We start from the raw sequence: 54,704 nt of genomic DNA on the forward strand, positions 1-54,704 counted from the left end.
CCCTGCTGTCGTCGCTTGCCGATAAAGGCCGCAGCGCTGCCGTCGCCCACGCCCATTCGGCGATCCTGATGGCCGGCCAGCCAGTCGAAAGCCTGCGTTGAGCGGCCTGGCGTGCGGCGCGCGCACCGGATGCGCGTGCGTGGGCGCGGCCGGTCGCATAGCCGATTCATCGAAATAGCGGAGCGTAACGATGGCTTCCAAGAGCGTGGTGATCGAAGTCAAGGAAATCACCCTGGCGATCGAGCTGATCGAATTGGGCGCGCGGCTGCAGTTGCTCGAAGCCGAGACGAGCCTGTCGCGCGATCGACTCATCAAACTTTACAAAGAGCTGAAGGGCGCGTCGCCGCCAAAGGGCATGTTGCCGTTCTCGGCCGATTGGTTCATGACCTGGCAGCCGAATATCCATTCGTCGCTGTTTTACAACATCTACCGCTTCATGCGCGAGCACGGGGGCTGCGAATCGATCCACGCGATCGTCAAGGCTTACCGGCTGTATCTCGAACACATCAGCCTGTCGGGCGACGAGCCGGCGTTGAGCCTGACGCGCGCGTGGACGCTGGTGCGCTTCTTCGATTCGGGGATGTTGCAGACGACGCCATGCACGCGTTGCGGCGGACATTTTGTCGCGCACGCTCATGATCCGCAGCACGGTTACGTGTGCGGCCTATGTCAGCCGCCGTCGCGCGCGGGCAAAACCCGCAAGGCGGCCCAAGCCGGACAGGCCGCGATCGCGGCGTAACGCGCGGCGCGGGCGGCGTGCCGCCGCAGCGGCAGCGGCGTGGCCGGGCGCGGCGAAGGTATGAGCGCTTGCGCCGGGGCGGGCGCCATGCGGATGACGCGGGCGTGCTCGCGCACGGCCGAGCGCCGCGCGGACACCGGCTCGGCCGTATCTCCGGGCGGCGTTTTCCTTCGGCTGGCGTGCCGGCCGCTGCACCGCACGCGTTGACCGGCGCCGCGCAGGCCGGCGTTTGCGGCGCGTTCCCGCACGCGCCAAAGTTTTTGCTCCGACTGCCGTAAACCACTTAACGGCGGCCTCTCGGCTGCTCATTCGTGAGGAACAGGCAGTGCTGATTTTCCTAGGAACTCTCGTGACGGTGTTGTCGGTGTTCGGCGGCTACGCGCTGGCGGGCGGACATCTCGGCGCGCTCGTCCAGCCTGTCGAGATCTTGATGATCGGCGGCGCGGGCGTCGGCGCGTTTATTCTCGGCAACGGCTTAAAAACGATCAAGGCAACGCTGCGCGTGCTGCCGTCGCTGTTCAAGGGATCGAAGTACAACAAGGACATCTACATGGAGCTGATGGGGCTCTTGTACGTGTTGCTCGCGAAGGCGCGCAAGGAGGGCACGCTCACGCTGGAGGCGGACATCGACGAGCCGGGGAAGAGCCCGATTTTCACGCAATACCCGAAGATTCTCGCCGACAGGCATATCGTCGAATTCCTCACCGACTATCTGCGCTTGATGGTGGGCGGCAACATGAACGCGTTCGAGATCGAGAGCCTGATGGACGAGGAGATCGACACGCACCACGCGGAGGGTGAAGGCCCCGCGCATGCGCTGATGCGCGTGGGCGACGCGATGCCGGCGTTCGGGATCGTTGCCGCGGTGATGGGCGTCGTGCATACGATGGCGTCGGCCGACAAGCCGCCCGCAGTGCTCGGCGCGATGATCGCGCAGGCGCTGGTCGGCACGTTTCTCGGCATCCTGCTTTCCTACGGCCTGATCGGCCCGTTGTCGAGTCTGGCGGAGCAGCGGGCCGCGGAGTCGACCAAGATGTTCCAGTGCATCAAGGTGACGATCCTCGCGAGCCTGAACGGCTATGCGCCCGCGATCGCGGTCGAATTCGGCCGCAAGGTGCTGTTCTCGACCGAGCGTCCGTCGTTCGCGGAGCTTGAAGAGCATGTGCGCCGCGTGAAGGCGAAATAAGCGCGGAGCCGGGCAATGAGCAAGGGCAAGGATCAGGCGGTTATCGTCAAGCGGGTGAGTCCGCAGAAGAAAGGGCACCACGGCGGCGCATGGAAGCTCGCATACGCGGATTTCATGACCGCGATGATGGCGTTTTTTCTGCTGATGTGGCTGCTGTCCGCGGCGACGCCGGTGCAGTTGAAGGGCATCGCCGAATACTTCAACACGCCGTTGAAGGCCGCGCTCTTCGGCGGGGATCGCAGTGCGGACGATTCGAGCATCATCAAGGGCGGCGGCCGCGATCTGTCGAGCATCGACGCCGGCGCGTCGCGCCGCACCGATGGCGCGACGAACCTCGCCGAGCGTATCGTCCGGCGCGACGACGACGAATCGCGCGCACACGCGCAGGGCTCGTTCGAGCGCCGCGAGCAGGTGCGGCTGCACGATTTGCAAATCAAGCTGATGGCCGCGATCGAGGCGAACCCGACGTTGCGCCAGTTCAAACAGCAGATCCGCATCGATTCGACGCTAATGGGGCTGCGCATCGAGATCGTCGATTCGCAGAAGCGGCCGATGTTCGCGATGTCGAGCGATGCGGTCGAGCCGTATATGCGCGACATCCTGCGCGAAATCGGCAAGACGCTGAACGAAGTGCCGAACCGGATCGTCGTTCAGGGGCATACCGACGCCGTTCCTTATGCGGGCGGCGACAAAGGCTACAGCAATTGGGAGCTGTCCGCCGATCGCGCGAACGCGTCGCGGCGCGAACTCGTCGCGGGCGGCATGGACGAGGCCAAGGTGTTGCGCGTGCTCGGTCTCGCATCGACGCAGAATTTGAACAAGGCCGATCCGCTCGATCCGGAGAATCGCCGGATCAGCATCATCGTGTTGAATCGGCGTTCGGAAGAGGCGCTGATGCGCGACGACACGACAACGACGACGCTATCGTCCGACGCGGCCGGCTCGGCGCGCGTCGCGCAACAGATCGCCGCGCCGGAGGCGGCGGGCGCATCCGGCATACCCGGCGCGGGGGTATCCGGCGCGCACGGCGCCTCCGGCGGCATCGCGGCAGGCGTCGCGGCAAGCCAAGCCGGCCTGGGCGCGGGCAGCACGGGCGGCACATCAGGAATCATCCGCGCGTCAGTGGCGGCTCGCGCATCGGGCGCGGCCACTCCATATGCCCCCGCCGGCGGTGCGCAAAAACCGTGACGCATAGGAGAAGCGACATGATCCGATCCATTCTCGCCATCGACGATTCCGCGACGATGCGCACACTGCTGCGCGCGACGCTCGGCGATGCGGGATACGACGTGACGGTCGCCGCAGACGGCGACGAAGCGCTCGACGCCGCGGCGCACGAGACATTCGATCTCGTTCTGACCGATCACTACATGCCGAGCAAGAACGGCCTCGAAGTCATCGCTGCATTGCGAGCCCGCCGCGCGTACCAAGCGACGCCGATCCTCGTGCTCACGACCGAGAACGGCGATGCGTTCAAGGATGCGGCGCGCGCCGCGGGCGCGACTGGCTGGATCGAAAAACCGCTCGATCCCGATGCGCTGCTCGAGCTGGTGGCGACGCTTGCCGCAGGTCCGAGCCATGCATGACGAACACGACGTTTTTACGCGGTGAAACGGCATGAGTCTCGATATCACACAGTTCTATCAGACGTTCTTCGATGAAGCCGACGAACTGCTTGCGCAGATGGAGCAGTTGCTGCTGAATCTGAACGTCGCCGCGCCCGATCCCGAGGATCTGGCCGCGATTTTTCGTGCCGCGCATTCGATCAAGGGCGGTGCCGCGACATTCGGCTTCACGGCACTCACCGAGACGACGCACATCCTCGAATCGTTGCTCGATCGCGCGCGCAACCACGAGCTGACGCTGACCAAGGAGATGGTCGATGCGTTTCTCGAAACGAAGGACGTGCTGTCCGACCAGCTTGCCGACTATCGCGCGAGCGCCGAGCCCGATGCGGCCGCGGCAGCCGCGATCTGCGCGAAGCTGGAGCGGCTGAAGGCGTCGGCGAGCGGCGCCGGTGCGGCTCGCACGCCTGCCGGCGCGTCCGAGGCGGCTTCGGCCGCAGGGGGGCCGGCCGCCGCGCCGGTTGCGCGCGCGTTCGATACGCCGGAGCATGTCGTCGAACAGGCGCTCGACGCGGCTCATCCGACGTCGGGCGCGGATTCGGCTGCCGATGCGGCAGAGGGTCCGCATTTGAAGATCGTGCTGACAGGCGCCGGCGACAAGGACCAGGCGCTGCTGACCGAGGAGCTTGGCAATCTCGGCCGAATCGCCGGCCGCAAGCGCTTGGGCGACGCGCTGACACTTTGGCTCGAAACCGACGTGCCGTCGGACGACATCGTCGCCGTGTGCTGTTTCGTGATCGACGAAAGCCAGATCGCAATCGGACGCGGCAGCGCGCCAGCCGGTGCGGGTGCCGAAGCGGCCGCTCGATCCGATGCCGATGCCGGTGCCGCCGGGCAGCCGGCATCGCATGCGCATGCAACCGGCCTCGCGCAGGCGCAGGCATCGTCTTTCGTGCCGCTGTCCGCAGCATCGGCAAACTCATCCGCAACGCCGGAACCCGCTACGGTGCCTGCTACGCAGTCCGCCGCACCGCTCGCGGCAGCATCGGCACCGGCCGGCCGTGGCGCCACGCCTTCGGCACCGCCGGCCTCAGCCGAACCGGTTGTCCCCGCGCCGAGCCAACCCTTCGGCGCCGCGCCGGTTTCCACCGCAGCCGCCGCCCATCACGCCGACGACCGCAAGCCGCGCCCCGCCGTCGCGAGCGCGGAGGGCAGCTCGATTCGAGTCGGCGTCGAGAAGGTCGACCAGCTCATCAATCTCGTCGGCGAGCTGGTGATCACGCAGGCGATGCTCGCCGAAACCGCCAGCACATTCGATCCGGCGCTGCACGACCGCCTGTTCAACGGGATGGCGCAACTCGAGCGCAATGCGCGCGATTTGCAGGAAGCGGTGATGTCGATCCGGATGATGCCGATGGACTACGTGTTCAGCCGCTTCCCGCGGCTTGTCCGCGATCTCGCGGGCAAGCTTGGCAAGCAGGTGGAACTGGTCACGTTCGGACAGGCGACCGAGCTCGACAAGAGCCTGATCGAGCGCATCATCGATCCGCTCACGCACCTCGTGCGCAACAGCCTCGATCACGGCGTCGAGACGGTCGACAAGCGCCGCGCGGCAGGCAAGGACCCGGTCGGCCAGCTCGTGCTGTCTGCCGCGCATCACGGCGGCAACATCGTGATCGAGGTCAGTGACGACGGCGCGGGGCTCAATCGCGACAAGATTCTCGCGACGGGCTTCTCGACCGCCGAAGTCGTGACCGATGTTTCGGGACGCGGCGTCGGCATGGATGTCGTCAAGCGCAATATCCAATCGATGGGCGGGCACGTCGAGATCGCCTCGGTGGCGGGCCGCGGCACGACCACGCGGATCGTGCTGCCGCTCACGCTCGCGATTCTCGACGGGATGTCGGTGAAGGTCGGCAGCGAGATTTTCATTCTGCCGCTGAACTTCGTGATGGAATCGCTGCAGCCTTGCGCCGACGATATCTACACGATCGGCAACGGCGAGCGCGTGGTCCGCGTGCGCGGCGAATATCTGCCGCTCATCGCGCTGCACGAAGTGTTCTCGGTGGCCGACGCGCGCACCGATCCGACGCAGGGCATCGTCACGATCATGCAGACGGAGGGCCGGCGCTTTGCGATGCTGATCGACGAACTGGTCGGTCAGCAGCAGGTGGTCGTCAAGAATCTCGAAACGAACTACCGGAAGGTGTACGGCATTTCCGCCGCGACCATACTCGGCGATGGCAGCGTCGCGCTGATCGTCGATGTCGCGGCGCTCAACCGCGAGACCCGCGCAACGCACGGCGTGCATCCGGGCGCGGCGCTCGCCGCGCCGTGACCGACGCCAATCATTACGTGATTCATCGACCTGGGGGCTAACGTGTCCGAAGTCCAAACGACTCATCCGGCCGCCGCGAGCGCGGCCGCCAACCGCCGCGACGCCGAAGCGGGCGACGCGACGGGACAAGAGTTCCTCGTCTTCACGCTCGGTGACGAGGAATACGGCATCGACATCCTGAAAGTGCAGGAAATCCGCGGCTACGACAGCGTGACGCGGATCGCGAACGCGCCCGATTTCATCAAGGGCGTGATCAATCTGCGCGGCATCATCGTGCCGATCGTCGATATGCGGATCAAGTTCCATCTCGGCCGCGTCGATTACGACCATCAAACGGTCGTGATCATCCTGAACGTTGCGCATCGCGTTGTCGGAATGGTGGTCGACGGCGTGTCCGACGTGCTTACGCTCGCCTCCGAGCAGATCATGCCGGCGCCGGAGTTCGGCGGCGTGCTAACGACGGAATACCTGACGGGCCTCGGCACGGTCGACGGCCGGATGCTGATCCTGATGGATATCGAGAAACTGATGACGAGCAAGGAGATGGCGCTCATCGAGACGCTCGGCGCGTGAGCCCGCGCAGCTGTGCCGGCCGCAATGGAACTACAAGGGAGCTGACGATGCTGGACAACTGGTCGATCCGCACGACGCTGACGGCGATCGGAACCATGATGGTGCTCGTGGCCGCGCTGGTCGGCGGGCTTGGGCTTTACGCGCTGCACGAAGCGGGCGGCTCGCTCGATGCGATCGCGCATGGCGATCTGCCGACGATCCATACGCTCGACGAGGCGTCGTCGTATTTGCTGCGCGCGCGGGTGTCGCTCGGCCGCTTCAAGGCGCTGACCGAATCAGGCAATGCCGACGAAGCGCAGAAGGTGCTCGCGCGCGCGCAGGAACTGTACGCGAAATCGGCGCAGCACTGGCAGACGTATCTGGCCGCGTCGAAGGACGGCATCGATCCGGCGCTTACCGACGAGCTTGCCGCACGCTATGGCGCGCTCGTGAAGGACGGCGTCGAGCCCGAATTCGCGGCTGCGCGCGCGGGCGATTTGGCCGCGTACCGTGCGATCGCCGAGACGAAGATCAGCCCGATGTTCGTCGCTTACGACAACGCGGCGTCGGCCGTGGCGGCCGCGCACGCGAGCCGCGCGGAAGGCCGCTTCGGCGCAACGCAGGCGCGCATTTCGCTGATGACCACGCTGATTGCCGCGGGCATCGCGCTCGCGTTCGCGATCGTGATCGGCACCCGGTTCGCGCTGCGCGGGCTGATCGTCGAGCCGCTCGCCGTCGCGGCCGCGCAGTTCGAGCGCATCGCGACAGGCGATCTCGCGCCGGTCGAGCGCGCGCACGGCACCAACGAAATCGGCCGGCTGTTCGAAGGCATTGGCCGGATGCGGGCGGCAGTGTCACAAATGGTGGCGGCCGTGCATCGCGGCGTGGCGGCGATCGATGCCGGCGCGCACGAAATCGCGAGCGGCAACGCGGATCTGTCGCAGCGCACGGAATCGCAGGCGGCATCGCTGCAGGAAACGGCGTCGAGCATGGAGCAGTTGACGGGCACGGTGCGCCAGAACGCGGAAAACGCCCGGCAGGCGAGCCAGCTCGCGGTGAATGCGTCCGACATCGCGACGCAAGGCGGCGAAGTTGTCGGTCAGGTCGTGGTGACGATGCAGGATATCGCGGCGAGTTCGACGAAGGTCGCCGATATCATCGGCACGATCGAAGGAATCGCGTTCCAGACCAACATTCTCGCGCTCAATGCGGCCGTCGAGGCCGCGCGAGCGGGAGAGCAGGGGCGCGGCTTCGCAGTGGTCGCGGGCGAGGTGCGCTCGCTCGCGCAGCGCAGTGCGGGTGCGGCGAAGGAGATCAAGCAACTGATCGGTGATTCGGCGCTCAAGGTGCAAAGCGGCTCGGCGCTCGTCGAGCGCGCGGGCGCGACGATGGCCGAGATCGTGCAGGCCGTGCGGCGCGTGACCGACATCATGGGCGAGATCAGCGCGGCGTCCGAAGAGCAATCGACGGGCATCGTTCAGGTCACGCGCGCGGTGAGCCAGATGGACGCCGTCACGCAGCAAAATGCGGCGCTCGTCGAGCAAGCGGCGGCGGCCGCCGCGTCGCTCGAAGAGCAGATGCGGCAATTGAAGCAGGTTGTCGCGGGGTGGCGCATCGACGGCGTGATCGCGTCCGGCTCAACCGGCTCAACCGGCGAGAAGGCCGCGCGGGCGCGCGAGGCGGCAGGCGGACCGTTCGTGGCCGACAGGGCCGATAGGGCGGGCGCGGCCGGCATGCGGGCTGCGGCCGGGCTGCGCCCGCCATCGGTTTCGGCGGCGCAGGGCGCGCCGCATGCGGCGTCCGTTTCCGCTGCAGCGGCCGCATCGTCCGCGACGGCGGCGCTCGCGGCATCGCAAGCGATGCCTGCGTCCGCGCGCGCCGCGCAGCACGGATCATCGGCTTCAACGGCAGCCGCGATGAGCGCCGCCGGTTCGCCGACGCGGCCCGCGTCTGACGCCGCCCATGCCAGCCCGGCCGCACGGGCGGCTTTCGCGAAGACGAGCGAGGCCGCACCGAAGTTCGCGTCGCCCGCGTCGGCTTATGCCCCCAAGCTCGCGAAACCGGCATCGGCCGCGCGTGCGCCGCAACGCGCGAGCGCGGCTCAGCCGGCCGAAACCGCATCGGCGTCCGCGCTCAAGCGCCCCGTGCTGTCGAACGAGTCTCAGCCGGCGCTCGCTTCGGCCTCATCGGATGACGATTGGGAAACCTTTTGATTTCTGCCCCGACATGACGCCCGCCCGTGCCGCTCTTCGCTCCGACGTGCCTGAACCGCTCGCGCTGCCGGGCGACGCCGCGCGGGATTTCTCGTTCACGTCGGCCGATTTCGCAAAGATCCGCGCGCTGATCCATCGCGTCGCCGGCATCTCGCTGTCCGAGCATAAGCGCGATATGGCGTACAGCCGGCTCGCGCGGCGTTTGCGCGCACGCGGGCTGAGCCGCTTTTGCGACTATCTGGAACTGCTCGAACGCGATGACGATCCGGCCGAGTGGGAAGCCTTCACGAACGCGCTGACCACCAATCTGACCGCTTTTTTTCGCGAGGCGCATCACTTTCCGATCCTCGCGGAGTTCGTCAAGCACCGCGAGCCGCCGGTATCAGTGTGGTGCTCGGCGGCGTCGACGGGCGAGGAGCCGTATTCGATCGCGATGACACTCGTCGAGGCACTGGGCGAGCGTGCCGCGCGCTCGGCAAGCGTGGTCGCGACGGATCTCGACACGCAAGTGCTCGCGAAGGCGCAAGCGGGCGTCTATGCGTTCGAGCAGGTCAGGCATTTGCCGCCGGAGCGGCTCAGGCGCTTCTTCCTGAAGGGAACGGGCGCACAGGCGGGGCGCGTGAAAGTGCGTCCGGAACTGCGCGCGATGATCCGCTTCGCGCAACTCAACCTGACGGATGCCGACTACGGCTTCTCGAAGCCGTTCGACGCAATCTTTTGCCGCAACGTGATGATTTACTTCGACAAGCCGACGCAAGCGCAAGTGCTCGCGCGCTTCGAGCCGCTGGTGAAGCCGGGCGGCCTGCTATTTGCCGGCCATTCGGAGAACTTCTCGTATGTCACGCGGGCGTTTCAGCTGCGCGGTCAGACGGTCTACGAACTTGCGCGCGGCGCGGCGCCGAGCGGGGAAGCGCGACGATGAGCGCGCTGCCGATCGCGGCCAATCTCTATTTCGATACGCACTTTCGCCGGCGCGGCGTGAAGCTGCTGCCGAACGAGTTTTATACGACCAACGAAGACATGGTGCTCGTGACCGTGCTCGGATCGTGTGTTGCCGCGTGCTTGCACGATCCCGTCGCGCGGATCGGCGGGATGAATCATTTCATGCTGCCGGACGACGGCGCGGACCCGGGCGCGGCCGCATCCGAATCGATGCGCTACGGCGCCTACGCGATGGAAGTGCTGATCAACGAGCTGATCAAGGCGGGCGGGCGCCGCGAGCGCTTCGAGGCGAAGGTGTTTGGCGGCGCAGCGGTGCTTGCAGGCATGACGACGATCAACATCGGCGATCGCAACGCCGATTTCGTGCGCCGCTATCTCTCGCTCGAACGCATCCGCCTGAGCGCCGAGGATCTGCAGGGCGTGCATCCGCGCAAGGTCGCTTTCATGCCGTATACCGGCCAGGCGATGGTGAAGAAACTGCGTGTGCAGATGCCCGCCGTGACCGAGCGCGAAGCGGCGCTGCTTGCCCGCGAGACAGCCGCGGCGCGCGGTGCGCGCGATGGCGGCCCGCGCGCGCGCGTCGAGCTGTTTGGCGCGGGCGCGCCGCGCCCGGCTGCGCCAACGCGCATGGAAAGGTTCGGTACACGGGCTGCGCCGCAGTCCGTCACAGGAAAGCAGGAGGCTTGAACGCTGTGCAAAAGAAAATCCGAGTGTTGTGCGTCGACGATTCGGCGCTGATCCGCAGCCTGATGACCGAGATCATCAATGGCCAGCCGGACATGGAGGTGTGTGCGACCGCGCCCGATCCGCTGGTCGCGCGCGAGCTGATCAAGCAGCACAACCCGGACGTGCTGACGCTCGATGTCGAGATGCCGCGCATGGACGGACTCGATTTTCTCGAGAAGCTGAGGCGGCTGCGGCCGATGCCGGTCGTCATGGTGTCGTCGCTGACCGAGCGCGGCTCGGAGATCACGTTGCGCGCGCTCGAGCTGGGCGCGGTCGATTTCGTCACGAAGCCGCGCGTCGGCATTCGCGACGGGATGCTCGATTACGCGGAAAAGCTCGCCGACAAGGTGCGCGCGGCGTCACGCGCACGCGTTCGGCAACACACGCGCCCGGCCCAGGCGGCGGTCTCGGCCGGTCAGCCCGCCGGCGGCGCGCCGCTCGTGAACAACCCGCTCGTCAGTACCGAGAAGCTGATCATCGTCGGCGCGTCGACGGGCGGCACCGAGGCGATCCGCGAAGTACTCACGCCACTGCCGCCCGACGCGCCCGCAGTGCTGATCGCGCAGCACATGCCGCCCGGCTTCACGCGCTCGTTCGCGCAGCGTCTGAACGGGCTGTGCCGGATCTCGGTGAAGGAGGCGGAGCACGGCGAGCGCGTGTTGCCGGGGCATGCGTACATCGCGCCCGGTCACGCGCACCTGCTGCTCGCGCGAAGCGGCGCGAACTATATTGCGCACCTGTCCGACGAGCCGCCCGTCAACCGCCACCGGCCGTCGGTCGATGTGCTGTTCCGCTCGGCCGCGCAGCACGCCGGCAAGAACGCGCTCGGCGTGATCCTCACCGGGATGGGGCGCGACGGCGCGGCCGGGCTTGCCGAGATGAGGAAGGCGGGCGCATACACGTTCGCTCAGGACGAGGCGAGCTGCGTCGTATTCGGGATGCCGCGCGAGGCGATCGCGGCGGGCGGCGTCGACGACATCTCGCCGCTTGCCGACCTGAGCCGGCGCATCATGGCGCGCCTCGCGTCGATGGGCGAGCGCGTGCAGCGCGTATAGCGCGAGCGCGCCGGGCGGCGCGCCGATCCGGCGGAACCCGCGGCGGCGTGACCGGCATCACGGCAAATCCCCGGTCACGGAATTCGAATCTGGAAAGGAACAGAAGATGGACAAGAGCATGAAGATATTGGTGGTGGACGATTTTCCGACGATGCGTCGAATCGTGCGCAACCTGCTGAAGGAATTGGGCTATTCGAACGTCGACGAGGCGGAGGACGGCTTGGCCGGCCTCGCGCGGCTGCGCGGCGGCGGCTACGACTTCGTGATCTCCGATTGGAACATGCCGAACCTCGACGGCCTCGCAATGCTCAAGGAGATTCGCGCGGATGCGTCGCTCGCGCATCTGCCGGTGCTGATGGTGACGGCCGAATCGAAGAAGGAGAACATCATTGCGGCCGCGCAGGCGGGCGCGAGCGGCTACGTCGTGAAGCCGTTCACCGCGGCGACGCTCGACGAGAAGCTCAACAAGATTCTGGAAAAGCTGGCGAAGGCGGGGAGCTGACGTGAACGAGCCGACCCATGCGGCGCCCGCCGTCGGCGGTGCGCACGGCCAGCCGGCCGACATGACAGAAGCGGCCGAACCCACCGGATCAGTTGAAGCGGCCGATCTGGCGAGCGACCGGATCCTCGCGCGTGTCGGCCAGGTGACGCGCACGCTGCGCGATTCGATGCGCGAACTGGGGCTCGACAAGCACGTCGCGCAGGCGGCGGAAGCGGTGCCCGACGCACGCGATCGGCTGCGCTACGTCGTCGCGATGACCGAGCAGGCGGCCGAGCGGGTGCTCACCGCGATTGAGATCGCGAAACCGGTGCAGGCGCGCCTGCAGGAGGAAGCGGCGGTACTCGACGCGCGCTGGGCGAGGTGGTACGAGACGCCGATCGAGCGCGCCGAAGTGCGCGTCCTGATGGACGACACCCGCGCCTTCCTGCGCGCGTTGCCGCAGGCGACGGGCGCGACCAACGCGCAACTCCTCGAGATCATGCTCGCGCAGGACTTCCAGGATCTGACCGGTCAGGTCATCAAGAAGATCATGGAGATGGTCTACCTGATCGAGCAGCAATTGCTGAGCGTGCTGGTCGAGAACATCGCGCCGCAGCGGCGAGAGCAGTTTGCCGCGACGGCAGCCGCGCTTGCCGCCGAACAGGCGGGCGGGCCGGGGACGCCGGATTCGCTGCTGAACGGCCCGCAGATCAACCCGGAAGGCAAGACGGATGTCGTTCAAGACCAGGCGCAAGTCGACGATTTGCTCGCGAGCCTCGGTTTTTGACCGGAGTGCCGGCGGTATCGGTTCGTAATAAAAAACAATCATCGAGATTGATGCCGATAGAATTCGGCCCCGATTGGCAGGCATACTACTCTCCTCGTTCGTGGGGTCTTGCGAACTTTTATTTTCATTTCAATTGTCGATAATGGCCGAGGCGGCGGGCGCGGACCACCGTGCCGTCCGCTCACGACGAAGATCTGGATGTGAGGAGAGGCAGATTGTTGAGATTGAATCGATCGAGCCGGCTCGCCGCGATAGCGGCCGGTTTCACGGGCGCATGGCTCGTTGCGGCATCGCCCGCTCATGCGGCGCTCGGCGGCACGCCGATCACGCCCCCCGCTGCCGACTCGGCCGCGAAAGTGCACACGTTGCAGCGCAGTGCCCGCGCGGCGGGAGGCTCGGCGGCGTCGTCGGCCCCGGCCGGCTACGCGGTGCGGGAAACCACGTTCGGCTCTGGCACTGTCGTGCGCGAGTACGTGTCGACGGCGGGCACCGTGTTCGCGTTGTCGTGGCGCGGCCCCGTCGTGCCGAACCTCTCCGATCTGCTCGGCAGCTACTTCCCGCAGTACCAGGCGGGCGTGAAGGCGTCGCGCGACGCACGCGGGCCGCGCGCGCCGGCCACGATCGAAACGAGCGGGCTCGTCGTCCACACGGGCGGCCACATGGGCGCGTTCTCCGGCCAGGCTTGGCTGCCGCAGTCGTTGCCGGCGGGTTTCTCCGCCAACGACATCCAATGATCGCGACGGAGGACGAATCTTGCGCTTCAATCACATTCTGACTCGCTGGCTCCGCGCGTTCGGCATCGCGGCAGCCGCGGCCATGCTCGTTGCCGGATGCGGCGGCGGCGACAGCGGCAGCTCGAATACGTCGGCGTCGAGCGGCTCGTCCAATTCGTCGGGTTCATCCGGCTCGAGCGGCTCGTCCGGTTCGAGCGGAGGCACGACCGACCCAACGGGCGGCGGCTCGGCAGGTGGCAGCACGCCGCTCGCATCGAATCAGGCGGCGCTCACCGTCGGCAGGGGCGTGGCGAACGTCGTCAACATGCCCACCGTCAGCGTGACCGTCTGCGCGCCCGGCACGTCGGCTTGCCAGACGATCGACAACGTGCTCGTCGACACCGCGTCATACGGGCTGCGGCTTATCGGCTCGGCCGCCTCGGGCGTGCTCGGCAGCCTGCCCGTGTCCGCCGGCAGCAATGGCGGCGCGCTCGCGGAGTGCGGCCAGTTCGTGACGAGCTACACGTGGGGCACGGTGCGCACCGCCGACGTGAAGATCGCCGGCGAGCAGGCAAGCGGGTTGCCAATCCAGATCATCGGCGATCTCGGTTCGGCCGGCGTGCCGAGTTCATGTTCGAACGGCAACCCGTCGTCCAACACGGTCGCGGATCTCGGCGCGAACGGTATTCTCGGGATCGGGCCCGCGCCTTACGATTGCGGCGCGAACTGCGCGGCTTCGCCGCTCTACAGCAATTACTACGAGTGCGCGGGCGGCAATTCGAGCTGCCAGCCCGCGGCGGTGCCGCTGTCGCAGCAGGTCGCCAATCCGGTGCCGCGCTTCGCGACCGACAACAACGGTGTGAGCGTCGCGTTTACCACGCCGGCGAACGGCGTTGCCTCCGGCACGCTGACGTTCGGCATCAATACGCAGGCGAACAATGCGCTGCCGTCCAACGCGGCGGTATTCACGTCGACGACGTCGGGCGACCTGACGGGCACGCTGCTCGGACGCATGGTCAGCACGGTGTTCTTCGACTCCGGCTCGAATGCGTACTTCTTCGACACCAGCAGCAGCGCCGTCGCGTTGCCGACTTGCAGCAACAACGCGTCGTTTTATTGCCCGTCGAAGCTGACGGCGATTACGGCCACCGTCACCGGTTTGAATGGCGCGCAAGCGTCGTTGCCGATCTCGATCGATAACGCGAACGCGCTGTTCAGCGCGAGCACCTACGCGATCGCGAACCTTGGCGGGCCGTTCGGCGGGTCGCAGACACTCGACTTCGGCCTGCCGCACTTCTTCGGCAAGACGCTGTATTTCGGCATGGACCTGCGCAGCAACGGCGGTGCGGCGCCGTTCATCGCGTTCGCGTCGTGACCCGGCGCGCCCGCCGGGTGGCGCCGGCGCGCGCACGAGTGACGCTCACGGCAAAAAGGGCGCGACCGCGCCCTTTTTGCGACGCAGCACGGAATACGCGCGGACAGCGGCTATCATCGTTGGGTCGTCTCGACGAGGAGAAGCGCCATGACCGCGTCCGTCCGGCGCATCACACCCTTCCTGTGGTTCGACCGCAATGCCGAGGAAGCGGTGACGTTCTACATATCCGTGTTCGACAACGCGAGAATCACGCGCGTCGCCCGGTATGACAAAGCCAGCGCGCGGGCGTCCAACCAGGACGAAGGCGCCGTGATGACGGTTGCCTTCGAGCTGGACGGCCAAGGCTTCGTCGCGCTCAATGGCGGCCCGGTGTTTCAGTTCAACCCGGCCGTATCGTTCGTCGTCAATTGTGCGACACAGGACGAAATCGATTACTACTGGGACAAGCTGTCCGAAGGCGGCGATGCGCGCGCGCAGCAATGCGGCTGGCTCAAGGATCGCTTCGGCCTGTCGTGGCAGATCGTGCCGGAGCAGTTGCCGGCGCTCGTTGCGGATGCCGATCCCGAACGGGCGGCGCGCACGATGCAGGCGCTGATGCAGATGAAGAAAATCGATCTTGCCGCGCTGCAACGGGCGGCGGGCGGCTGAGCGGGCCGGGTGACCGTGGTCGGCGGCGGCATGCGTGGGCGCCAGGACGCTATTGCAAAGCCGTATGTTCGGCAAAAGCGCTGAGCGAGCGGCGTCTTCATGCCGCCAGCCTGTTTCATCTGCCGGTTTAACCCGCACCTAACCCGCCGGCTTAACCGGTCTGCCCAACCCGTCCGTCTACCTCGCCAAGCTCGTTGAACATCCCGCCGGGCGGGCGACGTCTCGTGCATCTGGACGAACAGGTCCGCTGAACGCGCAGCGTTGCTCATATCGCCCGGCGTTTTACCGGGTGCATTCCGTGGCAGGCCGCCCGCCGTGCATGCACCGCCGCCCCGCCCATCTTCCCGCCGCGCCCGTCGATCGCTCCCTGCCTGGATGCATACCGGCGGTGCCCGCCTGCCGGATCGATCCGCCGAGCGCGTCCGGCAGGCTCGCGTCCGCCCCGTCGAGCCGATTAGCGCCCGTGCATTTCGTCGATTGCATGCCGCCGCGCCCGTTTTCCCGATCCGGAGAAATACCCCCGTTTCCCCGCTTTGCTCGACCGATCGCCGATTGACGCGCACGGGAATAATCGTCGTCACTGGCAAGCGGCAGCCCGCCGCGCCCGCATGGAGGCCCGCGTGGCAGAGGACAGCGATCTCGACCGGACAGAAGCCGCCACCCCGAAGCGCCGCGAGAAAGCGCGCGAGGAAGGGCAGGTCGCGCGTTCGCGCGAGCTGGCGTCGTTCGCGCTGCTGTCGGCGGGTTTTTACGGCGCGTGGCTGCTCGCGGCGCCGATCGGTGCGCACCTGCGCACGATGCTCGCGGCGGCGTTCTCGTTCGATCGCGCCCGCGCGTTCGACACCAGCCGCATGCTTGCCGATGCCGGCCGCGCGGGCGCCGAAGGGCTGTACGCGCTTGCGCCAGTGCTTGCGTTGACGGGCGTCGCCGCGCTTGCCGCGCCGCTCGCGCTCGGCGGCTGGCTGATATCGACGAAGACCTTCGAGCTGAAGCTCGAACGGCTGAATCCGCTGGCGGGCCTCGGCCGCATTTTTTCGATGCGCGGGCTGATCCAGCTCGGGATGGCGGTTGCGAAAACGCTCGTTGTCGGCGTGATCGGCGGTGTCGCGATCTGGCGTGCGAAGGACGCTCTGCTCGGCCTCGTGTCGCAGCCGCTCGTGCAAGCGCTTGCCGGCGCGCTGCATCTCGTCGCCGTGTGCTGCGGGATGACGGTTGCGGGGATGCTCGTCGTCGCGGGCCTCGATGTGCCGTACCAACTCTGGCAGCACGACAAAAAATTGCGGATGACAAAGGAAGAAGTGAAGCGCGAGCATCGCGAAAACGAGGGCGATCCACACGTGAAGGGGCGGATCCGCCAGCAGCAGCGTGCGCTGGCGCGCCGCCGGATGATGGCGAACGTGCCGACGGCCGATGTCGTGGTCACGAACCCGACGCATTTCGCGGTCGCGCTCAAATACACGGATGGCGAGATGCGCGCGCCGAAGGTGGTCGCGAAAGGCGTGAATCTCGTCGCCGCGCGGATTCGCGAGCTGGCGGCCGAGCACCGGGTGCCGCTGCTCGAGGCGCCGCCGCTCGCGCGCGCGCTCTATCACCACGTCGAGCTGGAGCGCGAGATTCCGGGCGCGCTCTATGCGGCCGTCGCGGAAGTGCTCGCGTGGGTGTATCAACTGAAGCGTTTTCATGCGCAAGGCGGCGATGTGCCCGCGACGCCGGTCGATCTCCACGTGCCCGCCGAACTCGACAAGGGCGCGCGCGCGGCGCCCGAAGACGAGCGCGAGGAAGCCGAAGACGCGCTCGGCGAGCATGAACGCGGCATGCGCGATACGGCCGCCGATGAAAGCCGCGCAGGCCGGGAAAACCGCAACCGTCGCGATGGCGACGCCACAGGCGCGGCATGAGCACGCCGGCCGCCTTCCTCTCGAAGCGTCCGCAGCTTCTCGCGGGCGCGAACCTGCGCGCGCTCGCGGGCCCGGTGCTCATCTGCATGATCCTCGGGATGATGATCTTGCCGCTGCCGCCGCTGCTGCTTGATCTGCTGTTCACGTTCAATATCGCGCTGTCGGTAATGGTGCTGCTCGTCAGCATGTACACGATGAAGCCGCTCGATTTCGCGGCATTTCCGAGCGTGCTGCTGTTCTCGACGCTGCTCAGGCTGTCGCTGAACGTCGCGTCGACGCGCATCGTGCTGCTCGAGGGCCACACCGGCCCGGACGCGGCCGGCCAGGTGATCGAGGCGTTCGGCCATTTTCTCGTCGGCGGCAACTTCGCGGTCGGCATCGTCGTGTTCGTGATCCTGATGATCATCAACTTCATGGTGATCACGAAAGGCGCGGGACGCATCGCCGAGGTGTCCGCGCGCTTCACGCTCGACGCGATGCCCGGCAAGCAGATGGCGATCGACGCCGATCTGAACGCCGGCCTCATCAACGAAGAGCAGGCGAAAAAGCGCCGTCAGGCCGTGGCGCAGGAAGCGGAGTTTTACGGCTCGATGGACGGTGCGTCGAAGTTCGTGCGCGGCGACGCGATCGCGGGCCTCATCATCATGGCGATCAATGTGATCGGCGGGCTCATCGTCGGGATCGTCCAGCACGACATGAGCTTCGCCGCGGCGGGCAAGAACTACACACTGCTGACGATCGGCGACGGCCTCGTCGCGCAGATTCCGTCGCTCGTGATTTCAACCGCGGCGGGCGTGATCGTGTCGCGCGTCGCGACCGACCAGGACATCGGCACGCAACTCACGACGCAGCTTTTCACGAACCCGCGCGTGCTCGCGATCACCGGTTCGATCATCGTGCTGATGGGGCTGATCCCGAACATGCCGCACGCCGCGTTCCTGCTGCTCGGCGGCGGCGCGCTCGCACTCGCGCGGACCATGACCCGGCGCGAAGCCGCGAGGCGCGCGGCCAGCGCGATCGCCGACATCGTGCCGCCCGCCGCGCTGCCGGCCGACAGCCACGAAGCGAGCTGGGAGGACGTGACGCTGATCGATCCGCTCGGGCTCGAGGTCGGCTACCGGCTGATTCCGCTCGTTGACAAGCATGGCGACGGCGAGCTGCTCAAGCGCATCAAGAGCATCCGCAAGAAGTTCGCGCAGGAAATCGGCTTCTTGCCGCCCGTCATCCATATCCGCGACAACCTCGAACTGCGGCCGAACGCATACCGGATCGCGCTGAAGGGCGTCGAGGTCGGCGTTGGCGAGGCGTATCCGGGGCAGTGGCTCGCGATCAATCCGGGGCAGGTGACGGCCGCGCTGCCCGGCGCGCCGACGCAGGACCCGGCGTTCGGCCTGCCCGCCGTGTGGATCGATACGTCGCTGCGCGAACAGGCGCAGGTGTACGGCTATACGGTGGTCGACGCGAGCACGGTCGTCGCCACGCACCTGAATCCTCGTCGTCCAGCACGCGGCCGAGCTGCTCGGCCGGCAGGAAGTGCAGGCGCTTATCGAGCGCACCGGGCGCGACGCGCCGTCGCTCGTCGAGGATCTGGTGCCGAAGACGGTGTCGCTGACGACGTTGCAAAAAGTGCTGCAAAACCTGCTCGACGAAGGCGTGCCGATCCGCGACATGCGCACGATCATCGAAGCGCTGTCCGAGCAGGCCGGCCGCCTCACCGATCCCTACGACCTCACCGCCGCGGTACGGCTCGCGCTTGGCCGCGCGATCACGCAGCAATGGTATCCGGGCTCGGGCGAGATGCAGGTGATGGGGCTCGACGCCAATCTCGAGCGCGTGCTGTCGCAAGCGCTCGCGACCGGCCCGAATCCGGGCCTCGAGCCGGGGCTCGCGCACACGCTGCTCGTCGGCACGCAGGACGCGATGCTGCGCCAGCAGAACATGGGGTTGCCGCCCGTGCTGCTGGTCCAGCACGCGCTGCGCGCGATGCTCGCGCGCTTTCTGCGGCGCAGCCTGCCGCAATTGAAGGTGCTGTCCTACGCCGAAGTGCCGGACACGCGCGCGATCAAGGTCATGAACGTCATCGGGAGTAGCGCTTGAACATTCGCAAATTCATTGGTCCGACGAGCCGCGATGCGCTGCGCCTCGTGCGCGAGGCGATGGGCGCCGACGCCGCGGTGTTGTCCAACAAGACGCTCGAAGACGGCCGCGTCGAGATTGTCGCGGTGCCCGCCGACGAACTCGCGGAGATTTCGGCGCGCCGCCCCGCAGGGGACGAAGCGCACGGCGGCGCGCAGGCGCAGCAGCAGGCGCGCGTTCGCGCGGCGGGGCCACGGCCCGTGCAGACGGCGGGCGCGGCGGCTGCGTTCGGCGCGGCGCCGGCATTGCCGGTGGCGTCGGTGGCGCTGGGAAGCGCCGCGCCGTTTGCGGCGTCGGCCTCGGCTGCCGCGCTGCCGGGGCTGAGCGTGGCGGCTGCGCCGGCGTCGCGCGTCGCGGCCAATCCGAATTCGAATCCGTATGCGGCGGGCGGGCTGCCGGACGTGTTCTCATCGGTGTTCGGCGCGAGCGCCGGCCTGTCGGCCGATGCGATGACCAACGCCGCCGCAGGAAGCGGCGCGCACGCGTTCCCGCCTGCCGCTGCGGACGGCGCGGCAAGCGACGGCAGCCCCATCGCCGATGCGCGCCCGGCAGCCGGCGATCGATTCGCCGCTGATGACCGATTGATCACCGATGGCCGCGGCGTTGCGGATAGCCAGTCTGCAACCGGCGAGCAGCCTGCTGCCGACGCGCGATTTGCCGCCCGCGGCCGACTGGCCGCCGATGCTCCGCTTGACCACGGCGGCCAAGCCGCCGACGCCTCGCCCGCCGCGACAGCCGCCGCGCCGTCCGAACCGGCGCCGTGGCTCGTCGAGCACGCGAAGCGGCTGACGCAACAACTGGCCAAGCACGAGAAGCCGTCCAGTACGAGCGCGCGCGCGGCGACGCCAGGCGCCGCCGCATCGCGTGAATCGCTTGCGTCGGCGGGCGAGCCGCCCGCGTGGGCGCGCGACATCGTGCGCAACGTCGCGCGCCGGATGCCGGACGCAGCCGGCGCGTCCGTGCCGAAATCGCAGCCGGCCGGCAGGCGCGAGCCGCACGACACGGCGCTCAGCGTCGCGGATGCGGTGAACGCGCGGCTCGAGCGCATCGTCAACGACACCGTGATGCAGGCGCTCGGCTCGCTGCGCGAGCGGATGGACGAACAGTTCGCTGGCCTTGCGTGGAACGAGCGCCAGCGCCGCAGCCCGGTGCACGGCGCGCTGACCAAGCGGCTCATCGCGGCGGGTTTCTCCGCGCAGCTCGTACGCACCGTCGTCGACCATCTGCCGGAGGGCGGCAGCCACGGCACGCTCGACGCGGCGACCGACTGGGCGCAATCGGTGCTCGCGGCGAACCTGCCTGTGCTCGACAGCGAGGATGCGCTGATGGAGCGCGGCGGCGTATTCGCACTGATGGGGCCGACGGGCGTTGGCAAGACCACCACCACCGCGAAGCTCGCCGCGCGGTGCGTGATGCGCTTCGGCGCGAGCAAGGTCGCATTGCTGACGACCGACAGCTACCGGATCGGCGGCCACGAGCAACTCCGGATCTTCGGTCGGATTCTCGGCGTGCCGGTGCATGCGGTGAAGGACGGCGGCGATCTGCAGCTCGCGCTCGCGGAGTTACGCAACAAGCACATGGTGCTGATCGATACGATCGGCATGAGCCAGCGCGACCGCGCGGTGTCCGACCAGATCGCAATGCTGCACGGCGCGGATACGCCGGTGCAGCGCCTGCTGCTGCTCAACGCGACGAGCCACGGCGATACGCTCAACGAAGTCGTCCACGCTTACCGCCGCGCGTCCGTCCGGCCCGATGCCGCCGCGCCGGATCTCGCCGGCTGCATCCTGACGAAGCTCGACGAGGCAAGCAACCTGGGCGGCGCGCTCGACACGGTGATCCGCTACAAGCTGCCAGTGCATTACGTATCGACCGGCCAGAAGGTGCCGGAGAACCTGTATGTCGCGACGAAAAAATTCCTGCTGAAGAGCGCATTCTGCGCACCGCGCGACGATTCGCCGTTCGTGCCCGGCGACGACGATCTGCCGGCGATGCTGAGCGCATTGAGCGCGCGCGCCGGCGCCGAGCCGCACGAGGTCCGCTTTGGATAAGCGGATCACCGACCAAGCCGAGGGGCTGCGGCGCCTGCTCGCGCAGCGCGGCTCACGGCTTGTCGTGGTGACGGGCGGCCCGTCGGGCATCGGCTGCACATCGGCGGTCGCGAACCTCGCCGCAGCGCTCGCCGCGCTCGGCAAGGACGTACTCGTCGTCGACGAGCGCGCGAACGTCCGCTCGATCGCGGCAACGCTGTGCGGCTCGTGGTTGCGCGACGGCGAGCCGGTGCGGCACGAACTCGGGTTTTCGATCTGCGCGGCGTCGCGGCTTGCGCGCGACGGCTACAGCGGCGCTCTGCGCGATGCGCTCGCCGACGGCGCCGCCGACGTCGTGCTGATCGACGCGCAGCCTGATGCAAACGGCGCGCTGTCGATACTCGCGCGCGACGCGCATGACGTGATCGTCGTCACGCGCGTATCGGCGTCGGCGATCACCGAAGCGTATGCGCGGATGAAGCGGCTGCATTACGCGCACGCGTTTGCGCAATTCCGCGTACTGATCAACCACGCGCACAGCGCGGCCGACGCGCGGGCCGCTTACGAGAACCTCGCGGGCGTCGCGGGCCGCTATTTGCAGGTGTCGCTCGCGGATGCCGGATGCGTTGCCGCCGATCCGCTGATCGAGCGCGCCCGTTCACTTGCGCGCACCGTCGTCGATGCATTTCCGTCGGCCGCCGCCGCGCGCGACTACCGGCGCATCGCTGCCGATCTGCTGTATTGGCCGATGCGCGCCACACCGGGCGCGGGGCGCGGCCGCACGGGCAATCCGGCGCTCGGGCGCAGCGCGGCGCGGGCCGCCTGAATGCCACGAACGCCACGACGAACGGAGGCCACGATGTACAACGCTCAAGGAAAGATTTCCCAGGACAAAGTGCTGACGCAATATGCGCCGCTCGTGCGGCGCCTCGGATTGCAGCTCGTCGCGAAAATGCCGGCAAGCGTGGATCTCGACGACCTGATCCAGGCCGGAATGATCGGCCTGCTCGACGCGGCGGGCCGCTACAAGGAAGATCAGGGCGCGCAGTTCGAAACCTACGCCACGCAGCGTATCCGCGGCGCGATGCTCGACGAGCTGCGCAGCAACGATTGGCTGCCGCGCAGTCTGCGCAAGACATCGCGCGAGGTCGAGCAGGCGGTGCACCAGGTCGAGCAGCGGCTCGGGCGGGCGGCACACGAAACCGAAATTGCCGCGCATCTGCAAATGCCGCTCGCCGATTACCAGGCAATGCTGCAGGATCTGCACGGCAGCCAGCTCATCTACTACGAGGATTTCGACCGCTCCGCCGACGACGAACCGTTCCTCGACCGCTACCGCGCCGATCACGCCGATCCGCTCGCCGCGCTGCTCGACGATCATTTGCGCGGCGCGCTCGTCGATGCGATCGACAACTTGCCTGAGCGCGAGAAGCTGCTGATGTCGCTGTACTACGAGCGCGGGCTGAATTTGCGCGAGATCGGCGCGGTGCTGGAGGTCAGCGAGTCGCGCGTGTGCCAGTTGCATAGCCAAGCGGTCGCGCGGCTCAGGGCGAAGCTGCGCGAGCAGGCATGGGTAGGCGCGGAGGGCTGAGCGGCCGGCCTTCGGGCGCGCTTGCCGCGCACGGCGGAAAAATCCATCTCGATTTGCTACAATCCTTTCCTGTTTCCGAGGAGCGTTGCGACGGGCACGGCCCGCCAGGCTCGGAAACGGTCAACCAGGCGGCTTGGCATCGTCATTGTCAGCCGCTTACTTGAACGGCGCTCACGTCACAATTTTCTAGAACTTTTTTAGAAAGGAGGGCGTGATGAACGCCGCTGTCATCGATTCCAATTCCGCTCAGGATTACGTCGTCGCCGATATCTCGCTTGCCGGCTGGGGCCGCAAGGAACTGAACATCGCCGAGACCGAAATGCCCGGCCTCGTGCAGATCCGCGACGAATACAAGGCGCAGCAGCCGCTGAAGGGCGCGCGCATTGCCGGCTCGCTGCACATGACGATCCAGACGGGCGTGCTGATCGAAACGCTGAAGGCGCTGGGCGCCGAAGTCCGCTGGGCGTCGTGCAACATTTTCTCGACGCAGGATCACGCGGCCGCCGCGATCGCTGAATCGGGCACGCCGGTGTTCGCGTTCAAGGGCGAATCGCTCGACGAATACTGGGAATTCACACACCGCATCTTCGAATGGCCGAACGGCGAGTTCGCGAACATGATTCTCGACGACGGTGGCGATGCGACGTTGCTGCTGATCCTCGGCGCGAAGGCCGAAAAGGACCGCTCGGCGATCGCGAAGCCGACCAACGAGGAAGAAGTCGCGCTCTATAAGGCGATCGCGCGCCACCTCGATATCGACGGCACGTGGTACTCGAAGCGCCTCGCGCACATCAAGGGCGTGACCGAAGAGACCACGACGGGCGTGCACCGCCTGTACCAGATGGAAAAGGACGGCCGCCTGCCATTCCCGGCGTTCAACGTGAACGACTCGGTGACGAAATCGAAGTTCGACAATCTGTACGGCTGCCGCGAATCGCTCGTCGACGGCATCAAGCGCGCGACCGACGTGATGATCGCGGGCAAGATCGCGCTCGTCGCGGGCTACGGCGACGTCGGCAAGGGCTGCGCGCAGTCGCTGCGCGGCCTGGGCGCTACCGTCTGGGTCACCGAGATCGATCCGATCTGCGCGCTGCAGGCGGCGATGGAAGGCTACCGCGTCGTGACGATGGAATACGCGGCCGACAAGGCCGACATCTTCGTGACGGCGACCGGCAACTATCACGTGATCAACCACGATCACATGAAGGCGATGCGCCATAACGCGATCGTCTGCAACATCGGCCACTTCGATTCGGAAATCGACGTCGCGTCGACCCGTCAGTACCAGTGGGAAAACATCAAACCGCAGGTCGACCACATCATCTTCCCGGACGGCAAGCGCGTGATCCTGCTGGCCGAAGGCCGCCTCGTGAACCTCGGCTGCGCGACGGGCCACCCGTCGTTCGTGATGTCGAACTCGTTCACGAACCAGACGCTTGCGCAGATCGAATTGTTCACGCGCGGCGCCGAGTACGAGAACAAGGTGTACGTGCTGCCGAAGCACCTCGACGAGAAGGTCGCGCGCCTGCATCTCGCACGGATCGGCGCACAACTCTCGGAGCTGTCCGACGAGCAGGCGGCATATATCGGCGTGCCGAAGGCAGGTCCGTTCAAGCCGGATCACTATCGCTACTGATCCCTCGCGGGCGCCGTCCTTACCCGGCGCGCGGGCGCCGGGCGGCTCGCCGTCCGGCACGTGCCGGGCGCACCGCTCGGCGCACCGCGCGTTTTCCATCATCGGGGAGCGCACGCGCACGGCCCGATCGCCTTACGCTAGGAGCTTTGTCACATGACCGTTATCCTGACCTGGATCATCAACGCGCTCGCGCTTTTGAGCATCACGTATCTGGTGCCGTCGATCCACATCAAGAGCTTTGGCACGGCGCTCATCGTCGCGGTCGTGCTGGGGCTCATCAACGCGGTCATCCGGCCGCTTTTGATTCTGCTCACGTTGCCAGTCACCGTGCTGACGCTCGGCTTGTTCATCCTCATCGTGAACGCGCTGTGCTTCTGGTTTGCGGCGTCGCTGCTCAAGGGCTTCGAGGTGTCGGGGTTCTGGTCTGCGTTCTTCGGCTCGATCTTGTACAGCATCGTGTCGTGGCTGCTGTCCGCTCTCGTCTTCGGCCAGCGCAGCATCGGCTGACCGTTGGGCTTATCCATCATGAACCCGATCGAACTTTCCTTCGAATTCTTTCCGCCCAAGACAGCGGAAGGCGTCGACAAGCTGCGCACGACGTGCGCGCAGCTTGCGCCGCTTGCGCCGAAATTCGTGTCCGTCACGTTCGGCGCCGGCGGCTCGACGCAGCAAGGCACCCTCGACACCGTGCTCGACATGCAGAAGGCGGGGCTCGAAGCCGCGCCGCATCTGTCGTGCATCGGCTCGTCGAAGGACAGCCTGCGCGCGATTCTTGACCAATACCGCTCGCATGGCATTCGCCACATCGTTGCGCTGCGCGGTGACTTGCCGTCGGGCATGGGCGAGGTCGGTGAGCTGCGCTACGCGTCCGAACTCGTCAGTTTCATCCGCGCGGAGCATGGCGACTGGTTTCGGATCGAAGTTGCCGCCTATCCGGAATATCACCCGCAGGCACGCTCGCCGAAGGCCGATCTCGAGAACTTCGTGCGCAAGGTGAAGGCGGGCGCGAACGCGGCAATCACGCAGTATTTCTATAACGCGGACGCCTACTTCCGTTTTGTCGACGATGCGGCGAAGCTCGGCGCCGACGTGCCGATCGTGCCGGGCATCATGCCGATCACGAATTTCTCGCAACTGGTGCGCTTCTCCGAGATGTGCGGCGCGGAAGTGCCACGCTGGATCGCGCGCCGGCTCGAGAGTTTCGGTGACGATAAGGAATCGATTCGCGCGTTCGGCACCGACGTCGTCGCCGGGCTGTGCCGGCGGCTGGTCGACGCGGGCGTCCCAGGGCTGCATTTCTACACGCTGAACGGCGCGGCGGCGACCAAAGCGGTCTGCGAGCGGCTCGGCTTCTGAGTTTGCGGGTCGGCGGGTCGTAACCCGTCTGTTGTACATACGCGATGACGAGGCGAAACCTGCTGGTTTCGCCTCTTTTTTTGCGTGCGCGCGGAAGACGGCACCACGCACCACGCGCATTGCCGCGCCGCGCAACGCGGGCGTGTGCGCGGCCTGCCGCCGCTTACCGCCATAGCGGCCTTAAGCCTGCGCGCGGGCGAGCGGCGGCCACTTGTCGAACCAGGGCCGCGCGAGTTCGAGCTGATGCGCGAGCGCGAACAGACGCGCATCGTCGCCGTGCCGCGCGACGAATTGCACGCCGACCGGCAGCCCGCGCGGCGTCCAATAAAGCGGCACCGACATCGCCGGCTGCCCGGTCAGATTGAAAAGCTCGGTGCAACCCGCCCACGCGAACGCCTTTCGTGACGTTTGCACCAGCATCTGCTTCAGCAATGGTTTCACCGGCAGCATGCCGACCGCTTTCATCTGCGCGGTTTCGACCGGCGTCGGCAACAGTTCGCCGATCTTGACGGGCGGTCCGGCCAGCGTTGCGCACAGAATCACGTCGTAGCGTGCGACGACGCCCGCCACGCGCGCCGTGATCTGCCGCTGCAGTTCGAGTGCGCGCGGCAATTGCTCGCGTGCGAACCGGCGGCCGACCTGAGCCATCGCCCAGGTCGCGGGTTCGAACTCGGCGCGCTTGGGCTTGCGTCCCGTCATCTGCTGCGCGTCGAGTACGGCTGCTTCGGCGAAGGTTGCCCATAACGTCAGGAATACTTCACCGATCTGCTCGAAATCGATATTGAACGACGCCGGTTCGACGATATGGCCGAGCGATGCGGCGAGCTTGGCCGCGTCGTCGAGCGCGTCGCGCACATCGGGGGCGAGGGCGGGGGCAAGCATCGGGTCGGTGATGTAGCCGATCTTGAGTGCGGTGGGCGGCGTGTCGAGCGCATCGAGATAGGCACCGCCGTACACGACGGCATCGCCTGACGCGGCCCGGCCTGGCGCGGCCCGGCCTGACGTCACGTCGAGCAGGAACGCGCTGTCGCGCACGCTGCGCGACAGCGCATGTTCGGCGACGAGATTGCCCGGCGTGGCTCGGGCCGCAGCGTCCGGATCGTGCGACGGTTTGAAGCCGAACAGCCCGCAGCATGACGCGGGAATCCGGATCGAGCCGCCGCCGTCGGACGCATGTGCGAGCGGCACGATGCCGGCGGCGACCGCCGCCGCTGCTCCGCCGCTCGAACCGCCCGGCGTGTGATCGAGATTCCACGGATTGCGGCATGCGCCAAAGAGCGCGGATTCGGTGTACGGCACTTGCCCGCATTCGGACGTGTTGGTCTTGCCGAAGATGTTGAACCCGGCGGCCTTCGTGCGGGCGATGAGCGGCGAATCCTCGGTGGGCACGTAATGACGGTAATGCCGGCTGCCCATCGACAGCGGCAGTCCGGCCACTGCGGCGCCGAGGTCCTTGACGAGATACGGAACACCGGCGAACGGTCCGAGCAGCGCGCCCTGCGCCGCGCGCTCGCGCGCGGCCGCGTAGTCGCTCAGCACGATTGCGTTGAGCGCCGGATTCAACGCGTCGGCGCGGTCGATTGCGGCATCGAGCAGTTCACGTGCGCTTACTTCGCGTCGAGCGACGAGCTGCGCGAGCCCGATTGCGTCATATGACAGATAGTCGGCGTGCAAGGCAATCCCCCGTGTGGTCGAGCGCGGCGAACGGCGCGATCCGACGCCGGGCGCAGGCGCGCGCGGAATGCGCGCGCGCCGATTTCGTGGTGATGGCTTATGGCGATTTCGTCGAAGCGACAGATTACAGATGCTCGGCAAGAAAAGTCAGCGTGCGGCCGTGTGCCAATGCCGCGGCGCACTGATCGTATGACGCGCGCTCGGCGCAGTTGAAACCGTGCTGCGCGTGCGGATACAGATGAAACTCGGCATTGGCGCGGCCAGCGAACGCGGCTTTGACCTTGTCGACGGCGTCGAGCGGGATCGACGTATCGTGGCCCGCGTAGTGAAAGAGAATGGGCTGCGCGATTTTCGCGGCGACATCGACGTGATTCTGGATGCCGCCGCCGTAATATGCGACCGCGACGTCGACGTGCTGCTGCGACGCGGCGAGATACGCGAGGCGGCCGCCGAAGCAGTAGCCGATCGCGGCGAGCTTGCCTTCGACCTCGGGCCGCGCGCGCAACGCCGCGGCGGCTGCGCCGATGTCGGCGACGGCTTGCGCGACGTTGGTTTTTTGCAGCAGCTCGATGCCTCTGTCGCGGTCCGCGCCTTCATAGCCAAGCTCGACGCGGGGTTGCGTGCGCCAGAACACGTCGGGGGCGAGCGCGACGTAGCCATCGGCCGCATATTGGTCGGCGACCGATCGGATGTGGCCGTTGACGCCGAAGATTTCCTGGATGATGACGATGGCCGGGCCCTTGCCGCGCTTAGGCAGCGATAGATAGCCGCCAAACGTATCGTTGCCTGCGGGGATATCGATCCATTGTGACGCCATGCTGAATCTCCTGTGTGTCGACGGGAGTTAGCGCTTTAGCGCTTACTCCCGTCCCATGCCGTGATTGGCCGGAGTGATGCTTCAGCAGCGACTCCGGCCTCACGGCGGTCGACGGGAGTTAGCGCTTTAGCCCCCCCGTCCCATGTTCTCCAACTCTCTCGTCTCCTGCCAGAACCGGCCACGGCCCCATGGATCGGAAAAACGGCGAGCCAGTGTGCCACCAAACTCACGCCGACGCAGTGCCGCAGCCATCCGTCGCCCACCCTGCCTTCTCGCTATGCGATCGAATCGATCTGGATTATTCATTTTCCAGCCGCGTCGTGCGCGGGTACAGTCCCCGTACCGGCCGATCCCTCTCGTGCGCGTTATCTTGTCGAGGTTCGCGATGACTTCCCGCTTTGATCCTACCCCATTCGCCGCCCGTTTCGATTTGCGCTTGCCGCTCGTGCAAGCGCCGATGGTCGGCGTGACGACGCCCGCGATGGTTGCGGCCGTCTCGAATGCCGGCGCGCTCGGCAGTCTCGCAGGCGGATCGTTCGCGCCCGACAAGCTCACGGCCGAGATTGCGGCGGTGCGCGCGGCGACAAGCCGGCCGTTCGCCGTCAATCTTTTCATCCTGCCCGATGCGCATCCCGACGAGACGGCCGTGCGCCGCGCGCTCGCCGTGATCGATCCGTTGCGCGCCGCATTCGAACTGCCGCCCGGCGCGCCGCTTGCGCGTTACGCGCCGGATTTTCGCGCGCAATTCGATGCGCTCGTCGCTGCGCGCGTGCCTGTCGCGAGCTTTACGTTCGGCGTGCTCGATCGTGCCGATGTCGAGCGGCTCAAAGCCGCGGGCACTTATGTGATCGGCACGGCCACGCATGTTGCCGAGGGGCTCGCGTGGCGTGATGCAGGCGCGGATGCAATTTGCGCACAAGGCGCGGAGGCGGGCGGCCATCGCGGCACGTTCATCGGCGCGGCCGACGATGCGCTGATCGGCACGATCGCACTCGTGCCGCAACTCGTCGACGCGACCGGGCTGCCAGTGCTCGCGGCGGGCGGCATCATGGACGGACGCGGAATTGCGGCCGCGCTTGCGCTCGGCGCACAGGCCGCGCAACTCGGCACCGCGTTTATCACATGCACGCAGAGCGCGACGCCGGAAGCATGGAAAGCGCGCATCGCCACGAGCAGCGATACATCGACGACGCTCACGCGCGCGGTCACCGGCCGGCATGCGCGCGGCATTCGCAATGCGTTGATCGCGCGGCTGTCGGCGCAACCCGATTCGGTGGCGCCCTATCCGGTGCAAAATGCGCTGACGCAGGAATTGCGGCAGGCAGCCGCGCGCGCGGGCGACGGCGAATATCTGTCGCTGTGGTCGGGCCAGGGCGCGCCGCTCAGCCGCAGGCGCGGCGCCACGCAAACGGCCGCTCAATTGGTCGATGCGCTCGATGCCGAATGGCGGACGGCGATTTCAAGCCGCATTAAATCTTCAACCGGCTCAACACCCTCGGCGCGATAAACGCGACAAACGCCGCGCACAGTGCGACGACGGACAGCCCGATCGACAAATTGGCCGCTTGCGTGACCGCGCCGATCACGACCGGGCCGAACAGCAGCCCGAAATAAGCGAGCCCGGCAACATGCGCGAGACCTTCGGCCGCATGAATGCCTTCGACGCGCGCGGCGGCGGCGAACAGCACCGGCATCATGTTCGCGAGGCCGAGCCCCATCAGCGTGAAGCCCACGAGCGCGACGGCCGGATACGGCATCAGCAGTGCGCCGATCATGCCGATGCACGCCAGCGTCGCGCTCGCGCAGATGAGCTGCGGCGCGCCGAAACGGGCGCGCACCGCGTCGCCCGCGAAGCGCGCTGCCGCCATTCCGCCCGAAAACGCCGCATAGGCAGCGCTCGCAAGCGCCGGCGACGCGGCGACCACGTCGCGCATATAGACGGTGGCCCAGTCGTACATCGCGCCTTCCGCGATCAGCGCGACGAGCGCGATCGCGCCGAGCATCCACAACGCGGCCGAGCGCCAGCGGTTCGCGCGCGGGCCGCTGCCGTGCGCGGCGGCGTGCGGGACGTGCGGCAACACCGCCGGGCAGGCGACGGCGAGCACGATCGCGCTAATGAGCGCGGCAAGCGCGAGATGGGCGGCGGGCGCCATGCCGGCGGACAGCAGCGCGCCACCCGCCGCCGCGCCCGCCATCCCGCCCGCGCTGAACATGCCGTGCAACATCGACATGATCGGCTTGCCGAACGCGGTTTCCACGGCGCTAGCCTCGGCGTTCATCGCGACGTCGAGCGTTGCCATCGAGAAGCCGAACAGCGCGAGCACCGTGAGCAGCAGCGCATAGGTCGGCGTGACCAGAATCAGCGCCGCGCATACGCACATCCCGGCGCCGCCCGCCAGACACGCGGTGCGCGAGCCGACGCGCGCGATCCAGCGCGCATTGGTCGTCATCGCGGCGATCGAGCCGACCGCAACCGCGAGGAGTGCGAACGACAGCAGCGCCGGCGACAGCGCGAATTTGTCGCGGACAGTCGGCACATGCACGCCCCAGGTTGCGTACATCATGCCGGCGACGAAAAAAAGCGCCATGGTCGCGGCACGCGCGCGTTGGCGCGTCGACACGGGAAGCCCGCGATGAATCGCGCAGGAAGAGGCAAGATCAGGCGACTGGTCTGACACAGAAAACTCGTCGAAGGCAGGATGAACGGGAGGGAAACGGCTTGCAGATTACGGCGCGTTTCCACGAAGACCAGCGCCGATTCTAACGGAGCGTATGGTCCGCCGCTTGGCTGATCCGGTTGCGTCACGCGCGCGGACAAGCGATGCTGGGTTATCGGCTAGTCTCAATGCAAACGCTGCCGCAGGTTCTGATTTGCGCGCCGCGCGCGGCGGCAGGTGCGTTGAGCTAATCACGCAGCCGGCCACATTCCCCGGCTCTTTTTTCTCTATAAGGGTCTTCCACGTGAATATTTCCGCCGTCCTACCGCTTCATTTGCTGCATCGCAATAAATTCGGCACGCTCGCCACGCAGTCTCGCCCGCTCGAAAGTACTGATGGCGCGAGCTATCCGTATCCGAGCGTCATGCCATACGCGCTCGATGCGCGCCATCGGCCCATCGTGCTCGTGAGCGGGCTTGCCGAGCACACGCGCAATTTCATGGCCGATCCGCGCGTGGGGTTTCTCGTTGCCGACGGCCTGGGTGCCGCAACCACCGATGCAAACGAGGGCGACGTGCTCGACGCTGAACGCGCGACGCTCGTCGGCCGCATCGAGCCGGTCGGCGCCGATGCGCACGTGGCCGCGCGCTACCTGCGCTATCACCCGGACGCCGCGCGCTATCTCGCGCTCGGCGATTTTTCGTTCTGGGCGCTGACGTGCGAGCGGCTGCGCTACATCGGCGGATTTGGCCGGATGGGCTGGCTTGATGCAGCGGCGCTCGATCCGCTCGCGCCCGTCGGTTACGACGATGAGCGCGCGTTATGGGACGAATGGGATAAGCATGTTGCATCGCAGCAACGGCGGCCCGGACTCGAACTGCTGGGCATCGATCGCTATGGCGCGGATTGGCGTTGGCGCGGAATCCGGCGGCGCACGCCATTCGATTCGCCGAAAATGGACATCGACGCGCTTGCCGCTGCATTGCGGGAAGCCGCAACTGTTTCACTGGCTTAAAAAAGGACTTACGATTTTGAACGCTTTTGCGACAGGTTTCGTATTTAAACTAAACATGTGAAATCGTACTTTCAAAGCGAAAACCTTTCGTTTGATGAAAACTTCCAAATCGGGAGTACTGTTCGGTTGCGCACTTTGCGAGCTTAAATTATGTGCTGCAATCAACTAATCCGCTTGTAAGACTCTCAATAACTTCGGATCTAGCAGATGCTGGCCAATTCAGACAATCGAATCACAAAATACAACATTTATTTTGATGTCTCAGTATTCACCCAATTCTGTTTTGTGCTAATCTTCGATCCAATTATCCGAGGCATCATTACATTGTGATGGCAAGCCACCAAAGAGTGGTGCCATTTGGTCATATAAAAGGGAATTTATGTCTTCGTACAAGGATCTTCTGGCCCAGCGGGAAAAGCTGGAGAAGCAGATCGAAGAAGCTCGCTCGCGTGAATACGCTGAAGTATTGGGCGATGTGAAACAAAAGATCGCTGATTACGGTTTTACGCTTGCCGAACTCGGCCTTAGTCGCGGTAAAGCCGGAAAAGCAGCGCGCCCCCGGGCTGGCGTCGCGGCAAAATACCGCGATCCGGAAACCGGTGCGACTTGGTCGGGCCGCGGAAAACCGCCGCGCTGGATTGCCGGCAAGAATCGCGAGCAATTCGCGATCTAAACGCCAAGATTCCGGTTGTCGGATCAAAAGGCCACGCCCCCTGGTGGGGAGCGTGGCCTTTTGCATTTTTAAATTAGTATCGGCTCTTAACATTTGTCATAAAATTGTCATGTTTAGTTGTAAATGAAAATGCGTTGCGTTTTTATAAGCGATTGATTTTTATAGTTTTTTTATCGAGATCTGATCGTTTTCACGTTGAGCTTGATAGAATCTCGATATCTTTCGCGTGTTTGCTAGATTTCATGTCCATATTTTCAAACGACGGGGCCGGCACGGATAAACAGGCCGTTGCGCGTAAGACCACGTTTGTCAGCATTGCGGTCAACGTGATTCTCGCAACGCTGCAGATGGTGATTGGGGTAATTGCACATTCCCAAGCGCTGGTGGCGGACGGCGTCCATTCTTTGTCCGATCTGGTATCCGATTTCGTCGTGCTGTTCGCAAACCGGCATAGTGGTGTAGCGCCCGATGCCGATCACAATTATGGTCATAGCCGTTACGAAACCGTCGCGTCGTTCTTTCTGGGCGCGATTCTGATAGCGGTCGGCGTCGGCATGCTGTGGCGCGCGGGCGACCGGCTCGTCCATCTGGACGACATTCCCCCCGTCCATGCGAGCGCACTGGCTGTCGCGGCCGCCGTGCTCGCGTCCAAAGAGGCGCTGTTCCGCTACATGTTGCGCGAAGCGCAGCGCGTGCGTTCGGCCATGCTGGTGGCGAATGCGTGGCACGCGCGTTCGGATGCGGCTTCGTCGCTGGTCGTCGCGATCGGCATCGTCGGCAGCTTGGCGGGCGCGCGGCTGCTCGATCCGATTGCCGCGGCGATCGTCGGCTTCATGGTGGCGCGCATGGGCTGGACGTTCGGCTGGAATGCGCTGCAGGATTTGTCCGATCGCGCGATCGACGCGGACGCGTCGGCCCAGATTCGAGCGCTGATCACGTCGACGCCGGGCGTGCGCGACGTGCACGAATTGCGCACGCGCAAGATGGGCGATTCGGCGCTCGTCGACGCGCATATCCTCGTCGATCCGCTCGTGTCGGTGTCGGAGGGGCATTACATCGCGGAGACCGCGCGTGCGCGTGTGCTTACCGATAAGCGGGTGCTCGACGCATTGATTCACGTTGATCCGGAGCACGATGTGGCGCGTAGCGCGGTGCTCGGGCTGCCGTCTCGCGAACAGATCAAGGGGCAGATCGAGGCGGTGCTGGCGGATGCGGGATTCCGCGCGAGCACGATCGATCTACATTACTTGAGCACCGGGCTCGAGATCGACATTACGCTGGCCGCCGATGCGTCCGCAAAGCAGCGCAGCGACAGTGCGGCGGCGCTTCGTCTGGATACCGAAGCGTTGCGGCGGCGCTTCGGCGCGCGGCGCATCGGCGTATCGCGTGCGCTTGCGGCGCACGACACCGCCGTTACGGGTCGGCCGGCTTAATTATCCGAACGGCATCAGCCGATCGGCAACTCGGACAGATTGACGAACCGGCTACGTCAAAACGGATGCGGCTACGGCTTTCTGCAGCGAGATTGCAATCGTGTACGCCGCTGCATGCCGGTTGCTTCGATTTCGGGAGCAGGCCGATTCTCGCGCAAATGTGTTCGACGGATTTTCCGGCGAAGTATTGCCATGCAGCCAATACGGCGATAAAGCCGTCGAGCAAGCGCAAAATCTAGCGCAAAGCGCGCACAGAAACGCGTGAATCAAATCAACGCACCAAATCCAGCCGAATCGCCGTTGCGGTACGCCAATGCCGCAACCCATCCCAAAGACGCCCAATAATCGAAATTAGAGCGGCAATTGCGTGTCGAACTTGATCTCGCGCAGCACCACGCTCGTGCGCACCTGGGATACCGCCGGAATCTTGAAGATCCGCTCGTGCAGAAAGATATCGTAGGCCTTGATATCGGGCGCGACGATCTTGAGGATGTAATCGGCCTCGCCGGTGGTGCTGTAGCACTCGGTCACTTCGGGGCAGGTGGCGATTTCCCGCTCGAACTGTTCTACGCCGCCCTCGTTGTGGCGGGTCAAATGCACGTGTGCGAGCGCGCAAATATGAAGCCCCAGTTTCTCGCGGTCGAGGAGCGCGGTGTAACGCTGGATCACGCCGGACTGCTCCATGTCCTTGATACGGCGCCAGCACGGCGTGCTGGAAAGTCCGACTTGATCGGAAATTTCCTGCACGGAGCGGCGCGCGTCGAGCTGCAGCAGCCGAAGGATTTTTTGCGAGAAGGTATCGAGTGTCACCTGCGCCTCCAGGGCGGCTGCAACTATTTGCCAATGGTAGAGGCGGGTGAAAGGAAAGGCAATCCAAAGCGGTAAAATTGAGCGATATTTGCTAATTTTTCAGGATGCCGACGGAATTTTCCACTAAATCCCCGGATTGAGCGCTCGCCGCGGCAGATGCTCGCGCGGTGTGCTGCAACACGCGCAGATCGGCGAGCATGTTGCAGAACAGCGCGCCTTGCTCGATCGCGTCGTCGAGCGCGATATGGGTGTGCGGATGCGCATCGAACCAGTGCTTCGGAAAGCGCGGCTTGATCGCTTTCCGGTACGGCAGCCCCGTCAACGCGAACGCGAGTGTCTTGATATCCAGCGCCGACCACGAAAACGGACAGCGCCCCGCGAAACGCATCATGTACCAGAACATGAACGTGAAATCGAAACCCGCGGGCATGGCGACGAATACCGGCTTGCCCGGCAACGTTTCGACCCATTCGACATAGGCCGTGAGCGCTGCCTCGGGCGATTGCAGATCTCGCCGGCATGCGGCCCAGGCATCGGGCTGCGTCTTCCACCACGCGTCTTGCACCGGGTGCGGCGCCGCGCCTGGCAGCAACTCGAGATTCGCGGAGAACGTCGCGATCAGCGTCTTGTCTTCGGTGTACGCGGCCGAGGCGAAACTCAGCATCGAATGCGGGCCGGGAATCGGGCCGTCTGCCTCGACATCGGTGCTGACGTAGATTTCCGGGCTGGCGGCCGTGTCGGCGGTCATTGCGCGACTCCGTCGGCGACAAACGGATTCGTGCGGCGCTCGTCGCCGAACGTCGAGACGGGGCCGTGGCCGGGCACGAACGTCACGTCGTTGCCGAGCGGCCAGAGCTTGTCCCGAATCGAGCGGATCAGGTCGGCGTGATTGCCGCGCGGAAAATCGGTGCGGCCGATCGAGCCGGCGAACAGCACGTCGCCGACGATCGCGAGCCGGTGCGCGCGGCTGAAAAATACGACGTGGCCTGGCGTATGGCCAGGGCAGTGGTAGACCTCGAGCGTTTCGTCACCGAACGAGACGGTTGCGCCGTCGTCGAGCCAGCGGTCCGGCTCGAACGACTGGGCAGCCGGAAAGCCAAGACGCTCGCTTTGCATCGGCAGCATGTCGATCCAGAAGCGTTCGTCTTCGTGTGGCCCCTCGATCGGCACGCCGTAATGCGTGGCGATCTGCTTTGCGCCCGCGCAATGGTCGACATGGCCGTGCGTGAGCAAAATCTTCTCGACCCGAACATTTTGCCGCGCGACTTCCTGCTCGATGCGCCCGAGGTCGCCGCCGGGATCGACGATGGCGGCGCGCCCCGTGTTTTCGCAGACGAGCAGCGAGCAGTTCTGCTGGAACGGCGTGACTGGAACGAGCGTGACTTTCATGGGCGGGCGCCGGCTAAAAGCCTCGATTGTACCGGCCGGAAAGCGCGGGCGCAGACGCTCGCCGCCTCAATGCCGATTGTTACGCCCATAGCGAGAATCAATGGTCAAAGCCCGCCATTTGCGAAGCGGCGGTTTTCATTTATGTATAATGCCGTCCAATGCGCGTGGGAAACCACGCCGCCAGTAGGCATTCTGGAACGATTATTTGTGGCGGTTTTGCAACAAGCTCCGGGGTGCCGTCCATGCAATTGCCCGCCGATGACCGGCGGTGCATCCAGTACCGATTCGTCGGTGCTCACGTCTTATCCGGCCAGGCGCGGCGCGCCTGCTGCGGCCATGCTGCCGTGACGCCGGGTGAGGCCTATGCCGCCGTTCCTGCGCGTTTGAGTCAACGACGCGCACGAACATGGCCTTAGCCATGTTCGGTTGGCGGCATGTGGGGTCTGGTCAGGCTGCCGGGGACAGGTTGTGCCAGACGTGAAAGCTAATCAGGACGGTTGCGGCAGTACGTGAGCCGCATCCATGCAGATCGTCGCACGCGTCTTGACGCGGCGAGGATCGGTGTACCCGTCCGGGCCGCGAATATGAACGTAGCAGGCGGCCCGTCAGAACAGGCGACACGTCGATGAAATTTCGATTACCGAAGCAGGTCGGGATGCTGGCCGCATTACTCGCGCTGACAGGTTGCGCGATGCCGCCGAACGCACCGACTGCGGAGCAGACACAGCCGATGTCCGCAAAGGACGCGTTGCGCACGGCGAGCGCCTCAGGTTTAGTGAAGGACAATACGGATGTGAACGGCATGCCGCTGAGCTTCGATACCGCGCTCGCCTCGCTGCCGCCCGTCGGCTCGCAAGACGCCAAGCGTCAGTCGCTTGCGGACGCGAAGCCGCTCGATGCGGCGGACGCGTCGGGCTTCAGCCAGGTCGGCAAGGCATCGTGGTACGGCAAGGGCGACGGCTTCCACGGCCGCCGTACCGCGAACGGCGAACGCTTCAATATGAACGAACTGACGGCTGCGCATCGCACGCTGCCGCTCGCGTCTTACGTGCGTGTCACCAATCAGGCGAACGGCAAGTCCGTCGTCGTGAAGATCAATGACCGCGGGCCGTTCTCGCGCGGCCGGATCCTGGATCTGTCGTATGCGGCGGCGAAGGTGATCGGGCTGGTTCATTCGGGTATCGCGCGCGTGAAGGTTCAGGGGCTGTCGCCGGAAGAGGCCCGCGTGGCCCGCGCCGACATGCTGGCGGCGAATTCCGTCAAATAACGGCGAAGCGCGCGATTCGCGCGCCGCATCGATTGCCGCAAGGGCCGCTTCGTGCGGCCCTTGCTCTTTTCCGAACCCGGCCGACGGCGCGCGCCTTTTATTCGTCCGTTGCTTTTTTCAGCACGAGCGCCCGCGCATAGAGCGCATTGCGCGATGCGCCCGTGAGCGCTGCCGCAAGCTTCGCGGCGCTCTTGAGCGGCACTTCTTCCAACAGCATGCTGAGCAGCGCGTCGTGCGCGCTTTGATCATCGTCGCTTTTGCGCTGCGGCGCGCCCTCGACGACGAGCGCGAATTCTCCACGCTGCCGGTTCGCATCGGCGCGCAGCCAGATTGGCCCTTCGGCCAGCGTGCCTTCGAATAATTCCTCGTGTAGCTTGGTAAGCTCGCGCGCGATCAGCAGGCGGCGCTCGCCGCCCAGCGCGGCCGCGAGCGCCTCGGCCGTCTCGACGATTCGATGCGGCGCCTCGTAGAACACGAGCGCGTAAGGATGGGTTTTCAGTTGCGCTAGCGCCGCGTCGCGCTGCCGGGCTTTCGACGGCAAGAAGCCGGCGAATGTGAACATGCCCGCCCAGCCGCCCGCGACGCTCACCGCCGCGGCCGCCGCGCTTGCGCCAGGCAACGGAATCACGCCGAAGCCGGCCGCGCGCGCCGCGTCGACGAGTTTCGCGCCGGGATCGGAGATGCCGGGCGTGCCGGCGTCCGATACGTAGGCGATCCGTTCACCCGCGCGCAGATAGTCGACGAGCTTCAATGCGGCCGCGCGCTCGTTGTGTTCGTGGATTGCGACGAGCGGCTTCGAGATGCCATAGCGTGCGAGAAGCTGGCCCGTGTTGCGGGTGTCCTCCGCGGCGATCCGGTCGGCGAGCGTCAGCACGTGCAGCGCGCGCAGCGTGATATCGGCGGCGTTGCCGATCGGCGTCGCGACGATGTACAGCGCGCCCGCCGGGTAATGCTGCGCGCGCGCGAGTTCAAGGAGGGAAGTCATGACACGAAAGGCGCCCACGGATGGCGCAAACGGAAGAAGCTCCGCATTGTGCCATGCGCGGGCGCAGCACCCGCCGGCCGGCGGCGCGGCGGCGAGCGCGCAGGCAAAAGCAGCGCCGGTGCACGGCCACGCCCGGACGGCGGCAGCGGGCGCCAAGCGTGCGATCGGCGCCGCGTTCGAGAGGCGGGCGCAACGCTATCTCGAGCACGCGGGGCTCGTGCTCGTTGCCCGCAACGTGACCGTGCGCGGCGGCGAGATCGATCTCGTGATGCGCGAGCAGGACGGCACGCTCGTATTTGTCGAAGTGCGCGCGCGAACAAGCAGCCGCTACGGCGGCGCGGCAGCCAGCATCGGTCCGCGCAAGCGGCAGCGCATCGCGTTTGCGGCGCACATGTTCTGGGCGAAATCGGGTGGCGCGTGCGCGTGCCGTTTCGATGTCGTCGGCTTCGATAGCGGCCGTCTCGTCTGGCTGCGCGACGCATTCCGGATCGACGACGCGTGACGGTCCGCGCGCCACGCCGCACTCGCGGCAAACCGGTCGAACCACCTCCCCGGCTTGTGTCGAGATGTAAGGAGATGCGGCAACCTCCAGGAGAAGGCGCCGGAGTGCGGTAAACTCGCCGCACTCATGATGTTGCGCGAGCGGATCGGATTTCACGCTCGCGTGCGCAATATTCCGACAGGAATCGATGTCAGTCGAACGTATTCAGCAACATATCCGTGATAGCGCCTCGCTCGTCCATGACGCGCTCGATGCGCTGTCGCTGCCGATCGCCGCGGCCGTCGACGCGATGTTCATGGCGCTTGCGAACGGCAACAAAATTGTCGCATGTGGCGATGGCCCCTCCGCCGCCGCTGCCGAACGGCTTGCCGCCGCGCTCGTCTACGGCTTCGAGCGCGAGCGGCCCGGCCTCGCCGGCCTTGCGCTTTATACCGATGCAAGCCGCTCGGGCGTCGCGGGCGATGCTGACCAGATCTTCGCGCAACAAGTGCGCGCGCTCGGCCAAACGGGCGACGTGCTGCTCGTGCTCGACCCGCTCGGCGAATCGCCGCGCGTGCTCGCCGCGATCGACGACGCGCACGAGCGCGAGATGATCGTCGTCGCGCTGACGGGCAGAGGCGGAGGGCGCACCGGTAAGGCGCTCACTGACACCGACATTCAGATCTGCGTGCCGTCCGATCGGGCGATGCGTATCCATGAAGTCCATCTGCTGACCATTCATTGCCTGTGCGACGGCATCGACGCGATGCTGCTGGGCGAAGATTGATTCGAAGGAGAGCCGTAGATGAGTTACAGCCGCGTCAGACAGACGCTAGTTAAAACCACGCTTGCAATCGGTCTCGCGGCTTGCGTCGCGACGACGCTGCAGGGCTGCCTGCTGGCGGTCGGCGCGGCGGCGGGCGGTGGTGCGCTCGTGGCGACCGATCGCCGCACGCTCGGCGCGCAGACCGAAGACCGCGAGATTCAAGTGAAGGCGCTGACGCAACTGAACAACGGGCTGCCGGACGGTTCGCACGTGAACGTGGCAGTGTTCAACCGCCGCGCACTGTTGACAGGCGAGGTGCCCAACGATGCGGCGAAGCAGCGCGCCGAGGAAATCGTGCGCGGGATCAACAACGTGAATGCGATCGTCAACGAACTCGCGGTGGGACCGGCAAGCTCGCTGTCGGACCGCGCGAACGACTCGTATCTCGAAGGGCGCGTGAAAACCGCGATGATCGCCGAGAAGGGCATTTCCGCGAACGATTACAAGGTGGTGTGCGAGCGCGGTAACGTTTATCTGATGGGGCTCGTGACGAGCGACGAGGGCGACCGTGGCGCGGATGTCGCGAGCCGAGTGCCGGGCGTCGAGAAGGTCGTCAAGGTGTTCCAGTACATCAAGCCGGCGGAGGCACAGGCATTGAAGGCGGCGGCGCCGGCGAGCGGCGCGTCGGCTGCGTCGGCGGGGGCGGCGGCAACGGATGGCGCGACGGTAGGCGCCGCCGTGCCGGATTCGACGGTGACCGCGACGCCATTGCAAGCGCCCGCGCCGATTTCCAATTCGAGCAGCGTGCATCCCGGGAATCCGAAGGCGGCGAAGCCATGATGGGGGTGACCATGAAACAGCAGACGGCGCGTGCAGCAATAGCGCTCGGACTGCTGGTGGCACTCGCTTACGTGGTCGCAGGCACACCCGCGCACGCGGATACTGGCGACGGTTTGAGAGTTGCTCGCAGCAATGCATGCATGGGATGCCACGCAGTGGATCGCAAGCTCGTCGGACCTTCATTTGTGCAGATTGCTGAACGTTATAAAAACGATCAGCAGGCAGTGCCGAAACTCGTGAAAAAGGTCAAGGACGGCGGCTCGGGCGTTTGGGGCGCGATTCCGATGCCTGCACACCCCCGGATGAGTGATGCGGATGCGAAATCAGTCGTTCAGTGGGTATTGGCAGGAGCGCCTGCCCCGAAGTAGGCGATGCCGAAGTAATTGGAGGTGTCCACAAATTTGTTGCTGGATCCACGCCAAATGATATATAATCGCCGGCTGTTAGTGTGGGGGCGGTAGCTCAGCTGGGAGAGCGTCGCGTTCGCAATGCGAAGGTCGGGAGTTCGATCCTCCTCCGCTCCACCAAGAATTGCTTTAAAAACAACGCACTACGTCTTGCGATGTAGTGCGTTGTTTTGCATTTGGATGCAGGTTTTGGCACATTGTGTGTGCCAAATTTGTGCCATCGCTATCCCGCCGCATGCCTTCCCATCTGCATGACACTGCCGCACACTGCTGGTAGACTCACATTGCCCGAGAAATTTGGGTTTGCCGCGCGCTGAAGACGTACAGAACGGCTACGAGACAAAAGCAAAGGATGGATGCGGGTAGCGCCGCTCAAATCCCAAGAAGCGTGGAGCCACGGACTGTTCAGCAGCACCTGCCATAAGCGGAATTGGTAGGAAAGCAAGAATGGATGCCCTTTGGGCCATCGCCCGGCACGTGTCCCGCCTATTCCGGATGAGAAGGTTGGCAAAGAGTGACGCGTGCTAGGAAAGCGGGCAAGGAAGCGAGGGGGAAACCCCGCCGAAGTTTTGAGACCGATGCGATGTCGGCCCTCTGCTGCTCGGTTGAGCAACGCAAGGTCGTCTAGGCCAAGACTCGGTTCCGCGGACCTCATCCAACTTGACTGATCGCAGATCAGTCGGGATTGGAGGCGTTCGCCCGTGAAATCACTCCTGACCGTTGAAGAACTTTCGCAGTACCTGCATAAATCTGTCGCAAGTATCCGTAGCGATGCGACCCGCAATCCGCAGTCCCTTCCACCGATTTGCCGCCTGCCGAACACGAAGCGGCTGCTTTGGCGCCTCGAAGACGTAGAAGGTTGGTTGGCTGCTCATGTTGAGGGCATGCCTCGCCCGGCGGCTGCGGCCTGTCCCGATGTCCTACGACCACGCCGAGGCCGCCCTACCAAAGCCGAGCAGGTTGCCCGGCAGCGGCGGAGTCAGCATCGCAAGCAAGCCAGCGCCCATCCCACCGAAGCTGCGGCCGAGGTGTGAGCGATGCAAGCTTTCATCGTCGAAGCGACGCCGCTGGCGTCGCTGGGCGAGGCTTGCGATGCGTCTGCATCGACGTATTCGCGCCTTGCACCACTGAGGCACCGACAGTGCGATTTCTTCGTCGCCGACATTCTCGATGCTTCGCCGAAGGACGACCTCGCAAGCATGGAGCACCCGCTTTTCGCCCTGCGCGCTGGCGACCGACGCATACGTGTGTACGAACGAAAAGAGACTAGGGTAACTGTCAAACCTGGGGTCGATGGCTGCGCGACGATTCACGACAAAGATCTATGGATCTACTGCATCAGTCAGTTGGTCGCGGCGAAGAACCGTGGTCGCGAGATCACGCGCACGGTGCGTTTCACGGCCTACGATTTTCTGCACTCGACCAATCGCGACACCAGTGGCCGTGCCTATATCCGCATGGGAGAGATGCTGGCACGACTCACCGGAACGCGCATCGAAACCAACATCGAGACGGCGGGCAAACGCGAACGCGGGTTCTTCGGATTGGTTGATTCTGCCAAGGTCATCGAACGTGACGGAAGCAACCGCATGGTGGCCGTGGAAGTGACCTTGCCAGATTGGCTGTTTCGCAGCGTGGACGCCATGCAGGTGAAAACCCTTTCGCCTAACTACTTTCGCCTGCGCAAGCCTTTGGATCGACGCATCTACGAGCTGGCCCGCAAGCACTGCGGCGATCAGCCAACTTGGAAATCTAGTATTGCCACGTTGCACGAAAAGAGCGGCAGCGCCGACAAGCTATTCAAGTTCCGGGCTGCCATCAAGGCCTTGGCGGTGTCAGGGGAGTTACCCGACTACCGCATGGCCTATGATCCGAAGACCGACAACGTGACGTTCTACGCCAACGGCCCGAAGGGCTATCGAGCGGAAATCGAGGCCATGATGAAGGGCTTGCCTCGCACCTCGGCCAAGGCTCGCGAAAAGGCGCATTCCTGTAGGTTCGGCGGCCCAAAATGATGCCGAAATCGCGTGCCGGTTGTTGTGGATAACCTGCTCCCGGCTGTGAATCACCACGTGCCTTTAGGGATGCTGGACCGTGGATTGCCACGTGCTTTTAGGGATGAGCTACTTCGTGCTTTTAGGGATGGGAACATCCCGAGGCGCCTTGCGCTGCAAGGGCTTCAAGAACCGTAACGCGCGCGCGCGATTTAACTCTATGTAAACCTTAACGTCGGAAGCCGGCGGCTCCGCCAGTCTATGGTGTGTCGGCGGGCGGAGTTTTTCGTTGGCATCGAGTTGGGACGTCAGCAAGTCCGATCGCGGCATCAAGCCGGTGCATTCCAACGCGCTTCGTTGACGTTTGGCGGATGCGGGCGACTGAATTTTAGCCGCTAAAATTCCTGCCCCGTCAGTCGACCCAATCCAGCCGTGCCGCGACGGCATTCCATCGCTCTTCGGCCGGCGCCCATGCGATCTCCATGTCGGCCCGGGATACGATCCAACCTGTCAGTTCGGCATCAACAGCCTGTTGAACGCCAAGGTGAGAGAGCTCCTGCTGTATTTGGTCGTTATCGAGACAGAGTCGCAAGCACCTGCATATTCCCTCACCATCAAGACCGAGGGGAACGACGGCCTCGACTTCCTGATGCAGCCGATACAAGGCGACCGCCTTTACCAAATGTGCAAGAGAAAGGGGGACGCACTCCAATTCGGCCAACAGCAGATCGGCCTCAAATTCAGCCAGCACCATATCGAGCTTCCCCCATTGCTCCAGCTCAGCGGACACTATCGACTGCAACTCGCTCAGCTGCCCCCACATCGCCTTCCATAGCGATGCCGGGCCATCCTCGTGCAAGGTATCAGTGTCAGCGTCGAGACGTGTCAGTAGCTTTCTTTGCTGTTGCGACAGCGGCTTTTCGCCGTTGAAGCTAAGCCGCCATTTTCCGGATCGACTTGTAAGCATTCCGAACTTCTCGTCGAAGAGCGCTGCAAAGTGATGTGGATTGCCTGCTCCTATGCGGGATGCGAGTACGTGCAGTAACGCCGCTGCGCGCATTCCGCCTCGTCGTTTTTCAGAGTCGCTTCGTGCCGGTCGTGCCATAGGTCTTTAAGTCCTAGTAAGAAAACCCCTCAATTATTGGCACTTTGATTCTATACCCACTTGCCCAAGAATTCGCATAACGACATCAATCAACCGGAATCAATCCAAGTGTGTGAGCTCAATGTTCGACATCCTGAAAGATCGGTACGGCGCAGTCATGACGCTCGAGCAACTGGCCGCTACGTTGAGCCGGAAGCCGGAGGGCTTGCGAATGGCACTGCTCAAGCCGAAGAGCGAATGGGCGTACCGCCTCAATAGTCACAAGTTCTATGTCGGACGGCGTATGTACTTTCCAACCGAAGCGGTCGCGCACCTGCTCGATTCGGGATTTGAACTGCAAAGAGGCGGAGATGACGAAGCAAATTTCAATTGAGGTGAGTGACGCGACCGCAGCGAATCTTCACGAGCTCGCGATCAGATGCACCAAGAAGACGAGCGTCAGGAAGGCTTTACGAGCCACGGAGCCCTCACGCCGACCACGTTATTGGCGATGCTTGCTGAGGATGCAGGCCTGGTAATTAGCCGGCCTGGAAGCTGGGAAGGCGCAAACATGGTGCAAGTCCTTAGCTCGCACGGATACCAGCTGTAAAGCACCGACGAAAGACTTGGAGGTCAGGGGATGACGAAGAATTTTTCGGATGAGTTGGCTGCGTGGGTGACGCAGCGGCGCCATACGGAGAAGCATAAGCGCAACGAATATCTAGTTGCGTTTCTTGCAGTACGTAATGATGTGATCGACGCTACGACAGCGGGGTACGCGCTCAAGACCATTTGGGAACACATGCGCGCGACAGGGCGTGTGCCATTTCGCTATGAGACGTTCCTCAAGTACGTGCGACGGCATATCACCGATTCGTCAGTCCCTGGAGTCACACCCGCTCGATCGAGAATCGAAAGAGGGCGCAGCGACAAGCCAAAAATCAATGAAATTGGTTCGCCAAAGAAGGGGGAAATTCCAGCGATTGGCGGCTTCAGCTTTAAGGCGACTCCAAACGAGGATGAACTGCTTTGAAGGTCATGTTTCATCGCTGTTGATGTGTGATCGATGCACGACCGAAACGCAATCGAAACGCTGTAATCGCACTAGTTTCACGGTTTTCCGTGCGCGGATTCGCTGCTGCTGCGCTGTTGCGTTTCGATAGCGCCTCAACAACGAGACAGATCGCGTTTTAGGCATGTGAAAGTTGTGCGCACATCTCGGGGCAAGATAGGTGAAGTAGGCCCACCGGCAAGCCGGTGCTCCTACTTCACTTTCCCTTATTCGCGCCTTCGGCGCTCAACGGGAATCTTGCTCTGCGAGGCCAGCGGCTACCGCCGCGAACTGTCGGAGTGTCATTCAGCCAGTTGTAGATGAGTAGGGCCACGTCTGCGGCCTACCTGGCGTCTCAATTGATTGGTTTGAAACAGATAGGAGATCACTTGTGAAGATGAAAATTTTAGCGGCTAAAACGGTCGTACTCGCGTTGGCGATCGGCGGTGCGGTATCGCATTCCGCGCTGGCTGGTGGCATTCCAGTGATCGACGTTACGAACGTCATGCAGACAACGATCAGCGCGATCAACAACGTGCAAGCTGTTCAGAAGCAAATCGAGCAATACACAACGCAATTGCAGCAGTACCAGAACATGCTCCAGAACACGGTGGCGCCGGCCGCGTACGTGTGGGATCAGGTGAACGGCACGATCAACAAGCTCCTGCAAGCGCAGGACATGTTGAATTACTACAAGAATCAGGCCGGCAACATCGACGCTTATCTGTCGCGATATCAGGACGTGGCGTACTACCGCTCGTCCCCATGTTTCACCGCGACTGGCTGCACGGACGCCCAGCGGCAAGCTTTGGCCGATGCGCAAGTGAACGGATCGGAAGCTCAGAAGCGTGCAAACGATGCCGTGCTGAAGGGCGTCGATCAGCAGCAACAAACGCTGGTCACGGATGCGGCAAACCTGCGTTCGTTACAAGCGCAAGCCTCGAGCGCACAAGGGCAAATGCAGGCCATTCAGGCGGCCAATCAGCTCGCTAGCGCTCAAACAAATCAACTTCTCCAGCTCCGCGGGCTGCTCGTCGCACAACAGGCTGCTGCTGCGACGCGTGCGCAGATCGTTGCAGACCGCGAGGCTCAACAGGCCGCCGCTGGTGTTCAACTGCGCGATGGCAGCAACATCACTCACTCCGCTCCCAAGAGCTGGACTTTCCAATAAGGGGCAGAAATGAAAGTGGCAATTTGGGCGCTCGTGTCCCTTGCAACGCTCGCCGGGTGTGACAACAAGGGGGCGTCAGCCGAGGCGAAACAGGCGGCCTCAGCCGCGCAATTACGTGACGGCAGCAATGTCGTCAGCTCTCCGCCGAAGAACTGGACGTGGGGCGATGCACCGTCTCAACAGGCAAAGAAAAATCAGTGAGGGCCACGCCATGAGATCCATGTTTTTCAAAAGAGGCAATCGTTTTGCGCTCGGTTTGATGATGCTCCTCCACGTTGCGACTGCTTTTGCCGCACCGATGGACGTCAATGTCGTTGATTCGGTGATGGGCAAGTACCAATCTGCGGCCAGTTCGTGGGGCGGCGTCATGGTGAGCTACGGATCGTGGCTCTTCTGGGGATTGGCGCTCGTCAGCATGGTGTGGACGTACGGAATGATGGCGATGCGCCGCTCGGACATTCAGGAGTTCTTTGCTGAATCGATTCGATTTTTCGGCACCCTGGGCTTCTTCTGGTGGATTCTGTACAACGGCCCGGCAATCGGAGATGCCATCGTCAAATCGATGTGGATGATCGGTGCAAAGGCCATCGGCCAAGCAACCGACTTTACGCCTGGCGGCATCGTACAGATCGGCTATGACATTTTTGCCAAGGCGCTCGACCAGTCTTCTGTCTGGTCACCCACCGACAGTGTTGTTGGGCTTCTCATGGCGCTGGCCGTGATGCTTGTCCTGACGATCGTCGGCGTGAATCTGCTCCTGGTCTTCGTATCGGCCTGGATCGTGATCTACGGTGGCGTGTTCTTCCTCGGCTTCGGGGGATCGCGCTGGACCTCGGATATCGCCATCAGCTTTTACAAGCACGTCTTGGCGATAGGTGCGGAGCTGATGGTAATGCTCCTGCTCATTGGCATCGGCAAGACGTTCATCAACGAGTATTACTCCAGCATGGCCGCTGGCATTGACCTCAAGGAAATGGCGGTCATGCTCATCGCTGCCTTCGCGCTGATGTATCTCACAAACAAGATACCGCCGAGGATCGCAGGCATCGTTGGCGTTGGCGGTATTGGTTCGATTGGCGGTGTTGGCGTTGGTTCGTTAATGGCTGCAGCTTCAATGACGGCTGGCGCTGCAGCGTCGGCTGGTTCGGCAGTAATGGCCGGCGCCACGAGCGCCGCCGGCGGCGCATCTGCGCTCAAGGCGGCATTCCAGAGCGCGCAGCAACACACAGCTGAGGGGGCGGGCATGTTCAGTGGTAGTGGCGGTGGTGGTTCCGGTGTCCTCGGTGGCGGCGGCGCCAGCAGCTCGTCGGGCGGTAGCGGCAGCTTCGGTTCGTTCATGAGCAACGCTGGCCGCTTTGCGGCCGACATGGGCAACAACCTCGCGAACGGCGCCAGCCAGGTCACGAAAGACAAGGCTGCGTCGATGATGGACTCCGCGAAAGAGCGCATTGGCCAAACCACGGGCGGCAGGATTGCGTCGGCAATCCGTGGAGGCTCGGATTACCGGGACTCAGCCGGTGCCGATACGGCGAGCTTTGCGGGTGACAATCTCGGCGCCGGCAGTGGTCGCAGCCGGCAGAACCAGATGAATGATGAAGTCGCCGCGTTCGTGAACAAGGATCGTTCCTCGCACGAGGAAGCCTAGAAAGCGCACCGGCCGGCGGCAACCGGCCGGCACTTCCACAACAACACCTGCTTGAGAGGTGAAGTATGGCAACCATGCATGATACCGAAGCTCGGGAAGTTATCCACCTCACGGCAATGAAGCTCGCGGCCCTAGAATTCATAGATCCGCTCACCGCTAAGGATCTATCTGAGATGGCCGAAGCCGTGGCAAACCTCTTCGTGGTCGTTTTCTACCAGGCCGAAACGGGCCGTGCGACGCGCTCGGATTTCAGAGAAGCAAGGACTGCGGTACGCCAAGCGTTGCTGCAGTATGCGGAACCGTTGAGGTGCCACGGCGTCCTTTCGGGGAAGGGGACTAACTAACGAGGCATGGTCATGAAAAATCATCCGAACCCCGGCGAATTGCTGCGTGAGGAAGTTTGCAGTCGGTTCGGCCTCGATGTAGCCGGCGCGGCCAAACGGCTCAGGGTGTCACGCTCGTTGCTTTCGCGTGTGCTCGACGGCCGTGCCGGCATTAGCGCCGATCTGGCGATGCACCTCGAACGCGCCGGATTCAGTTCTGCGCGCTTCTGGATGACCTTGCAAAGCAACTATGATCAACGACACGCGGAGCCTGAGCTGGCCCGCATGTTAGATTGCATCACCCCTGATAATTTGCATGGTGAGGTTGAATTCGGGTCGGCGACTGGCTACAAAACCCCCGGCCAGGACAAATAGGGACGACTATGATCGCAGGCAGCAACGAGAAGGAATCAAACGTCAATTTCAGCCCGAAGCCGAGCGGCGGCGAAGCCAGCACAAGCCACGTGCTCGCGGACAATGCTCTGAGTGCCCGGGAGGGGGCAGCAAATCGCAACATCCTCGTCGCCGATCGGTCTGACGCGCCTGGGCCAACGTTCGTAGACGAGATTGGCCCTCTCGATGTCATTCCGCTGATCATCACGAAGGCCAATGCTTGCGAACTTCTCGGCCGCCGTCCCGGTGAAACGGTAGCTCAGGCGCTAGTGCGGATGGCCAAGCAAGGTTAGCGACTGGAGCCGATCCGGGATGGTTGGCTCACGGCCGAGCAAAGGGCGCGGTTCTCTCAATGCTGAGAAGGAAGTGGTCGAGTTGCTCTTTGTCGTTATCACGGATTCGTTTCAAGACGAACTTTGCAGCCGTTGCACACGAGGCGCGGTGACACAATAGCTGCCGGCGAGGCTTGGCTACGGGACCCGTCTCGCTTGGAGAGAGGTTCGGCCCCATGGCGGACTCGTAGGTAGGCTACGGCGGCCACTAGGCATCCTAGCAGGTATTCGATTTCTATGGGACCGTCGACAACGGATTGGATACACATCTGTGTAGCCATCTGATAAGATTTCACGTATGTCTGCGAAAGATGTTGGCGTCCGAATCCGTGTCGAACGGGAACTCCGTGAGGCGTTCCAGGGGGCCTGTATTGCTGAAAATCGCCAAGCATCGGACGTACTGCGGGAGTTCATGCGCTCTTTCGCCGAGCGGTACGGGGACGGCAAGCAGATCAGCTTGTTCGCTGATCCACCTCGGAGGGCTGGAAAGCAGAAAGTGGCGGCCAAACCACGATCGACGAAGTGAACGCAACGCGGCAGATAAACAGATTTAAAGGAAAGCTCCAGTGAGACCCCGGAAAAGACCGACCGATATTTTGCCGAAGATGCCTGGCAGCGCCGCATATTCGACCGCGCGCGGCGTGATGTTGCATGGTCTTGCGGAAGATGCGTTGCAGCACAAGGACTTAGACCCGATTCGAGGAAAGGTCCAACTCATCTTTACCTCGCCACCTTTTCCTCTTAACACTAAGAAGAAGTATGGGAACTTGCAGGGCGAAGAGTATTTGAATTGGCTCACAAGTTTCGGGTCGCTGTTTCGCGACCTATTGGCTCCCGATGGCTCCATTGTCATAGAGCTGGGTAACTCTTGGGAGCCTGGGCTGCCCACTATGTCTACCCTCGGATTAAAGGCGCTGCTTCGCTTTCAGGAGGCGAATGAATTGCATCTTTGCCAAGAATTCATTTGTCACAATCCAGCGCGTCTTCCCAGTCCTGCGCAATGGGTGACGATTGAGCGAATTCGCCTAAAGGATAGCTTTACGCGTCTTTGGTGGCTCTCTCCCAATACGCGGCCGAAGGCGAGTAACAAGAATGTACTGGTAGAATACAGCCCGTCTATGACACGGCTATTGAAGAGCAAGCAATACAATGCAGGCAAGCGGCCGTCGCAGCATCACATCAGCGAGGAGTCATTCGCCACGGACCATGGCGGTGCGATTGCTCCCAGTGTTCTCTCAATAGCCAACACGCGAGCAAACGATCCTTATCAAGAGTATTGCCGAACGCACGGAATAACCTTTCATCCCGCGCGCATGCCGGTTGAATTGCCAGAGTTCTTCGTGAATTTCCTCACCGAGCCAGGCGACATCGTATTGGACCCGTTTGGCGGTAGTAATACTACCGGCTTCGCCGCAGAAAACCTCGACCGTAGATGGATCGCCGTGGAACCCACGATCGACTACATCCAAGGTTCGATTGGCCGATTTGATCCAGAAAGCATTCATATTCCCAATGAATCAATCGCTGCCGTCGGGCTGGAAACCGAGGGTTGAGCCGCGCGGTTGGCAATTGGAGGCCCTCCTTCGTTGGAAGGAGGGGTTGAAAGGTGTTGTGCGCGTAGTTACCGGTGGCGGGAAGACTATCTTTTCGCAATTCTGCGTCGGCGAGTTCAGGCGTCAGTACCCCGAGGGACGCGTCGTTATTGTCGTTCCGACGACGGCCTTGCTTGACCAATGGGTGGTCAGTCTAACTGACGACTTTGGGGTTCCCGCTGGGGAGATTGCCTGCTACTCAGCGGACGAGAAGCCGGAGTCCCCGAAGCCAATCAATGTCCTTGTCATCAACACTGCCCGAGGGATAGGCGAGCGGCTATCCAGAGACGTGCCTTCAATGCTCATAGTCGATGAGTGTCATCGCGCTGGTAGCCCGCAAAACGCGCTTGCTCTGCGAGGTCGATACGTCGCAACGCTCGGTTTATCTGCGACGCCAGAGCGAGAATACGACGAGGGCTTCGAAACCCTAGTTCGCCCCATTCTTGGGCCGGTCATCTACGATTACGACTATGTCGGCGCTGCTCGCGACGACGTGATCAGCCCGTTTGCGCTTCACAATGTTCGCGTCCAGATGCTGCAAGATGAACAGCTCGCGTTCGACAAGCTCACGCGGCGTATCGCGACTGAGCGAGCAAAGATTGGTAAAAGCGTTGGTTCGGAAGACAAGCTCAAGAGGTTGTTGCAGCAACGAGCAGCTGTGCTAGCAACAGCAACGATGCGAATTCCTGTTGCTATAAAACTGGCGGAAAAGCATAAAGGACAAAAGACAATCATTTTTCACGAGCGAGTGGATGCGGCAAATAAACTTCTCGCGATTTTGAAGGCCCGTAATCAAAGCGCAACGATTTATCACGCTGGCATTGCGCCGGCGCTTCGACGAGACAATCTGCGGCTTTATCGTAAGGGCGTTTACGACGTTTTGATTTGTTGTCGGGCCTTGGATGAGGGAATCAACGTTCCTGAAACGGCAGTAGCTATCTTGGCCAGTTCGACGGCCAGCATACGGCAGCGGGTGCAACGGCTCGGCCGCGTGCTCCGCCCTGCGCCGGGTAAAGAATTCGCCGACATATACACCATTTATGCGTCTGACGTTGAGGAAGCAAGGCTTCGGTCCGAAGCGGAGCAGTTAGGCAGCGTCTGTACCGTGGATTGGGCCCAAGTTAGGACCTAGCAATGGCAAAAATTCTTCATAACGGCGATTGGTTCGACCAGCTTTCCACAGAAGCGCTCTACGAGGAAGAGTACGAGCGCATTTTGATCGAACACGCCGCGAGTTTGTTTCCCGCGTATCGTCTCGTCAAGTTCAAGAAAACGGTGTATTCCGAGACCTCCGCCGCTAAAGCGGATCTCGCGCTCGTCCACCGGAGGTATCGAGACTGGTGGGTAGTGGAGGCGGAATTAGGCCATCATCCATTTGAGCAACATGTCCGACCTCAGGTTCAGACGTTAAGCCGTGCAGTATACGGCGAAGCCGAAGCGCAATATCTTCACGCACAGGACGGCTCCTTTGACCTGGAACGTCTCAACTCGATGGTGAAGGGCTATCCTCCTGGTGTCCTCGTAATAGTGAACGCTCCACGTCCGGATTGGGCTAGGGAGCTTCGGCCATACCGCGCTTTGGTCACTGTGCTTGAGGTGTTCCGATCAGAGCATAACAGGTACCTATACCGATTGAATGGCGAGCAACCAGTTGAATCGGAGGTGCAGAGTAGTGATTGCACCGTTGAACTTGCTCGAATGCTTAGGTTGCACTCGCCAGGGATTCTGCCTGCATCACACGGTGAGACGTTGAAGGTGCAATTTCGTAGCGGAGTCACGGAATGGGGGCGAATCGATATTCACGATCGAGTATATCTCTCGTCAGCAAAGCCGATCTCGCTCAATAAGAAGTTGCGCTATCAGCTAATAGAACTCGAGGACGGATCATTTCTTTTGCAGGAATCGAAATAGGACGGGTATATGGCTCTTGAATTAAAAATCGGCCTCGACGCAATCAACTCGTATAAACGCTTGGCGTACACGCCATGGCATGCGCTTGCAGAGTTTATTGACAATTCGACGCAGGCATATTTCGACAATAAAGATACGCTAGACGAGGCGTTCAAGAAAGAGGGCGAAATCCTCGAAGTGTCGATTGCCTATGATAAGGACGCGGGCGAATTGCGAATCAGTGACAATTCGATTGGTATGTCGCTGGCAGACTTGGAGCACGCGCTTCATGTTGCGCTCCCCCCAAAGAACACTGCGGGGCGCTCAAAGTACGGAATGGGGCTGAAGACGGCAGCCTGTTGGCTCGGAAACATTTGGACGGTGAAAACCAAGAAACTTGGGGAAGCCGTTGAGCATCAAGCGACAATCAATGTCGAGAAAATAGCTGCCGGCCAAGGGGCACTTGAATACAAAGCTATTGAAGGGCGATTGCCGGAGAGGCACTATACATTGATTGAAATTTCCGATTTGAATCGGAGTTTTCAAGGTCGGACGCTCGGCAAGATTCGAGAATTTCTGAGTTCTATGTACCGTGAAGACTTCAGATTAAAGCGACTGCGGCTCACATGGAACGGTACGCCGCTTGAATGGAAGGAGTTGGATGATCGACTTCTTACAGCGATCAATGGCGCAATGTACAGAAAGGATTTTTCGTTTGAGGTTGAAGGGCGAAAAGTTCGCGGTTGGGTTGGCATTCTTGACAAGGGTGGAAGAGCAGACGCTGGCTTCTCCGTGATTCATTGCGGCCGCGTTGTGCGTGGGTGGCCCGACAGTTGGCGCCCGTCAAGCCTTTACGGGCAATTCCAAGGGTCGAACGATTTAGTCAACCAGCGGTTGGTTGGGGAAATTCATCTCGATGGTTTTGAGGTGAGCCACACGAAAGACGATATTCTATGGCTGGGAGATCAAGAAGAGCAGGTTGAGAAAAAGCTTCTTGAGTGCTGCGAGGATTACCGTGAGACCGCGAGGGATCGGAGAAAAGGGGATGACGACGAGCGTGGGCCTTCGGAGGCAGAAACCAACGTCGCGCTCGATGAACTAAAAAAGGAACTTACGTCGCCGGAGATGGTGGATGCTATTTTGGTTGACCCTGTTCCGCCCCCCGAGGTCGTGGAGACTCAGATTCAAACGATCTCCGAATCAATATCAGGTTTCGAGGCGACCTTCTCTGCCGTTGTTGGGACATTGAATGTTAAGGGTTATTTGAGGACGGACATGTCACCAAACGACCCATACGTTACTCACGATTCAACGCATGAAAGTGAGGTCTTGATTATCATTAATCAAACTCATCCGCATTGGAAGCAATTGAAGGGCAGTGACGGCGTGCTGAACTATCTGAGGCATTGTGTCTACGATGGCATTGCAGAATGGCAAGCTAAGCACAAATCCGCTGGTCTAAATCCAAATACTATTACTATCTTAAAGGATCGACTTTTGCGTGTGCCATTTGACATCGAAATGAACACTGGCGACGAGGCCTGATTTTAAACACGTGCTTCCGGCCGATTGCGCACACGTAAGGGTAAGACGTGGTGCATTCAAGGTACGCCGCAAAACCTACGGGGCGCTTTCTTATCGCTAGCGCCCCGTGCTGGTTCGCTGTGGCATACATCAGTCATTGAAGACGTTTCGCTAGTTCTTCTGCGCGTGGATGGTAGTAACGCATCAACATACGCGGGTCTTTGTGGCCGGTGATTTTCGTCAGTTCGTGCATGGGAAAAATTGACGCCAAGCGTGACGTTGCTTCGTGACGTAGATCATGTGTATTAGCCGGGACTTGATCTGACAGGTAGTCGGGCCGACAAAGTACGAGTCGTCAATGGGGGATGAGTTTCTCCTTGGCGAGATCGAGCGAATCGAGGAAAGTGCGCATCGGCGTCTTGCCGTAACACCAGCGCCCCTGATGCTCTCGTTCATTGTTGTACTGGTCGAGCCACGCATCAAGGTCCGTCTGCAAGGTGGCGATCGAGTCGTAGATCTTCTTG

Annotated in this window: 53 protein-coding genes, 1 tRNA gene, 3 pseudogenes and 1 riboswitch (1 of these 58 only partly in view); of the genes and pseudogenes, 47 read left to right on the forward strand and 10 right to left on the reverse strand. The window is 63.4% G+C overall.

Annotation, left to right across the window (positions count from 1 at the left end):
- The 24 genes and pseudogenes from flhD to metF form a co-directional block, all read left to right on the forward strand.
- Positions 1-101 carry the 3' end of a flagellar transcriptional regulator FlhD gene (flhD, locus tag WS68_RS14840; RefSeq protein ID WP_059571522.1) on the forward strand. 220 nt of this gene lie to the left of the window's left edge, so only the last 101 of its 321 coding nucleotides appear in the window; the start codon falls outside the window, past its left edge; its stop codon occupies positions 99-101.
- A gap of 89 nt (positions 102-190) precedes the next feature.
- Positions 191-739, forward strand: a complete 549-nt coding sequence (flhC, locus tag WS68_RS14845; protein ID WP_059571523.1) for a flagellar transcriptional regulator FlhC — start codon at positions 191-193, stop codon at positions 737-739.
- Between the two features lie 325 nt (positions 740-1,064).
- Positions 1,065-1,925, forward strand: a complete 861-nt coding sequence (gene motA, locus WS68_RS14855) for a flagellar motor stator protein MotA (protein ID WP_059571525.1) — start codon at positions 1,065-1,067, stop codon at positions 1,923-1,925.
- A gap of 15 nt (positions 1,926-1,940) precedes the next feature.
- Complete coding sequence (gene motB, locus WS68_RS14860) at positions 1,941-3,113, forward strand: flagellar motor protein MotB (RefSeq protein ID WP_082710050.1); 1,173 nt, start codon at positions 1,941-1,943, stop codon at positions 3,111-3,113.
- Between the two features lie 17 nt (positions 3,114-3,130).
- On the forward strand, positions 3,131-3,511 hold the full coding sequence (locus WS68_RS14865; RefSeq protein WP_059571526.1) for a response regulator: 381 nt from the start codon (positions 3,131-3,133) through the stop codon (positions 3,509-3,511).
- A 31-nt stretch (positions 3,512-3,542) separates the two neighbouring features.
- The gene (locus WS68_RS14870; RefSeq protein ID WP_059571527.1) at positions 3,543-5,828 is read left to right on the forward strand and encodes a chemotaxis protein CheW; all 2,286 of its coding nucleotides are present in this window, start codon (positions 3,543-3,545) and stop codon (positions 5,826-5,828) included.
- A gap of 42 nt (positions 5,829-5,870) precedes the next feature.
- Positions 5,871-6,401: a chemotaxis protein CheW gene (cheW, locus tag WS68_RS14875; protein ID WP_059571528.1), complete on the forward strand. Its 531-nt coding sequence runs from the start codon at positions 5,871-5,873 to the stop codon at positions 6,399-6,401.
- Positions 6,402-6,448: 47 nt separating this feature from the next.
- On the forward strand, positions 6,449-8,593 hold the full coding sequence (locus WS68_RS14880; protein ID WP_059571529.1) for a methyl-accepting chemotaxis protein: 2,145 nt from the start codon (positions 6,449-6,451) through the stop codon (positions 8,591-8,593).
- 13 nt (positions 8,594-8,606) lie between these two features.
- Positions 8,607-9,515 (forward strand): CheR family methyltransferase, encoded by a 909-nt coding sequence (locus WS68_RS14885; protein WP_059571530.1) that lies wholly within the window; start codon positions 8,607-8,609, stop codon positions 9,513-9,515.
- The gene (gene cheD, locus WS68_RS14890) at positions 9,512-10,222 is read left to right on the forward strand and encodes a chemoreceptor glutamine deamidase CheD (protein ID WP_059571531.1); all 711 of its coding nucleotides are present in this window, start codon (positions 9,512-9,514) and stop codon (positions 10,220-10,222) included. The genes WS68_RS14885 and cheD overlap by 4 nt, the downstream gene beginning before the upstream one ends.
- 5 nt (positions 10,223-10,227) lie before the next feature.
- Entirely contained in the window at positions 10,228-11,316 is a 1,089-nt protein-coding gene (locus WS68_RS14895) for a protein-glutamate methylesterase/protein-glutamine glutaminase (protein ID WP_197419610.1), read from the forward strand.
- Positions 11,317-11,422: 106 nt separating this feature from the next.
- Positions 11,423-11,818, forward strand: coding sequence for a chemotaxis response regulator CheY (cheY, locus tag WS68_RS14900; protein WP_059516180.1), 396 nt, complete (start codon positions 11,423-11,425; stop codon positions 11,816-11,818).
- A gap of 1 nt (position 11,819) precedes the next feature.
- On the forward strand, positions 11,820-12,584 hold the full coding sequence (cheZ, locus tag WS68_RS14905; protein WP_059571532.1) for a protein phosphatase CheZ: 765 nt from the start codon (positions 11,820-11,822) through the stop codon (positions 12,582-12,584).
- Between the two features lie 218 nt (positions 12,585-12,802).
- Positions 12,803-13,318, forward strand: a complete 516-nt coding sequence (locus tag WS68_RS14910) for a DUF2844 domain-containing protein (protein WP_059571585.1) — start codon at positions 12,803-12,805, stop codon at positions 13,316-13,318.
- 19 nt (positions 13,319-13,337) lie between these two features.
- The gene (locus tag WS68_RS14915) at positions 13,338-14,672 is read left to right on the forward strand and encodes a DUF3443 domain-containing protein (protein WP_059571533.1); all 1,335 of its coding nucleotides are present in this window, start codon (positions 13,338-13,340) and stop codon (positions 14,670-14,672) included.
- 147 nt (positions 14,673-14,819) lie between these two features.
- Positions 14,820-15,320: a VOC family protein gene (locus tag WS68_RS14920; protein WP_059571534.1), complete on the forward strand. Its 501-nt coding sequence runs from the start codon at positions 14,820-14,822 to the stop codon at positions 15,318-15,320.
- Between the two features lie 620 nt (positions 15,321-15,940).
- Positions 15,941-17,218: a flagellar biosynthesis protein FlhB gene (flhB, locus tag WS68_RS14925; protein WP_197419611.1), complete on the forward strand. Its 1,278-nt coding sequence runs from the start codon at positions 15,941-15,943 to the stop codon at positions 17,216-17,218.
- Positions 17,215-19,315 (forward strand): annotated as a pseudogene (gene flhA / locus WS68_RS14930) (flagellar biosynthesis protein FlhA). The gene flhB and the pseudogene flhA overlap by 4 nt, the downstream one beginning before the upstream one ends.
- Positions 19,312-21,405, forward strand: coding sequence for a flagellar biosynthesis protein FlhF (gene flhF / locus WS68_RS14935; protein ID WP_059571535.1), 2,094 nt, complete (start codon positions 19,312-19,314; stop codon positions 21,403-21,405). Before flhA ends, flhF begins: the two are co-directional and overlap by 4 nt.
- A complete protein-coding gene (locus WS68_RS14940) occupies positions 21,398-22,210 on the forward strand; it encodes a MinD/ParA family ATP-binding protein (RefSeq protein WP_059571536.1) in 813 nt (270 codons plus the stop codon). The genes flhF and WS68_RS14940 overlap by 8 nt, the downstream gene beginning before the upstream one ends.
- A 33-nt stretch (positions 22,211-22,243) precedes the next feature.
- The gene (locus WS68_RS14945; protein ID WP_059571537.1) at positions 22,244-22,975 is read left to right on the forward strand and encodes an RNA polymerase sigma factor FliA; all 732 of its coding nucleotides are present in this window, start codon (positions 22,244-22,246) and stop codon (positions 22,973-22,975) included.
- Between the two features lie 71 nt (positions 22,976-23,046).
- Positions 23,047-23,155, forward strand: a riboswitch (S-adenosyl-L-homocysteine riboswitch).
- Positions 23,156-23,189: 34 nt separating this feature from the next.
- Entirely contained in the window at positions 23,190-24,611 is a 1,422-nt protein-coding gene (gene ahcY / locus WS68_RS14950) for an adenosylhomocysteinase (RefSeq protein WP_059571538.1), read from the forward strand.
- 153 nt (positions 24,612-24,764) lie between these two features.
- Positions 24,765-25,118 carry a phage holin family protein gene (locus WS68_RS14955; protein WP_059571539.1) on the forward strand — a complete coding sequence of 118 codons (354 nt, stop codon included), beginning with the start codon at positions 24,765-24,767 and terminating at the stop codon, positions 25,116-25,118.
- An 18-nt stretch (positions 25,119-25,136) separates the two neighbouring features.
- Entirely contained in the window at positions 25,137-25,967 is an 831-nt protein-coding gene (metF, locus tag WS68_RS14960; RefSeq protein ID WP_059571540.1) for a methylenetetrahydrofolate reductase [NAD(P)H], read from the forward strand.
- Between the two features lie 180 nt (positions 25,968-26,147).
- On the opposite strand, the gene WS68_RS14965 is transcribed toward metF, so the two are convergent.
- Together WS68_RS14965 and WS68_RS14970 are read right to left on the reverse strand one after the other, a co-directional pair.
- Complete coding sequence (locus WS68_RS14965; protein ID WP_059571541.1) at positions 26,148-27,641, reverse strand: amidase; 1,494 nt, start codon at positions 27,639-27,641, stop codon at positions 26,148-26,150.
- 124 nt (positions 27,642-27,765) lie between these two features.
- Positions 27,766-28,458: a dienelactone hydrolase family protein gene (locus tag WS68_RS14970; RefSeq protein ID WP_059571542.1), complete on the reverse strand. Its 693-nt coding sequence runs from the start codon at positions 28,456-28,458 to the stop codon at positions 27,766-27,768.
- 385 nt (positions 28,459-28,843) lie between these two features.
- Here WS68_RS14970 and WS68_RS14975 point away from each other — a divergent pair, with 385 nt between their 5' ends.
- Positions 28,844-29,965, forward strand: coding sequence for an NAD(P)H-dependent flavin oxidoreductase (locus WS68_RS14975; RefSeq protein ID WP_059571543.1), 1,122 nt, complete (start codon positions 28,844-28,846; stop codon positions 29,963-29,965).
- Here WS68_RS14975 and WS68_RS14980 read toward each other — a convergent pair.
- A complete protein-coding gene (locus WS68_RS14980; RefSeq protein WP_059571544.1) occupies positions 29,928-31,136 on the reverse strand; it encodes an MFS transporter in 1,209 nt (402 codons plus the stop codon). The two genes, WS68_RS14975 and WS68_RS14980, sit on opposite strands and share 38 nt — an antisense overlap.
- Before the next feature lie 283 nt (positions 31,137-31,419).
- Here WS68_RS14980 and WS68_RS14985 point away from each other — a divergent pair, with 283 nt between their 5' ends.
- The 3 genes from WS68_RS14985 to WS68_RS14995 all read left to right on the forward strand — a co-directional run bounded on the left by WS68_RS14985 (position 31,420) and on the right by WS68_RS14995 (position 34,236).
- A complete protein-coding gene (locus tag WS68_RS14985; RefSeq protein WP_059571545.1) occupies positions 31,420-32,130 on the forward strand; it encodes a HugZ family pyridoxamine 5'-phosphate oxidase in 711 nt (236 codons plus the stop codon).
- A gap of 379 nt (positions 32,131-32,509) precedes the next feature.
- On the forward strand, positions 32,510-32,803 hold the full coding sequence (locus WS68_RS14990) for an H-NS histone family protein (RefSeq protein ID WP_059516211.1): 294 nt from the start codon (positions 32,510-32,512) through the stop codon (positions 32,801-32,803).
- Between the two features lie 242 nt (positions 32,804-33,045).
- Positions 33,046-34,236, forward strand: coding sequence for a cation diffusion facilitator family transporter (locus WS68_RS14995; protein WP_059571546.1), 1,191 nt, complete (start codon positions 33,046-33,048; stop codon positions 34,234-34,236).
- Positions 34,237-34,587: 351 nt separating this feature from the next.
- On the opposite strand, the gene WS68_RS15000 is transcribed toward WS68_RS14995, so the two are convergent.
- The 3 genes from WS68_RS15000 to WS68_RS15010 all read right to left on the reverse strand — a co-directional run bounded on the left by WS68_RS15000 (position 34,588) and on the right by WS68_RS15010 (position 36,435).
- Entirely contained in the window at positions 34,588-35,046 is a 459-nt protein-coding gene (locus tag WS68_RS15000) for an Lrp/AsnC family transcriptional regulator (RefSeq protein ID WP_004195771.1), read from the reverse strand.
- A 91-nt stretch (positions 35,047-35,137) separates the two neighbouring features.
- Positions 35,138-35,794: a hypothetical protein gene (locus WS68_RS15005; RefSeq protein WP_059571547.1), complete on the reverse strand. Its 657-nt coding sequence runs from the start codon at positions 35,792-35,794 to the stop codon at positions 35,138-35,140.
- Positions 35,791-36,435, reverse strand: coding sequence for an MBL fold metallo-hydrolase (locus tag WS68_RS15010; RefSeq protein WP_059571548.1), 645 nt, complete (start codon positions 36,433-36,435; stop codon positions 35,791-35,793). Before WS68_RS15010 ends, WS68_RS15005 begins: the two co-directional genes overlap by 4 nt.
- A gap of 625 nt (positions 36,436-37,060) precedes the next feature.
- Here WS68_RS15010 and WS68_RS15015 point away from each other — a divergent pair.
- Complete coding sequence (locus tag WS68_RS15015; protein ID WP_059571549.1) at positions 37,061-37,702, forward strand: septal ring lytic transglycosylase RlpA family protein; 642 nt, start codon at positions 37,061-37,063, stop codon at positions 37,700-37,702.
- 97 nt (positions 37,703-37,799) lie between these two features.
- Here WS68_RS15015 and rsmI read toward each other — a convergent pair whose 3' ends face one another.
- Positions 37,800-38,687 carry a 16S rRNA (cytidine(1402)-2'-O)-methyltransferase gene (rsmI, locus tag WS68_RS15020; RefSeq protein ID WP_059571550.1) on the reverse strand — a complete coding sequence of 296 codons (888 nt, stop codon included), beginning with the start codon at positions 38,685-38,687 and terminating at the stop codon, positions 37,800-37,802.
- 46 nt (positions 38,688-38,733) lie between these two features.
- On the opposite strand from rsmI, the gene WS68_RS15025 reads away from it, so the two are divergent.
- The 6 genes from WS68_RS15025 (at position 38,734) to WS68_RS15045 (ending at position 43,196) form a co-directional block, all read left to right on the forward strand.
- Complete coding sequence (locus WS68_RS15025) at positions 38,734-39,189, forward strand: YraN family protein (protein WP_442857169.1); 456 nt, start codon at positions 38,734-38,736, stop codon at positions 39,187-39,189.
- A gap of 187 nt (positions 39,190-39,376) precedes the next feature.
- On the forward strand, positions 39,377-39,955 hold the full coding sequence (locus WS68_RS15030) for an SIS domain-containing protein (protein ID WP_059571552.1): 579 nt from the start codon (positions 39,377-39,379) through the stop codon (positions 39,953-39,955).
- An 18-nt stretch (positions 39,956-39,973) separates the two neighbouring features.
- Positions 39,974-40,774, forward strand: a complete 801-nt coding sequence (locus WS68_RS15035) for a BON domain-containing protein (RefSeq protein WP_059571553.1) — start codon at positions 39,974-39,976, stop codon at positions 40,772-40,774.
- Positions 40,774-41,142, forward strand: coding sequence for a c-type cytochrome (locus WS68_RS26255; RefSeq protein WP_231753028.1), 369 nt, complete (start codon positions 40,774-40,776; stop codon positions 41,140-41,142). Before WS68_RS15035 ends, WS68_RS26255 begins: the two co-directional genes overlap by 1 nt.
- A gap of 83 nt (positions 41,143-41,225) precedes the next feature.
- Positions 41,226-41,301: transfer RNA gene (locus WS68_RS15040), tRNA-Ala, on the forward strand.
- Between the two features lie 917 nt (positions 41,302-42,218).
- Positions 42,219-43,196: a replication initiator protein A gene (locus WS68_RS15045; RefSeq protein WP_059571554.1), complete on the forward strand. Its 978-nt coding sequence runs from the start codon at positions 42,219-42,221 to the stop codon at positions 43,194-43,196.
- 391 nt (positions 43,197-43,587) lie between these two features.
- Here WS68_RS15045 and WS68_RS15050 read toward each other — a convergent pair whose 3' ends face one another.
- Positions 43,588-44,235, reverse strand: a complete 648-nt coding sequence (locus WS68_RS15050) for a hypothetical protein (protein WP_231753025.1) — start codon at positions 44,233-44,235, stop codon at positions 43,588-43,590.
- Positions 44,236-44,401: 166 nt separating this feature from the next.
- On the opposite strand from WS68_RS15050, the gene WS68_RS15055 reads away from it, so the two are divergent.
- The 12 genes from WS68_RS15055 (at position 44,402) to WS68_RS15105 (ending at position 54,201) form a co-directional block, all read left to right on the forward strand.
- Positions 44,402-44,653 (forward strand): hypothetical protein, encoded by a 252-nt coding sequence (locus tag WS68_RS15055; RefSeq protein ID WP_059571556.1) that lies wholly within the window; start codon positions 44,402-44,404, stop codon positions 44,651-44,653.
- 246 nt (positions 44,654-44,899) lie between these two features.
- On the forward strand, positions 44,900-45,292 hold the full coding sequence (locus WS68_RS28390) for a TraK family protein (RefSeq protein WP_197419612.1): 393 nt from the start codon (positions 44,900-44,902) through the stop codon (positions 45,290-45,292).
- Between the two features lie 409 nt (positions 45,293-45,701).
- Positions 45,702-46,481 carry a P-type conjugative transfer protein TrbJ gene (gene trbJ / locus WS68_RS15060; protein WP_231753026.1) on the forward strand — a complete coding sequence of 260 codons (780 nt, stop codon included), beginning with the start codon at positions 45,702-45,704 and terminating at the stop codon, positions 46,479-46,481.
- A 9-nt stretch (positions 46,482-46,490) separates the two neighbouring features.
- The gene (locus WS68_RS26270) at positions 46,491-46,682 is read left to right on the forward strand and encodes a hypothetical protein (protein WP_082710054.1); all 192 of its coding nucleotides are present in this window, start codon (positions 46,491-46,493) and stop codon (positions 46,680-46,682) included.
- A 19-nt stretch (positions 46,683-46,701) separates the two neighbouring features.
- Entirely contained in the window at positions 46,702-48,126 is a 1,425-nt protein-coding gene (gene trbL, locus WS68_RS15065) for a P-type conjugative transfer protein TrbL (RefSeq protein WP_059571586.1), read from the forward strand.
- A 65-nt stretch (positions 48,127-48,191) separates the two neighbouring features.
- The gene (locus WS68_RS15070; RefSeq protein ID WP_059571558.1) at positions 48,192-48,470 is read left to right on the forward strand and encodes a type I toxin-antitoxin system ptaRNA1 family toxin; all 279 of its coding nucleotides are present in this window, start codon (positions 48,192-48,194) and stop codon (positions 48,468-48,470) included.
- A 12-nt stretch (positions 48,471-48,482) separates the two neighbouring features.
- Positions 48,483-48,824: a HigA family addiction module antitoxin gene (locus tag WS68_RS15075; RefSeq protein ID WP_231753027.1), complete on the forward strand. Its 342-nt coding sequence runs from the start codon at positions 48,483-48,485 to the stop codon at positions 48,822-48,824.
- Between the two features lie 8 nt (positions 48,825-48,832).
- A complete protein-coding gene (locus tag WS68_RS15080; RefSeq protein ID WP_082710055.1) occupies positions 48,833-49,135 on the forward strand; it encodes a hypothetical protein in 303 nt (100 codons plus the stop codon).
- A gap of 605 nt (positions 49,136-49,740) precedes the next feature.
- Positions 49,741-50,727: a DNA-methyltransferase gene (locus WS68_RS15090; protein WP_197419613.1), complete on the forward strand. Its 987-nt coding sequence runs from the start codon at positions 49,741-49,743 to the stop codon at positions 50,725-50,727.
- Positions 50,687-51,898, forward strand: coding sequence for a DEAD/DEAH box helicase (locus tag WS68_RS15095; protein ID WP_059571562.1), 1,212 nt, complete (start codon positions 50,687-50,689; stop codon positions 51,896-51,898). Before WS68_RS15090 ends, WS68_RS15095 begins: the two co-directional genes overlap by 41 nt.
- 2 nt (positions 51,899-51,900) lie before the next feature.
- Complete coding sequence (locus tag WS68_RS15100) at positions 51,901-52,677, forward strand: hypothetical protein (protein ID WP_059571563.1); 777 nt, start codon at positions 51,901-51,903, stop codon at positions 52,675-52,677.
- Between the two features lie 9 nt (positions 52,678-52,686).
- Positions 52,687-54,201, forward strand: a complete 1,515-nt coding sequence (locus WS68_RS15105) for an ATP-binding protein (RefSeq protein ID WP_059571564.1) — start codon at positions 52,687-52,689, stop codon at positions 54,199-54,201.
- A gap of 133 nt (positions 54,202-54,334) precedes the next feature.
- Here the strand turns inward: WS68_RS15105 and WS68_RS26275 are convergent.
- Positions 54,335-54,481: pseudogene (locus WS68_RS26275) on the reverse strand (tyrosine-type recombinase/integrase); the annotation flags it as partial.
- A gap of 54 nt (positions 54,482-54,535) precedes the next feature.
- Positions 54,536-54,704 (reverse strand): annotated as a pseudogene (locus WS68_RS27685) (IS481 family transposase); the annotation flags it as partial.

The sequence above is a fragment of the Burkholderia sp. TSV86 genome (assembly GCF_001522865.1).
Lineage (GTDB): Bacteria > Pseudomonadota > Gammaproteobacteria > Burkholderiales > Burkholderiaceae > Burkholderia.

Coding starts and splice junctions, on each gene's coding strand:
- WS68_RS14870 (WP_059571527.1), top strand. CDS start 3,543: ATGAGTCTCGATATCACACAGTTCTATCAGACGTTCTTCGATGAAGCC.
- WS68_RS15075 (WP_231753027.1), top strand. CDS start 48,483: ATGAAAAATCATCCGAACCCCGGCGAATTGCTGCGTGAGGAAGTTTGC.
- WS68_RS15050 (WP_231753025.1), bottom strand. CDS start 44,235: ATGCGCGCAGCGGCGTTACTGCACGTACTCGCATCCCGCATAGGAGCA.
- WS68_RS15105 (WP_059571564.1), top strand. CDS start 52,687: ATGGCTCTTGAATTAAAAATCGGCCTCGACGCAATCAACTCGTATAAA.
- WS68_RS14880 (WP_059571529.1), top strand. CDS start 6,449: ATGCTGGACAACTGGTCGATCCGCACGACGCTGACGGCGATCGGAACC.
- WS68_RS14865 (WP_059571526.1), top strand. CDS start 3,131: ATGATCCGATCCATTCTCGCCATCGACGATTCCGCGACGATGCGCACA.
- motB (WP_082710050.1), top strand. CDS start 1,941: ATGAGCAAGGGCAAGGATCAGGCGGTTATCGTCAAGCGGGTGAGTCCG.
- WS68_RS15045 (WP_059571554.1), top strand. CDS start 42,219: ATGCAAGCTTTCATCGTCGAAGCGACGCCGCTGGCGTCGCTGGGCGAG.
- WS68_RS15055 (WP_059571556.1), top strand. CDS start 44,402: ATGTTCGACATCCTGAAAGATCGGTACGGCGCAGTCATGACGCTCGAG.
- cheY (WP_059516180.1), top strand. CDS start 11,423: ATGGACAAGAGCATGAAGATATTGGTGGTGGACGATTTTCCGACGATG.
- WS68_RS26270 (WP_082710054.1), top strand. CDS start 46,491: ATGAAAGTGGCAATTTGGGCGCTCGTGTCCCTTGCAACGCTCGCCGGG.
- WS68_RS15100 (WP_059571563.1), top strand. CDS start 51,901: ATGGCAAAAATTCTTCATAACGGCGATTGGTTCGACCAGCTTTCCACA.
- WS68_RS14990 (WP_059516211.1), top strand. CDS start 32,510: ATGTCTTCGTACAAGGATCTTCTGGCCCAGCGGGAAAAGCTGGAGAAG.
- WS68_RS14945 (WP_059571537.1), top strand. CDS start 22,244: ATGTACAACGCTCAAGGAAAGATTTCCCAGGACAAAGTGCTGACGCAA.
- rsmI (WP_059571550.1), bottom strand. CDS start 38,687: ATGACTTCCCTCCTTGAACTCGCGCGCGCGCAGCATTACCCGGCGGGC.
- metF (WP_059571540.1), top strand. CDS start 25,137: ATGAACCCGATCGAACTTTCCTTCGAATTCTTTCCGCCCAAGACAGCG.
- WS68_RS15070 (WP_059571558.1), top strand. CDS start 48,192: ATGGCAACCATGCATGATACCGAAGCTCGGGAAGTTATCCACCTCACG.
- WS68_RS14955 (WP_059571539.1), top strand. CDS start 24,765: ATGACCGTTATCCTGACCTGGATCATCAACGCGCTCGCGCTTTTGAGC.
- WS68_RS14920 (WP_059571534.1), top strand. CDS start 14,820: ATGACCGCGTCCGTCCGGCGCATCACACCCTTCCTGTGGTTCGACCGC.
- WS68_RS15035 (WP_059571553.1), top strand. CDS start 39,974: ATGAGTTACAGCCGCGTCAGACAGACGCTAGTTAAAACCACGCTTGCA.
- WS68_RS15005 (WP_059571547.1), bottom strand. CDS start 35,794: ATGACCGCCGACACGGCCGCCAGCCCGGAAATCTACGTCAGCACCGAT.
- WS68_RS15010 (WP_059571548.1), bottom strand. CDS start 36,435: ATGAAAGTCACGCTCGTTCCAGTCACGCCGTTCCAGCAGAACTGCTCG.
- WS68_RS26255 (WP_231753028.1), top strand. CDS start 40,774: ATGGGGGTGACCATGAAACAGCAGACGGCGCGTGCAGCAATAGCGCTC.
- WS68_RS14885 (WP_059571530.1), top strand. CDS start 8,607: ATGACGCCCGCCCGTGCCGCTCTTCGCTCCGACGTGCCTGAACCGCTC.
- WS68_RS14995 (WP_059571546.1), top strand. CDS start 33,046: ATGTCCATATTTTCAAACGACGGGGCCGGCACGGATAAACAGGCCGTT.
- flhC (WP_059571523.1), top strand. CDS start 191: ATGGCTTCCAAGAGCGTGGTGATCGAAGTCAAGGAAATCACCCTGGCG.
- WS68_RS28390 (WP_197419612.1), top strand. CDS start 44,900: ATGACGAAGAATTTTTCGGATGAGTTGGCTGCGTGGGTGACGCAGCGG.
- WS68_RS15080 (WP_082710055.1), top strand. CDS start 48,833: ATGATCGCAGGCAGCAACGAGAAGGAATCAAACGTCAATTTCAGCCCG.
- WS68_RS15030 (WP_059571552.1), top strand. CDS start 39,377: ATGTCAGTCGAACGTATTCAGCAACATATCCGTGATAGCGCCTCGCTC.
- WS68_RS14970 (WP_059571542.1), bottom strand. CDS start 28,458: ATGGCGTCACAATGGATCGATATCCCCGCAGGCAACGATACGTTTGGC.
- WS68_RS15095 (WP_059571562.1), top strand. CDS start 50,687: ATGAATCAATCGCTGCCGTCGGGCTGGAAACCGAGGGTTGAGCCGCGC.
- ahcY (WP_059571538.1), top strand. CDS start 23,190: ATGAACGCCGCTGTCATCGATTCCAATTCCGCTCAGGATTACGTCGTC.
- cheD (WP_059571531.1), top strand. CDS start 9,512: ATGAGCGCGCTGCCGATCGCGGCCAATCTCTATTTCGATACGCACTTT.
- WS68_RS14975 (WP_059571543.1), top strand. CDS start 28,844: ATGACTTCCCGCTTTGATCCTACCCCATTCGCCGCCCGTTTCGATTTG.
- WS68_RS15015 (WP_059571549.1), top strand. CDS start 37,061: ATGAAATTTCGATTACCGAAGCAGGTCGGGATGCTGGCCGCATTACTC.
- trbL (WP_059571586.1), top strand. CDS start 46,702: ATGTTTTTCAAAAGAGGCAATCGTTTTGCGCTCGGTTTGATGATGCTC.